Source organism: Pseudomonas sp. SDI (assembly GCF_003105155.1).
Classification (GTDB): domain Bacteria; phylum Pseudomonadota; class Gammaproteobacteria; order Pseudomonadales; family Pseudomonadaceae; genus Aquipseudomonas.
On the sequence record NZ_QETK01000024.1, the window covers coordinates 1 to 55,816 of the forward strand.

Annotated in this window: 53 protein-coding genes and 3 pseudogenes (1 of these 56 cut by a window edge); 24 read left to right on the forward strand and 32 right to left on the reverse strand. The window is 64.0% G+C overall.

Going from position 1 to position 55,816, the window contains the following annotated elements; all coding sequences use genetic code 11:
- A pseudogene (locus DCO48_RS22745) lies at positions 1–794 on the forward strand (hypothetical protein); the annotation flags it as partial.
- A 6-nt stretch (positions 795–800) separates the two neighbouring features.
- On the opposite strand, the gene DCO48_RS16280 reads toward DCO48_RS22745, so the two are convergent.
- A complete protein-coding gene (locus DCO48_RS16280) occupies positions 801–1,202 on the reverse strand; it encodes a GFA family protein (protein WP_116551642.1) in 402 nt (133 codons plus the stop codon).
- A gap of 296 nt (positions 1,203–1,498) precedes the next feature.
- On the opposite strand from DCO48_RS16280, the gene DCO48_RS16290 reads away from it, so the two are divergent.
- The 9 genes from DCO48_RS16290 (at position 1,499) to DCO48_RS16330 (ending at position 11,704) form a co-directional block, all read left to right on the forward strand.
- Positions 1,499–2,806, forward strand: a complete 1,308-nt coding sequence (locus DCO48_RS16290) for a CitMHS family transporter (RefSeq protein WP_116551644.1) — start codon at positions 1,499–1,501, stop codon at positions 2,804–2,806.
- 71 nt (positions 2,807–2,877) lie between these two features.
- Positions 2,878–3,651 (forward strand): TerC family protein, encoded by a 774-nt coding sequence (locus DCO48_RS16295; RefSeq protein WP_116551645.1) that lies wholly within the window; start codon positions 2,878–2,880, stop codon positions 3,649–3,651.
- A gap of 271 nt (positions 3,652–3,922) precedes the next feature.
- Positions 3,923–5,581, forward strand: a complete 1,659-nt coding sequence (locus DCO48_RS16300; RefSeq protein ID WP_116551646.1) for a Na/Pi cotransporter family protein — start codon at positions 3,923–3,925, stop codon at positions 5,579–5,581.
- 37 nt (positions 5,582–5,618) lie between these two features.
- The gene (locus DCO48_RS16305; RefSeq protein WP_116551647.1) at positions 5,619–6,995 is read left to right on the forward strand and encodes a pitrilysin family protein; all 1,377 of its coding nucleotides are present in this window, start codon (positions 5,619–5,621) and stop codon (positions 6,993–6,995) included.
- A gap of 135 nt (positions 6,996–7,130) precedes the next feature.
- Positions 7,131–8,153 carry a DUF5924 family protein gene (locus DCO48_RS16310; protein ID WP_116551648.1) on the forward strand — a complete coding sequence of 341 codons (1,023 nt, stop codon included), beginning with the start codon at positions 7,131–7,133 and terminating at the stop codon, positions 8,151–8,153.
- Between the two features lie 51 nt (positions 8,154–8,204).
- A complete protein-coding gene (locus tag DCO48_RS16315) occupies positions 8,205–9,350 on the forward strand; it encodes an ABC transporter permease (RefSeq protein WP_116551649.1) in 1,146 nt (381 codons plus the stop codon).
- The gene (locus tag DCO48_RS16320; protein ID WP_116551650.1) at positions 9,347–10,144 is read left to right on the forward strand and encodes an ABC transporter ATP-binding protein; all 798 of its coding nucleotides are present in this window, start codon (positions 9,347–9,349) and stop codon (positions 10,142–10,144) included. Before DCO48_RS16315 ends, DCO48_RS16320 begins: the two co-directional genes overlap by 4 nt.
- Before the next feature lies 1 nt (position 10,145).
- On the forward strand, positions 10,146–11,084 hold the full coding sequence (locus tag DCO48_RS16325) for an MlaD family protein (protein ID WP_116551651.1): 939 nt from the start codon (positions 10,146–10,148) through the stop codon (positions 11,082–11,084).
- Positions 11,081–11,704 carry an ABC-type transport auxiliary lipoprotein family protein gene (locus tag DCO48_RS16330; protein ID WP_116551652.1) on the forward strand — a complete coding sequence of 208 codons (624 nt, stop codon included), beginning with the start codon at positions 11,081–11,083 and terminating at the stop codon, positions 11,702–11,704. Before DCO48_RS16325 ends, DCO48_RS16330 begins: the two co-directional genes overlap by 4 nt.
- Here the strand turns inward: DCO48_RS16330 and DCO48_RS16335 are convergent.
- The 6 genes and pseudogenes from DCO48_RS16335 to DCO48_RS16360 all read right to left on the reverse strand — a co-directional run bounded on the left by DCO48_RS16335 (position 11,686) and on the right by DCO48_RS16360 (position 16,228).
- Complete coding sequence (locus DCO48_RS16335) at positions 11,686–12,915, reverse strand: nucleoside recognition domain-containing protein (protein WP_116551653.1); 1,230 nt, start codon at positions 12,913–12,915, stop codon at positions 11,686–11,688. The two genes, DCO48_RS16330 and DCO48_RS16335, sit on opposite strands and share 19 nt — an antisense overlap.
- Positions 12,916–13,130: 215 nt before the next feature.
- Positions 13,131–14,462 (reverse strand): glutamate/aspartate:proton symporter GltP, encoded by a 1,332-nt coding sequence (gene gltP / locus DCO48_RS16340; RefSeq protein ID WP_116551654.1) that lies wholly within the window; start codon positions 14,460–14,462, stop codon positions 13,131–13,133.
- A 726-nt stretch (positions 14,463–15,188) separates the two neighbouring features.
- Positions 15,189–15,293 (reverse strand): annotated as a pseudogene (locus tag DCO48_RS23300) (Ivy family c-type lysozyme inhibitor); the annotation flags it as partial.
- 125 nt (positions 15,294–15,418) lie between these two features.
- Positions 15,419–15,583: a DUF1328 domain-containing protein gene (locus tag DCO48_RS16350; protein ID WP_009401691.1), complete on the reverse strand. Its 165-nt coding sequence runs from the start codon at positions 15,581–15,583 to the stop codon at positions 15,419–15,421.
- A 44-nt stretch (positions 15,584–15,627) separates the two neighbouring features.
- The gene (locus DCO48_RS16355; protein ID WP_116551655.1) at positions 15,628–15,903 is read right to left on the reverse strand and encodes a hypothetical protein; all 276 of its coding nucleotides are present in this window, start codon (positions 15,901–15,903) and stop codon (positions 15,628–15,630) included.
- Positions 15,904–15,991: 88 nt separating this feature from the next.
- Positions 15,992–16,228, reverse strand: a complete 237-nt coding sequence (locus DCO48_RS16360; protein WP_133247614.1) for a BON domain-containing protein — start codon at positions 16,226–16,228, stop codon at positions 15,992–15,994.
- A 231-nt stretch (positions 16,229–16,459) separates the two neighbouring features.
- Here DCO48_RS16360 and algB point away from each other — a divergent pair, with 231 nt between their 5' ends.
- Positions 16,460–17,806 carry a sigma-54-dependent response regulator transcription factor AlgB gene (gene algB / locus DCO48_RS16365; protein WP_116551657.1) on the forward strand — a complete coding sequence of 449 codons (1,347 nt, stop codon included), beginning with the start codon at positions 16,460–16,462 and terminating at the stop codon, positions 17,804–17,806.
- A complete protein-coding gene (locus DCO48_RS16370; RefSeq protein ID WP_116551658.1) occupies positions 17,803–19,590 on the forward strand; it encodes a KinB sensor domain-containing domain in 1,788 nt (595 codons plus the stop codon). Before algB ends, DCO48_RS16370 begins: the two co-directional genes overlap by 4 nt.
- Positions 19,591–19,596: 6 nt before the next feature.
- Here DCO48_RS16370 and DCO48_RS16375 read toward each other — a convergent pair whose 3' ends face one another.
- The 7 genes and pseudogenes from DCO48_RS16375 to DCO48_RS23005 form a co-directional block, all read right to left on the reverse strand.
- On the reverse strand, positions 19,597–21,216 hold the full coding sequence (locus DCO48_RS16375) for an EAL domain-containing protein (RefSeq protein WP_116551659.1): 1,620 nt from the start codon (positions 21,214–21,216) through the stop codon (positions 19,597–19,599).
- Positions 21,217–21,289: 73 nt separating this feature from the next.
- Positions 21,290–22,066: an N-acetylmuramoyl-L-alanine amidase gene (locus DCO48_RS16380; protein WP_218276130.1), complete on the reverse strand. Its 777-nt coding sequence runs from the start codon at positions 22,064–22,066 to the stop codon at positions 21,290–21,292.
- 64 nt (positions 22,067–22,130) lie between these two features.
- On the reverse strand, positions 22,131–24,164 hold the full coding sequence (locus DCO48_RS16385) for a GGDEF domain-containing protein (RefSeq protein ID WP_116551661.1): 2,034 nt from the start codon (positions 24,162–24,164) through the stop codon (positions 22,131–22,133).
- 23 nt (positions 24,165–24,187) lie between these two features.
- Complete coding sequence (locus DCO48_RS16390; RefSeq protein WP_116551662.1) at positions 24,188–25,042, reverse strand: endonuclease/exonuclease/phosphatase family protein; 855 nt, start codon at positions 25,040–25,042, stop codon at positions 24,188–24,190.
- A 12-nt stretch (positions 25,043–25,054) separates the two neighbouring features.
- Positions 25,055–25,684, reverse strand: coding sequence for a thiol:disulfide interchange protein DsbA (gene dsbA / locus DCO48_RS16395; RefSeq protein WP_116551663.1), 630 nt, complete (start codon positions 25,682–25,684; stop codon positions 25,055–25,057).
- Positions 25,685–25,850: 166 nt separating this feature from the next.
- Complete coding sequence (locus DCO48_RS16400) at positions 25,851–26,468, reverse strand: cytochrome c (RefSeq protein ID WP_116551664.1); 618 nt, start codon at positions 26,466–26,468, stop codon at positions 25,851–25,853.
- Between the two features lie 46 nt (positions 26,469–26,514).
- Positions 26,515–26,728: pseudogene (locus DCO48_RS23005) on the reverse strand (hypothetical protein).
- 193 nt (positions 26,729–26,921) lie between these two features.
- Here DCO48_RS23005 and yihA point away from each other — a divergent pair.
- Positions 26,922–27,554 (forward strand): ribosome biogenesis GTP-binding protein YihA/YsxC, encoded by a 633-nt coding sequence (yihA, locus tag DCO48_RS16410; RefSeq protein WP_165840785.1) that lies wholly within the window; start codon positions 26,922–26,924, stop codon positions 27,552–27,554.
- Positions 27,555–27,846: 292 nt separating this feature from the next.
- Here yihA and polA read toward each other — a convergent pair whose 3' ends face one another.
- Positions 27,847–30,660: a DNA polymerase I gene (gene polA / locus DCO48_RS16415; RefSeq protein WP_116551666.1), complete on the reverse strand. Its 2,814-nt coding sequence runs from the start codon at positions 30,658–30,660 to the stop codon at positions 27,847–27,849.
- 74 nt (positions 30,661–30,734) lie between these two features.
- Between polA and DCO48_RS16420 the strand changes: the two genes are divergently transcribed.
- Both DCO48_RS16420 and DCO48_RS16425 read left to right on the forward strand, forming a co-directional pair.
- Positions 30,735–31,022 carry a DUF2782 domain-containing protein gene (locus DCO48_RS16420; RefSeq protein ID WP_116551667.1) on the forward strand — a complete coding sequence of 96 codons (288 nt, stop codon included), beginning with the start codon at positions 30,735–30,737 and terminating at the stop codon, positions 31,020–31,022.
- Positions 31,023–31,086: 64 nt separating this feature from the next.
- The gene (locus DCO48_RS16425) at positions 31,087–32,037 is read left to right on the forward strand and encodes a homoserine kinase (protein WP_116551668.1); all 951 of its coding nucleotides are present in this window, start codon (positions 31,087–31,089) and stop codon (positions 32,035–32,037) included.
- Positions 32,038–32,080: 43 nt separating this feature from the next.
- On the opposite strand, the gene DCO48_RS16430 is transcribed toward DCO48_RS16425, so the two are convergent.
- Complete coding sequence (locus tag DCO48_RS16430) at positions 32,081–33,013, reverse strand: zinc ABC transporter substrate-binding protein (protein ID WP_256584085.1); 933 nt, start codon at positions 33,011–33,013, stop codon at positions 32,081–32,083.
- A 66-nt stretch (positions 33,014–33,079) separates the two neighbouring features.
- Between DCO48_RS16430 and zur the strand changes: the two genes are divergently transcribed.
- From zur to DCO48_RS16465, 7 genes are all read left to right on the forward strand, one after another.
- Positions 33,080–33,562, forward strand: a complete 483-nt coding sequence (zur, locus tag DCO48_RS16435; RefSeq protein ID WP_116551720.1) for a zinc uptake transcriptional repressor Zur — start codon at positions 33,080–33,082, stop codon at positions 33,560–33,562.
- Positions 33,562–34,341, forward strand: a complete 780-nt coding sequence (znuC, locus tag DCO48_RS16440) for a zinc ABC transporter ATP-binding protein ZnuC (protein WP_116551669.1) — start codon at positions 33,562–33,564, stop codon at positions 34,339–34,341. Before zur ends, znuC begins: the two co-directional genes overlap by 1 nt.
- Entirely contained in the window at positions 34,334–35,116 is a 783-nt protein-coding gene (znuB, locus tag DCO48_RS16445; protein WP_116551670.1) for a zinc ABC transporter permease subunit ZnuB, read from the forward strand. The genes znuC and znuB overlap by 8 nt, the downstream gene beginning before the upstream one ends.
- A gap of 146 nt (positions 35,117–35,262) precedes the next feature.
- A complete protein-coding gene (locus tag DCO48_RS16450) occupies positions 35,263–35,988 on the forward strand; it encodes a PA5502 family lipoprotein (RefSeq protein WP_116551671.1) in 726 nt (241 codons plus the stop codon).
- A gap of 181 nt (positions 35,989–36,169) precedes the next feature.
- Positions 36,170–37,177 (forward strand): methionine ABC transporter ATP-binding protein, encoded by a 1,008-nt coding sequence (locus tag DCO48_RS16455; protein ID WP_116551672.1) that lies wholly within the window; start codon positions 36,170–36,172, stop codon positions 37,175–37,177.
- Entirely contained in the window at positions 37,177–37,845 is a 669-nt protein-coding gene (locus tag DCO48_RS16460) for a methionine ABC transporter permease (RefSeq protein WP_116551673.1), read from the forward strand. The genes DCO48_RS16455 and DCO48_RS16460 overlap by 1 nt, the downstream gene beginning before the upstream one ends.
- Positions 37,846–37,905: 60 nt before the next feature.
- Entirely contained in the window at positions 37,906–38,679 is a 774-nt protein-coding gene (locus tag DCO48_RS16465; RefSeq protein ID WP_116551674.1) for a MetQ/NlpA family ABC transporter substrate-binding protein, read from the forward strand.
- A gap of 95 nt (positions 38,680–38,774) precedes the next feature.
- Here the strand turns inward: DCO48_RS16465 and DCO48_RS16470 are convergent, their stop codons facing one another.
- From DCO48_RS16470 to DCO48_RS16490, 5 genes are read right to left on the reverse strand one after another with little or no spacing between them, the layout of a single operon-like run.
- Complete coding sequence (locus tag DCO48_RS16470; protein WP_116551675.1) at positions 38,775–39,407, reverse strand: SCO family protein; 633 nt, start codon at positions 39,405–39,407, stop codon at positions 38,775–38,777.
- Positions 39,404–40,303, reverse strand: a complete 900-nt coding sequence (gene cyoE, locus DCO48_RS16475; protein ID WP_116551676.1) for a heme o synthase — start codon at positions 40,301–40,303, stop codon at positions 39,404–39,406. The genes DCO48_RS16470 and cyoE overlap by 4 nt, the downstream gene beginning before the upstream one ends.
- Positions 40,288–41,370: a heme A synthase gene (locus tag DCO48_RS16480; RefSeq protein WP_116551677.1), complete on the reverse strand. Its 1,083-nt coding sequence runs from the start codon at positions 41,368–41,370 to the stop codon at positions 40,288–40,290. The genes cyoE and DCO48_RS16480 overlap by 16 nt, the downstream gene beginning before the upstream one ends.
- 12 nt (positions 41,371–41,382) lie before the next feature.
- Positions 41,383–41,976 (reverse strand): hypothetical protein, encoded by a 594-nt coding sequence (locus DCO48_RS16485; RefSeq protein ID WP_116551678.1) that lies wholly within the window; start codon positions 41,974–41,976, stop codon positions 41,383–41,385.
- On the reverse strand, positions 41,942–42,682 hold the full coding sequence (locus DCO48_RS16490; protein WP_116551679.1) for an SURF1 family protein: 741 nt from the start codon (positions 42,680–42,682) through the stop codon (positions 41,942–41,944). Before DCO48_RS16490 ends, DCO48_RS16485 begins: the two co-directional genes overlap by 35 nt.
- A gap of 60 nt (positions 42,683–42,742) precedes the next feature.
- On the opposite strand from DCO48_RS16490, the gene DCO48_RS16495 reads away from it, so the two are divergent.
- Positions 42,743–42,946 (forward strand): twin transmembrane helix small protein, encoded by a 204-nt coding sequence (locus DCO48_RS16495; RefSeq protein ID WP_116551680.1) that lies wholly within the window; start codon positions 42,743–42,745, stop codon positions 42,944–42,946.
- 6 nt (positions 42,947–42,952) lie between these two features.
- Here DCO48_RS16495 and DCO48_RS16500 read toward each other — a convergent pair whose 3' ends face one another.
- The 4 genes from DCO48_RS16500 to coxB form a co-directional block, all read right to left on the reverse strand.
- Entirely contained in the window at positions 42,953–43,837 is an 885-nt protein-coding gene (locus DCO48_RS16500; protein WP_116551681.1) for a cytochrome c oxidase subunit 3, read from the reverse strand.
- Between the two features lie 12 nt (positions 43,838–43,849).
- Positions 43,850–44,419 carry a cytochrome c oxidase assembly protein gene (locus tag DCO48_RS16505; RefSeq protein WP_116551682.1) on the reverse strand — a complete coding sequence of 190 codons (570 nt, stop codon included), beginning with the start codon at positions 44,417–44,419 and terminating at the stop codon, positions 43,850–43,852.
- Positions 44,420–44,444: 25 nt separating this feature from the next.
- Entirely contained in the window at positions 44,445–46,037 is a 1,593-nt protein-coding gene (gene ctaD, locus DCO48_RS16510; protein ID WP_116551683.1) for a cytochrome c oxidase subunit I, read from the reverse strand.
- 76 nt (positions 46,038–46,113) lie between these two features.
- On the reverse strand, positions 46,114–47,241 hold the full coding sequence (coxB, locus tag DCO48_RS16515; protein ID WP_116551684.1) for a cytochrome c oxidase subunit II: 1,128 nt from the start codon (positions 47,239–47,241) through the stop codon (positions 46,114–46,116).
- 368 nt (positions 47,242–47,609) lie between these two features.
- Between coxB and DCO48_RS16520 the strand changes: the two genes are divergently transcribed.
- Entirely contained in the window at positions 47,610–48,257 is a 648-nt protein-coding gene (locus DCO48_RS16520) for a hypothetical protein (RefSeq protein ID WP_116551685.1), read from the forward strand.
- Positions 48,258–48,420: 163 nt separating this feature from the next.
- Here the strand turns inward: DCO48_RS16520 and DCO48_RS16525 are convergent, their stop codons facing one another.
- The 7 genes from DCO48_RS16525 to DCO48_RS16555 all read right to left on the reverse strand — a co-directional run.
- Complete coding sequence (locus DCO48_RS16525) at positions 48,421–49,143, reverse strand: carbonic anhydrase (RefSeq protein ID WP_116551686.1); 723 nt, start codon at positions 49,141–49,143, stop codon at positions 48,421–48,423.
- A 240-nt stretch (positions 49,144–49,383) separates the two neighbouring features.
- On the reverse strand, positions 49,384–50,442 hold the full coding sequence (locus DCO48_RS16530; protein ID WP_116551687.1) for a PA0069 family radical SAM protein: 1,059 nt from the start codon (positions 50,440–50,442) through the stop codon (positions 49,384–49,386).
- An 84-nt stretch (positions 50,443–50,526) separates the two neighbouring features.
- The gene (locus DCO48_RS16535; RefSeq protein WP_116551688.1) at positions 50,527–51,030 is read right to left on the reverse strand and encodes a hypothetical protein; all 504 of its coding nucleotides are present in this window, start codon (positions 51,028–51,030) and stop codon (positions 50,527–50,529) included.
- 96 nt (positions 51,031–51,126) lie between these two features.
- A complete protein-coding gene (locus DCO48_RS16540; RefSeq protein WP_116551689.1) occupies positions 51,127–53,124 on the reverse strand; it encodes a M3 family metallopeptidase in 1,998 nt (665 codons plus the stop codon).
- Positions 53,125–53,244: 120 nt separating this feature from the next.
- Positions 53,245–54,435, reverse strand: a complete 1,191-nt coding sequence (locus DCO48_RS16545) for a multidrug effflux MFS transporter (protein ID WP_116551690.1) — start codon at positions 54,433–54,435, stop codon at positions 53,245–53,247.
- A 58-nt stretch (positions 54,436–54,493) separates the two neighbouring features.
- Positions 54,494–55,102 (reverse strand): thermostable hemolysin, encoded by a 609-nt coding sequence (locus DCO48_RS16550; RefSeq protein WP_116551691.1) that lies wholly within the window; start codon positions 55,100–55,102, stop codon positions 54,494–54,496.
- 10 nt (positions 55,103–55,112) lie between these two features.
- Positions 55,113–55,816: the 3' portion of an AMP-binding protein gene (locus tag DCO48_RS16555; RefSeq protein WP_116551692.1), read on the reverse strand. 772 nt of this gene lie beyond the right edge of the window; 704 of the gene's 1,476 nt are visible here — the last part of the coding sequence; the start codon falls outside the window, past its right edge; the stop codon is at positions 55,113–55,115.

Below are 55,816 nucleotides of genomic sequence, written 5' to 3' on the forward strand. Positions count from 1 at the left end.
CCGCCTCGGCGCCAGCGCCTGCCGCCAAGCCGCGCCAGCGCGGCCGCACGCTAGCGTTGGCCGCAGCCGTGCTGCTGGCAGTGGGCGGCTACGGCGCTTACCAGATGAATGCCCGCAAGGCACTGCAACAGTTCGAGGCCGACCTGGCCGCCGGGCAGGGCTGCCTGCGTTCCGGCCAGTTCAACTGTGCCCTGGACAAGGCCGAACTGGCCCTGCGCACCGACAGCAAGGACCCGCGCGCGATCAGCCTGCTGCAACGTGCCCAGGCCGGGCTCGAGAGCCAGCAGCGCATTGAGCAGGCCAAAGTCCAAGCCGCTGCACTGGCCGAAGCAACCAAGGCAGCCCAGGCCGCGGCTGCCGAACAGACCCGTCGCGAGCAAGCGGCGCGTGAGCAGCAGGCACGCGACGAGCAGCAGGCGCGGGAACAGGCCGCCCGTGAGCAACTGGCCAAGCAGCAGACACCCCGCCAGCAAGACCCGCTGGATAAAGCCCAACAGCTGCTCGACGAGCAGAGCAATCGCACCCGTCAGCAATTACAGCAGCAACGTCCGGCGCAGGCCGCTCGTCCGGGCAACCAGGCTGCCAATGCCGGGCTGGTCGGCCAGCAACTGAGCCAGGCCCGCAGCGCACTGTCGCAAGGCAATGGCAACAAGGCACGGGTGCTGGCAAACATGGTCCTGAGCCAGGATCCGGGCAATCGTCAGGCGCAGATCATCCTGCGCCAGGCCGAGCAGCTCGGTGCCAAATCATCGTTCCAGACACCCAAAGGCCTGGGCGGGGTGATGATCGAGTAAGCCGCCTTACAGCGTCTCCCCGGCCTCGCCGGGGAGTTGCTCGTCCAGGTGCAGCCAGGGTAGGCGACTGGCAGTCCAGATGTGCTTGGTTGGCCGCAACCGCTCCGGATGATCCAGGGTGGTCAGGGTGATATCGATGCTTTCCGGGCTCAGGTCGCTGGTCAGCGCCACATGCGCGCCACAGCGGCTGCAGAAATAGCGCACGCAACTGGGCGAGGAGTCATAGCGCTGCGGCGTTCCGGCCAACCACTGGAACGCGCTGCACGGCACCGTCAGCCAGGTCACCAGCGTGCCGCCGGTCACCTTGCGGCACACCGAGCAATGACAATGTGCAACGTCCTTCAGCAGCCCCGCCAGCCGGTAGCGCAAGGCGCCGCAATGGCAGCCGCCCTCTTCGAACTGTGGCATCACAACCTACCCCTTGTAATGGTTCATGAAACCTCTTGTCGTCTTTCAACCGGCGAAAGCTGGCTGAAAGGTTGGCCCCTTAGCATCAGCGCACCACCGGCATAAGACCGGCCAGCCAGGGTTGTCTGAGAGTAGTACAGCGCCCGGCCCAGTTAACAACAACAATGGTGATACTGATGTCCTTCCACGCCCGCCTTTTCGCTGTGCCCCCGCCGTTACTCCCCGCGCCGCGCCTTTCGCGCTGACTTTCCGCCCGTTCGTTCTTTTCCTCGACGCGCCACGCCTGGAGTACTCCCATGCTGACCTTCCTCGGCTTTGCCATGGTCATCACCTTCATGTACCTGATCATGACCAAGCGCCTGTCGGCCTTGATCGCGCTGATCCTGGTACCGATCCTGTTTGCGCTGTTCGGCGGCTTCTCCGCCGAAATCGGCCCGATGATGCTCGGTGGCATCACCAAGCTCGCCCCGACCGGGGTGATGCTGATGTTCGCCATCCTCTATTTTGCCCTGATGATCGACTCCGGCCTGTTCGACCCGGCCGTGCGCAAGATCCTCAAGCTGGTCAAGGGCGACCCGCTGAAAGTCTCGGTAGGCACTGCGGTACTGGCCCTGATCGTCTCGCTCGACGGTGACGGCGCCACTACCTACATGATCTGCGTGGCTGCCATGCTGCCGCTGTACAGCCGCCTGGGGATGAGCCCGCGGATCATGGCCGGGTTGATCATCCTCGCCGGCGGCGTGATGAACATGACCCCCTGGGGCGGCCCGACCGCCCGTGCGGCCAGCGCCCTGCATGTCGACCCGTCGGACATCTTCGTGCCGATGATCCCGGCCATGGCCTTCGGTGTCCTGGCGATCCTGGCCATTGCCTACCTGTACGGCAAACGCGAGCGTGCCCGCCTGGGCGAGTTGCACCTGCCGGGCGACGAGATCGACCACAGCGAAATCAGCGTGTCACAGTTCCCCGATGCCCGTCGGCCGAAGCTGCTCTGGTTCAACGGTGCGCTGACCGCCGCGCTGATGGTGGCACTGATTGCCGGCCTGCTGCCGCTGCCGGTGCTGTTCATGATCGCCTTCAGTATCGCCATGATCGTCAACTACCCGTGCCTGCAACAGCAGAAAGACCGCGTCGCGGCCCACGCCGGCAGCGTGCTGGCGGTGACCGGGCTGATCTTTGCTGCGGGTATCTTCACCGGCATTCTTTCCGGTACCGGCATGGTCGACGCGATGTCCAAGAGCCTGCTGGCGGTGATCCCGGACGCGCTGGGCCCGTACCTGGCGGTGATCACGGCGATCGTGAGCATGCCGTTCACCTTCTTCATGTCCAACGATGCCTTCTACTACGGCGTGCTGCCGGTACTGGCCGAGGCCGCCAGCCACTACGGCATCAGCCCGGTGGAAATGGCCCGTGCGTCGATCGTCGGCCAGCCCGTGCATCTGCTCAGCCCGCTGGTACCCTCTACGTACCTGCTGGTGGCATTGGCCGGGATCGAGTTCGGCGATCACCAGCGTTTCACCTTGAAGTGGGCAGTGCTGGTTTGCGTATGCATAATGCTCGCCGCGCTGGCGATGGGAATTTTCCCGCTGTTCAGCACCCTGTAAGACAACGGTTCCACCCAACCGATGCGCGCCTTGCCCGGGCGCGTATCGCCTGAACGCTCGAAGGAATACACATGGAATGGCTGACCAGCCCAGAAATCTGGGTTGCCTTTTTTACATTGACGGCGCTTGAGATCGTTCTCGGGATCGACAACATCATCATGATCTCGATCCTGGTCAGCCGCATGCCCAAGCACATGCAGCAACGCACGCGGATCTTCGGCCTGGCGCTGGCCATGGTCACCCGGATCCTGCTGTTACTTTCGATCACCTGGGTGATGCGTCTGACCGCCGACCTGTTCGTGGTGTTCGACCAGGGCATTTCCGGACGTGACCTGATCCTGTTCTTCGGTGGCCTGTTCCTGTTGTGGAAGAGCTCGCAGGAGATCTACCACGGCCTCGAAGGCGAAGACGAAACCCACGACGAGCCGAACGGCAAGCAGGGTGGCAAGTTCTTCTACACCATCATCCAGATCGCCATCATCGACATCGTGTTCTCGCTGGACTCGGTGATTACCGCCGTGGGTATGGTGTCCCACGTGCCGGTGATGATTGCCGCGATCGTCGTGGCGGTACTGGTAATGATGCTCTGCGCCAAGGCGATCAGCGACTTCATCGACCAGCACCCATCGCTGAAGATGCTCGCCCTGTCGTTCCTGATCGTGGTCGGTACGGTGCTGATTGCCGAGGCGTTCGAGGTGCATGTGCCGAAGGGTTATGTGTACTTCGCCATGGCCTTCTCGCTGGCGGTGGAGGCGATCAACATCAAGATGCGCACCGCGATGGCCCGCAAGAAGAACCAGGAACACGATCCGGTGAAACTGCGCAAGGACATTCCGGGCCAGTAAGCCCAGAAGAAAACTGCCCCGGCTCGCCGGGGCTTTTTTTTGCCCGGGAACGCGCTCCCACAACAGACGACAGTTGTCTGCGGAGTGAACCCCTCGGCAGCTTTCATGTCAGTTTTGTTTCAAAGCCTTACCAGCCATGCCATGCTGGCGCCACGGCCTTGAGCCGACTACAGCTTAAGTGAGCACTGGGAAAAACCGCCTGTCGCCAGGCCAGGCTCACCGTTTCGTCCATTGGCCCCCGGTGGGGCATCGACATCAGGGGGCCTTGTTCATGCTCACCCTGCTCAATCTGCTATCGGCTGTCGCCTTGCTGATCTGGGGCACTCACATCGTCCGTACCGGCATTCTGCGGGTCTACGGCTCCAACCTGCGGCGGGTGCTCAGCCAGAACATGGCGCGCCGACCGCTGGCGTTCATCGCCGGGATCCTCGTCACCGCCATGGTGCAAAGCAGCAACGCCACCGCCATGCTGGTGACCTCGTTCGTCGGCCAGGGCCTGATGGCGCTGACCCCGGCGCTGGCGATCATGCTCGGTGCCGACGTCGGTACCGCGCTGATGGCACGGGTGCTGACCTTCGACCTGTCGTGGCTGTCGCCCCTGCTGATCTTCCTCGGGGTGATCTTCTTTCTCTCGCGCAAACAGACCCGCGCCGGCCAGCTCGGCCGCGTCGGCATCGGCCTGGGGCTGATCATCCTGGCCCTGCAACTGATCGTCGAAGCCGCCACGCCGATCACCCACGCCCAAGGCGTGAAAGTGCTGTTTGCCTCGCTGACCGGCGATATCCTGCTCGACGCCCTGGTCGGCGCGCTGTTCGCCCTGCTGTCCTATTCGAGCCTGGCCGCCGTGCTGCTCACCGCCACCCTGGCCGGTTCCGACCTGATCAGTCTGCCGGTGGCCATCGGCCTGGTGATCGGCGCCAACATCGGCAGCGGCCTGCTGGCCTTCCTCAGCACCAGCATGCAGAACGCCGCCGGCCGCCAGGTGGCGCTGGGCAGCCTGCTGTACAAGCTGATCGGCTTGCTGCTGATCATCCCGGTACTCGACCCGCTGGTGCAGTGGATGGACAGCCTGAGCTTCAGCGCCCAGGAACTGGTGATCGGCTTCCACCTGCTCTACAACACCCTGCGCTGCGTACTGCTGCTGAGTACGGTCAAACCGATGGCCACGCTGTGCAGCTGGATCCTGCCGGAGCGCGCCGAGCAGAACGGCCACGCCGCCCCGCGCCACCTCGACGCCACCGCGCTGGCCACGCCGAGCCTGGCGCTGGCCAACGCGGTGCGCGAAACCCTGCGCCTGGGCGATCTGGTCGACAGCCTGCTCGAAGCCATGCTCAACGTGCTACGCGGCTCGCAGACCGCGGTGACCCAACAGGTGCGCTACCTCACCGACGACATCGACGCGCTGTACAACGCGATCAAGCTGTACCTGGCGCAGATGCCCCGCGAAGACCTCAGCGAGCAGGACAGCCGGCGCTGGGCCGAGATCATCGAGCTGGCGATCAACCTCAAGCTGGCCAGCGACCTGATCGAGCGCATGTTGCGCAAGGTCCAGCAGCAGAAGACCTCGCAGCGCCGGGAGTTCTCCGATGTCGGCCTGGAAGAGCTCACCGGCCTGCAAAGCCAGTTGCTGTCCAACCTGCGCCTGGGCCTTTCGGTGTTCCTCAGCGCCGACCCGGAAAGCGCCCGCCAGTTGCTGCGCGAGAAGCGCCGTTTCCGCGCCCAGGAGCGGCGCCTGGCCCACGCCCATGTCAGCCGTTTGCAACGCAAGGTGGTGCAAAGTATCGAAACCAGCTCGCTACACCTGGAACTGATTGCCGATATGAAACGTCTGAATTCACTGTTTTGCAGCAGTGCCTATGTGGTATTGGGCGGCAACGAAACTGGCGCGTTGGTGATCGATGGCGTGCCGGACGATGCCCATTCGCCTTGACGCCCCGTTGTTCGAACCCTGCGCAAGGAAGCTAGTCATGCGTTTTTTGTTACTTGTGTGCCTGTTGCTGGGCTGTGGTTCCAGCGTTGCCCTGGACCGTAGCCGCGTCGAGGGCTACCTGCTGCCCAATGGCCTGCAGGTGCTGCTCAAGCCCGGCTACGAGCGCGATCATGTGTCGATCCGGCTGGTCGTCGGCATCGGCTTCGACGACTTCCCCTGCGACCAGCAGGAGCTCCCGCACCTGCTTGAACACTTGCTGTTCAGCGGCATCGACGACAGTGGCGAGGGCGGTCTGGAGGAACGCATGCAGGCCCTGGGGGGCGAGTGGAACGCCTACACCAGCAGCGCCGACACCACCTTCGTGATCGAGGCGCCGGCACGCAACCAGCGCAAGGTGCTCGACCTGCTGCTGGCGGTGCTCAACGACACCCAGTTCGACCAGGACGACCTGGACAACGCCAAGCGTATCGTCGAGCGCGAGGATGGCGGCCATTACACTCGACTGCAACGCTGGCTCGACCGCCAGGACCTCGGCCACGGCGCCAGCGATCAGCTGGCGGTGGAGCTGGGCCTGAAATGCGCCGAGCGCTCGCCGGTGCAGGACATGACCCTGGCCCAGGTCAATGCATTGCGCGAACACTGGTACGCCTCGAACAACATGACCCTGATTATCGTCGGCGGCCTCGACAAGCTGCTGCCGGCCTATCTGGAACGCAGCTATGGCGAGCTGGAGCCGGTGGCGCCGGGCGAGCGGCGGGTGCTCGACGGCGTCAGCCACGAGGCCGAGCACCAGCGTGTGCTGACCCGCGGCTGGCTGGGCAACAGCGCCCGGCTGCACTGGCTGTTCCTGGAGCCGGTGCTCGACGACAAGCACGAGCAGACCTACGACCTGCTGCAGCGCTATCTGGACTGGGCGTTGTACCGCGAGCTGCGGCTCAAGGAGGGGCTGTCGTACGGGCCGTGGAGCGGCCGCGAGAGCTTTGGCGACAGCGGCCTGCTGAGCCTGAACGCCGACCTGGACCGGAACAGGGTAGAGGACGCGCAACAGGCCATGGGCGCGCTGATCGAGCGCTTGCGCAAGGACGGCCTGGAGCCGGTGGCATTCGAGCGGATCCGCCAGGCGGCGATCGATCGCGAGGCCTGGACCAGCCAAGGCAACAGCGCCCTGGCCGATTACTACTGGGGCGCCTTGAACAGCTACGCCGACGGCCGCTTCGACGACCCGGCGCGGCGCCTGCGCCAGGTCAGCCTGGAGGACGCCAACCAGGCGCTGCGCCAGCTGTTTGCCGAGCCCGGGTATGTGCGGGTGGAGCGGCCGCTGCTGGGGTATGACGAGCTGGTTGGGTTGATCGCGCTGGGGGTTGGCGTGTTGCTGGCCCTGGGGCTGGCCTGGAAGCGGCGGCGCGGCAGCTGACGCTATCGCGGGGCGAGCCCGCTCCCACAATGATCGCGGCGCGCTTGTGGGAGCGGGCTCGTCCCGCGATGAGGCCGACAGGATCAAACAAGGGTATCCTGTATCGGTTTATTTCATAGTCAGCGAACACCCCCCATGCCTCCACTTATCCAGCGCCTGATCGACCTCATCAAGCGCTATCCAGGGGTTATCGCCCTCGGCGGTTTCATCTCCGGTATCGGTAGCTTCATCCTCGTCGACCGCCAGGAAAGCCTGGCCAGCTGGGTGGCCATCCTGATGCTGGTGAGCTGGCTCTGGCTGATGTTCGAAAACACCTTCAACCAGCTGTTCGCCAAAGCCTTCAAACGCGAGATTCCCGAGCCGCTGCTGCGCTACGCCACGCAGATGATCCACCAGGAAAGCCTGTTCTTCGTCCTGCCGTTCTTCTTCGTCACCACCACCTGGAACAGTGGCCAACTGGTGTTCACTGGCCTGCTCGCCGGCGCCGGCCTGGTGTCGATCATCGACCCGCTGTACTACAAATGGCTAGCGCCGCGGCGCTGGCTGTTCCTCGCCCTGCACACCCTGACCCTGTTCGCCGCGCTGCTCACCGCACTGCCGGTAATCCTGCACCTGACCACCGCGCAGAGCTACAAGCTGGCCCTGGGCACCGCGATGCTGCTGTCGTTCCCGAGCCTGGCCAGCAGCTTCCCGATCCACAACTGGCGCCGCGCCGCCAGCCTGGTGCTGGTCACCCTGGCCGTCGGTGGCGCCGGCTGGCTGCTGCGCTCCTGGGTACCGCCGGCCACCCTGTGGATGACCGAAGTGGCCGTCACCAGCCAGTTGCAGGACCGCACGCCGGGCGCCAGCCTCAAGCAGGTCAGCGCCAGCCAGGTGCGCAGTGCCGGGCTCTATGCCTACACCGCGATCAAGGCACCGCGCGGACTCAACGAGCGGATCTACCATGTCTGGCAGCTCAACGGCAAAGAGGTCGACCGCATTGCCCTCGATATCCACGGCGGGCGCAAGGAAGGCTACCGCGCCTGGACCCACAAGCGGGTGTTCCCCGGCAACCCGGTCGGGCGCTGGCAAGTGCGCGTGCTCACCGAGGACGGCCAGGTGATCGGCGTACTGCGTTTCCGTGTGGTTGATGACGGTCAAGCATCTGCCACGCAGTAACGCTATGCTCTGAGGCGGCGCATTGGAGCGCCTGCCAGACGCCTGAAGCTTATGACCACGACAGTCACCCCCGCCGGCGCCAGCCTGGACGCCGCCAGCCGCCCGGCCCGCCTGCGCATCGCCGGCGATTGGACGCTGGCCAACTACGCCGTCCTCAAGCAGCGCACCACCGCGCTCAGCGGCCAGTACGACGGCGACACCGTGGTGGAGCTGGAGCAACTGGGCAAGCTCGACACGGCCGGCGCCGCGCTGCTGGTCGAGCTGCTCGGCGCCGAGCGCCTCGGGCAACTGGCGCAGAGCAGCCCGAGCCTGTCCGCCGCCGACCGCGCCCTGCTGCAAACCGTGTACTGCTCGCTGCAGGACTACTGCATCCCGGTGCGCCAAGCCGACGTGCCGGTGCTCATGCAGTTGCTCAGCCGCATCGGCCGCGCCGTGGACAAGCTCTGGCAAGACACCCTGCAAGTGCTCGGTTTCATCGGCCTGATCATCGCCACGCTGTTGCAGCGCCTGTTCCAACCCAAGCGCTGGCGGCTCACCTCGGTGGTCGCGCATATCGAACAGACCGGCCTCGACGCGGCGCCCATCGTCGCCTTGCTGACCTTTCTGGTTGGCGCGGTGGTGGCCTTCCTCGGCGCCACGGTGCTCTCCAGCTTCGGCGCCAGCGTGTTCACCGTCGACCTGGTGGCGTTCTCCTTCCTGCGCGAATTCGGCGTGCTGCTCACCGCCATCCTGATGGCCGGGCGCACCGCCAGTGCCTTCACCGCGCAGATCGGTTCGATGAAGGCCAACGAAGAGATCGACGCCATCCGCACCCTTGGCCTGAGCCCGCTGGAGCTGCTGGTGATCCCTCGGGTGCTGGCGCTGCTGATCGCGCTGCCGCTGCTGACCTTTCTCGCGATGATCTGCGGGATTGTCGGCGGCGGCGTGGTATGTGCGCTGGCGCTGGACATCTCGCCGGCGATGTTCCTTTCACTGCTGGACAGCGACATCGGCGTGCAGCACTTCCTGGTCGGCATGCTCAAAGCTCCGTTCTTCGCCTTCCTGATCGCCGCCATCGGCTGCCTGGAAGGCCTCAAGGTCAGCGGCAGCGCCGAATCGGTCGGCGCCCACACCACCTCGGCGGTGGTGCAGTCGATCTTCGTGGTGATCGTGCTGGACGCCATCGCCGCGCTGTTCTTCATGGAGATGGGCTGGTGAGCGAAGCCCGTAACCGCGAAGCGGTGATCGAAGTCCGCGAGCTGTGCAACCGCTTCGGCCCGCAGGTGGTCCACGAACACCTCGACCTGGACCTGTACCGGGGCGAGATCCTCTCGGTGGTCGGCGGTTCAGGCAGCGGCAAGTCGGTGCTGCTGCGCAGCATCGTCGGCCTGCGCCGGCCGGATGCCGGGGTGGTCAAGGTGTTCGGGCAGAACCTCGTCGAACTCAACGAGAACCAGCGCTCGCAGGTGGAGCGACGCTTCGGCGTGCTGTTCCAGAAGGGCGCGCTGTTTTCCTCGCTGACCCTCACCGAAAACGTCGCGCTGCCGCTGATCGAACACGCCGGGCTGAGCCGCGACGACGCCGAGCACCTGGCCGGGGTCAAGCTGGCGCTGGCCGGTTTGCCGCTGTCGGCGGCGGACAAGTACCCGGCCTCGCTGTCCGGCGGCATGATCAAGCGGGCCGCCCTGGCCCGCGCGCTGGCGCTGGACCCGGACATCCTGTTCCTCGACGAACCCACCGCCGGCCTCGACCCGATTGGTGCGGCGGCCTTCGACCAGTTGATCCTGACCCTGCGCGATGCCCTCGGCCTGAGTGTGTTCCTCATCACCCACGACCTCGACACGCTCTACACCATCAGCGACCGGGTGGCTGTGCTGGCGCAGAAGAAGGTGCTGGTAGCAGCGCCGATCGACGAAGTCGCCGCCACCGACGATCCGTGGATTCACGACTATTTTCATGGCCCGCGTGGCCGGGCAGCCTACACGGCTGCCGCTGCGCTCAAGGAGAACTGAGATGGAAACCCGCGCGCACCATGTGCTCATCGGCCTGGTCACCGTGATCGTGGTCGCCGGCGCCATGCTCTTCGGCCTATGGCTGGCCAAGTCCAGCGTCGACAGCGCCTTCAAGGATTACGAGGTGGTGTTCAACGAGGCGGTCACCGGGCTGTCCAAGGGCAGCGCCGTGCAATACAGCGGGATCAAGGTCGGCGATGTGGTCAGCCTGCGCCTCGACCCGAACGACCCGCGCCGGGTGCTCGCGCATATCCGCCTGAGCGGCGAAACCCCGGTCAAGCAGGACACCCAGGCCAAGCTGACCCTGACCGGGGTTACCGGCACCTCGATCATCCAACTCAGCGGCGGCACCCCCGAGAGCCCGACGCTGGTGGGCGTGGGGCGCCACCTGCCAACCATCGTCGCCTCGCCGTCGCCGATTGCCCGCCTGCTGAGCAACAGCAGCGACCTGGTCACCAGCATCAACGAGCTGCTGCATAACGCCAACCAGTTGCTCTCCAGCGACAACGTCAGCCGCTTCGGCAACACCCTGGCCAACCTGGAACAGGCTACCGGCGCCTTTGCCGAGCAGCGCGACGGGATCCGCGAGGCGATCACCCAACTGAGCGCGGTCGGCAAGCAGGCTGGCGCCACCCTGGAGCAGACCAGCGCGCTGATGCGCAACGCCAACGGCCTGCTCGACAGCGGTGGCAAGCAGATCGTCGGCAACGCCGAGCAGGCCATGCAATCGCTGGCCAGCAGCACCGCGACCATCAACGCGCTACTCAACGACAACCGCGACGCCATCAACGGCGGCGCCCAGGGCCTGAACGAACTGGCCCCGGCGATCCGCGAACTGCGCGACACCCTGACCTCGCTCAAGGCGATTTCCCGCCGCCTGGAAGCCAACCCCGGTGGCTACCTGCTCGGCCGCGATCAAAACAAGGAGTTCCAGCCATGAGGCGCACCCTTCGCCTGAGCACCCTGGCGCTGTTAGTCAGCCTGAGCAGTGCCTGTTCGATCCTGCCGCAGGCGGACCCGACCGATGTCTATCGCCTGCCGAGCGCGTCGGCCGCGCGTAACCCCGGGGCCGCAGCGGACTGGTCACTGCGCCTGAACAAGCCGCTGGCCAGCGACGTGCTCAACACCCAGCGGATTGCTGTGGTGCCGCAGGGCAACCTGATCAGCAGCTACAAGGGCGCGCGCTGGAGCGACCCGGCGCCGGCGTTGCTGCGCAACCGCCTGCTCGATGCGTTCCAGGCCGATGGTCGGCTAACGCGGCTGAGCGCCGACGACGCCAACCTGCAGGCCGACTACGAGCTCGCCGGTGAGCTACAGGCGTTCCAGAGCGAATACAGCGCCGCCGGCCTGGCCGTGGTGCTGCGCTATGACGCACGGCTGGTGCACGGGCGCAGCCAGCGCATCCTCGCCAGCCGGCGCTTCGAAGTGCGCCAGCCGCTGGCCGACAAGCAGGTGCCGGCGGTGGTCGAGGGCTTCGGCCAGGCCACTGACCGACTGGCCGCGCAACTGGTGGACTGGGCCGTGGCCCAGGGCACGCAGTATCAGCCGAAGAACCAGTAGCAGACGCCGATGGCGCCGATCACCCCGGCCAGTTCCGCCAGCAGCGCGCAGCCTACCGCATGGCGGGCGCGCTGGATGCCGACGGCGCCGAAGTACACCGCCAATACGTAGAAGGTGGTTTCGGTACTGCCCTGGACGGTGGCCGCCACCAGCGCCGGGAAGCTGTCGACGCCATGGGTCTGCATGGTTTCGATGAGCATGGCGCGCGCGGCGCTGCCGGAGAACGGCTTGACCATTGCGGTGGGCAGGGCCTCGACGAAGCGCGTGTCCCAGCCGAGCCACTCGACCAGGTGACGGATACCGTCCAGACCGAACTCCAGCGCCCCTGAGGCGCGCAGCACGCCGACCGCGCACAACATGGCAACCAGGTAGGGCAACAGGCTTTTCGCGACGTCAAAGCCTTCTTTGGCGCCTTCAACGAAGGTTTCGTACACCTTGACCTTCTTCAGCGCACCGACCAGCAGGAACAGCATGATCAGGCCGAACAGCGTCAGGTTACCGAGCAGCGACGACATCGAGGCCAGCGCGGTGGCCGAGAGGCCGGCCAGGAGCGCCATGAAGCCGCCCAGCAGCAAGGCGCCGGGGACGAGGTAGGCAAGGACCACCGGGTCCCACAGGCGCAGGCGCTGCATGACCGCGACCGAGAGCAGGCCGACCAGGGTCGAGCAACTGGTGGCGATCAGAATCGGCAGGAACACCAGGGTCGGGTCCATGGCGCCTTGCTGGGCGCGGTACATGAAGATGGTGACCGGCAGCAGGGTCAGCGACGAAGCGTTGAGCACCAGGAACAGGATCTGCGCGTTGCTCGCGGTGGTTGCGCTGGGGTTGAGTTCCTGCAGCGCGCGCATGGCCTTCAGGCCAATCGGGGTGGCGGCGTTGTCCAGGCCCAGGCCGTTGGCGGCGAAGTTCAGGGTGATCAGCCCCAGGGCCGGGTGGCCGGGGGGGACTTCCGGCATCAGGCGGCGGAACAGCGGCCCAAGGATCTTGGCCAGCCAGTCGACGATGCCGGCTTTCTCGGCGATCTTCAGAAAGCCCAGCCAGAGGGTGAGGGTGCCGAACAGCAGCACCATGACTTCGACGGACAGCTTGGCCATGGCAAAGATACTTTCGACCATGGCGGCGAAGATACCGGCGTTACCGCCAACCAGCCATTGAGCCAGCGCAGAGATGGCTGCGACCACGAAAAAACCAAGCCAAAGGCCGTTGAGCATCCGTTGTTCCCCCAGAAGATGCGACGAATGATAGCGGGGCGGGTTGGGTGTACGCCAGAAACTGCCGCTGGGCTATCGCGATTCCTGTAGGCACCGGCTTGCCTGCGATCGGCTGCGAAGCAGTCGTAAACCAGACTACGCGGAGCGTCAGCAAGGCCGCGCACACAGCACAAAGCCCCGCCAAGGCGGGGCTTTGTGTTCAGCGCAAGCGACGCTTAGTGGTTGGCCGTGTTGCCAGCCGGAGCGGCTTCTTTACTGCGCCAGTGCGGCAGGGAGTTCCAGTAGCGCTGGCCCTTGGCATCGTCGTACATGCCTTCCCAACGGGCGATAACCAGTACCGCCAGGGCGTTGCCGATCACGTTCAGGGCAGTCCGCGCCATGTCCATGATGCGGTCGACACCGGCAATGAACGCCAGGCCTTCCAGCGGAATGCCGACGCTGCCCAAGGTGGCCAGCAGCACCACGAAGGACACGCCCGGCACACCGGCAATCCCTTTGGAAGTGACCATCAGGGTCAGGACCAGCAGCAGTTGCTGGCTGATCGACAGGTCGATGCCATACAGCTGGGCAATGAAGATCGCCGCGATGCTCTGGTACAGGGTCGAACCATCAAGGTTGAACGAGTAGCCGGTCGGCACCACGAAGCTGCAGATGGCCTTCGGCGCGCCGTAGGCTTCCATCTTCTCGATCACGCGCGGCAGCACGGTCTCGGAGCTCGCGGTGGAGTAGGCCAGGACCAGCTCGTCCTTGAAGATGCGGATCAGCTTCATGATCGAGAAGCCGAACAAGCGCGCGATCAGGCCCAGCACCATGAAGCCGAAGAAGGCGATGGCGAAGTACACCAGCAGCACCAGCTTGGCCAACGGCAGCAGCGAGGCGAAGCCGAAGTTGGCCACGGTGACCGCGATCAGCGCGAACACACCGATCGGGGCATAGTTCATGATCATGTGAGTGACCTTGAACATGGCTTCCGACACGCCCTGGAAGGTTTTCACCAGCGGGTCGCGGATATCCGCCTGCAGGCTCGACAGGCCCAGGCCGAACAGCACCGAGAAGAAGATGATCGGCAGCATTTCGCCACGCATCAGCGCTGCGAAGATGTTCGAGGGAATCAGGTTGAGGATGGTCTCGATGAACGCGTGTTCATGCTGCACCTCGGCCGCCGTGGCCTGGTACTTGGAGATATCCACGGTACCCAGGGTGCTCATGTCGATGCCGGCGCCCGGGTGGAACAGGTTGGCCAGCACCAGACCAACGACGATCGCGATGGTGGTCACCACCTCGAAGTAGATGATGGTCTTGAGGCCGATACTGCCAAGTTTTTTCGCATCGCCGACCCCGGCAATACCCACGATCAGCGACGAAATCACGATCGGGATGACGATCATCTTGATCAGGCGAATGAAGATGTCACCGGCAGGTTGGAGGACGTTACTGATCCACCATGCCTTTTCTGCACTGAAATGATTCAGTAGAGCCCCGATTGCAATCCCCAGTACCAAACCGATGAGGATCTGCCAGGCGAGGCTTAGCTTTGCCTTCTTCATGTCATTACCCTTTCTTCAAGTGGGAACGGGCATCAGTCGAAACCAGCGTGCCAGAGCGGTTTTTCCGCTTTATGGTTGTTCTGGTTGCAAACGATGGCGCCGTAGAAGGTCACCGCAAGCGAGCGTGGTTCGCGCTCAGGCCAGCGAAAAAAGGCGCAACTATTCCGACGTGGAGGGGCCCCGTCTAATGCCGTAAATGACTACCCCATGCCGAATCGGCATGGGGTTTTTGTGACAAAACAGAGGGTTCAAGCGCTGCCGACTGCGTCGTTCGGAATTCCGAATAAGGCCAAAGTGCCATTTTTCGGCCGATTCAGAGGTATCCGCGTGAGTGCAAAAGGCTATTGTTCGACAATCCGAATGCATGAAAAATGTGGGTCGAGTCCTACAAACCCTGTCGAAAAAATAACGATGTACGGTCTCGACGAATGGCCGTTTTGTCGTATCGACTTGTTTCGGAGGATCACGCAGGGGAAAAAGCATTCTGGACGTCCGCGTGGGGCGATAACCCACCGGCTGGCTCCGGTTCGCGGACTTCCAGCACTGCTTCGCCTGACCCGGCCCTTGGCGGAGGCACTCCCTGTACCCCTAGGCCCCTCCGATCCTGTAGCAATCAGAGCAGCCCGGCCCCTTGGTCATGCGCTCGCCTTCCTCGGGCGGGCGCAACATAGAAGCTGGAACGCGTGAAAGGTTCAGCTCCCGTCATACATGAGTGCCCGGCGACACTCAGTACCCGTTCGGATCACGTTTGAGTTGCTCCTTCAACAGGGTCTGCATGCCTGCATCGGGTTTGCCCAGCCAGCGGTACTCGGCGTGGCGGCTGGGCGACCGGGGTCCGCGGCCAACAGCTGATTGACCCGGACCTGGCCGTCATTGGCCGCCATTGCCGCGGAACTGCCGGCCACCATCCGGGCGGCGGCAGCCAGGGCTCTGTATAGCGTCCCGTTCCATAGCCATCAGCCTCTGCCGCGACGACCAAAGAAGAAGGACGCCACGAACAGCACCAGGAAGACAATGAAGAGGATCTTCGCGATACCGGTAGCGGCGCCGGCGATACCACCGAAACCCAGCACGGCAGCGACAATGGCGATAATCAGGAAGGTAATGGCCCAACTCAACATGGTGATTCTCCTTGCCGTTTTAGAAAACAGATGCCGGGATTCGTTCAGAACACCCAGCGTTGTTCATGCGTTGCGACGAACTCGGTGGTGGTGACCGGTGCAGCCTGAACACCGCCGACGTTGCGGGCAGTGCTTACCTGGGCGTGCAGTTGTGAGACCTGGACCGCCTGCGCAGCTAACTGGCTGTCGATCTGGGCGTTCTTCCAGGCCTGGTGGAGCTGACCACCGACCAGGGTGAGCAGCACGGCCAGGCTGAGAAACAGGGCCTGACGCAGGTGCAGCGAAGAAATCTGTAGGGTGGCTGCGCTGGGACGGTTCATTACCGGGCTCCTCGGCTGCAATGTTGTTATTGACCTGTAAGGGTTATTGCAGCCTGCATGCCAGTTTTCTTTATGAGAATTTTTACTTTTATTTCAATGACTTACAAAGCATCCCACAGGCACACCAGAACGCATCCTGCACGATGTCCAGTACAGCGTCGTGCGTTTTGCATGATCCGCCATGGGCTTTAGCGGACAAACGCACCACGCCGTCCTCGGTGCCTACATCAATGCTCTGTGCCAGCAATCCGCGGCTATATATAAAGCTGCTGCGCACCTTGTCGTTGATCGAGGCGTCGTTGTTCATCTGCAGGTTAACGGCCATCACCTGCTCGCGCTCCTGGACCGGGGCAGCGGCCGCGGGGCCGAGCAAGAGGGAAAGATTCCGCAAGGCCTGTACCAGCCCCTAAACGCTACAAAACCAAGCATTTCATAGGGTTAGCTATGTGGCAGGCTTGCAGCTAGCATGCAAGGAGCGGAATGAATCAGAATTCACCATGCAACTTGCCCGATTTTTCCGACACTAACCAAGATCATTCTTAAAGGAGCGTAGGAAATGGAGTCAGCACCGGACCACCAAGGCCGCATTCTGCTGGTGGACGATGAGTCCGCAATCCTGCGAACCTTCCGCTACTGCCTGGAAGACGAAGGCTACAGCGTGGCCACCGCCAACAGTGCCGCGCAGGCCGAAACCCTGCTGCAACGCCAAGTCTTCGACCTGTGCTTCCTCGACCTGCGCCTGGGCGAGGACAACGGCCTCGACGTGCTGGCGCAGATGCGCATTCAGGCGCCGTGGATGCGTGTGGTGATCGTCACGGCACATTCGGCGGTCGACACCGCCGTCGACGCGATCCAGGCCGGCGCGGCCGACTACCTGGTAAAACCCTGCAGCCCCGACCAACTGCGCCTGGCCACCGCCAAGCAGTTGGAAGTGCGGCAGCTTTCGGCCCGCCTGGAAGCCCTCGAAGGCGAGATCCGCAAACCCAACGACGGCCTCGATTCGCACAGCCCGGCCATGATGGTGGTGCTGGAAACCGCGCGGCAGGTGGCCAGCACCGACGCCAACATCCTCATTCTCGGCGAGTCCGGTACCGGCAAGGGCGAGTTGGCCCGCGCCATTCACGGCTGGAGCAAGCGGGCACGCAAGGCCTGTGTGACCATCAACTGCCCGTCGCTGACCGCCGAACTGATGGAAAGCGAGCTGTTCGGGCATAGCCGCGGCGCCTTTACCGGAGCCAGCGAAAGCACACTCGGCCGGGTCAACCAGGCCGATGGTGGCACGCTGTTTCTCGACGAGATCGGCGACTTCCCGCTGACCTTGCAGCCCAAGCTGCTGCGCTTTATCCAGGACAAGGAATACGAGCGGGTCGGCGACCCGGTGACGCGCCGCGCCGATGTACGGATTCTGGCCGCAACCAACCTCAACCTTGAGGACATGGTCCGCGACGGGCGCTTCCGCGAGGACCTGCTGTACCGCCTGAACGTCATCACCCTGCACCTGCCGCCACTGCGTGAGCGCAGCGAAGACATCCTGACCCTGGCCGACCGTTTCCTGGCCCGTTTCGTCAAAGAATATTCGCGCCCGGCGCGCGCCTTCAGCGACGAAGCGCGGGCCGCGCTGCTCAACTACCGCTGGCCGGGCAACATCCGCGAACTGCGCAACGTGATCGAGCGGGCGAGTATCATCTGCCCGCAGGAGCGCGTCGAGATCAGCCACCTGGGCATGGCCGAGCAACCGGCCAGCAACGCCCCGCGGATCGGTGCCGCACTGAGCCTGGATGAACTGGAGCGCGCGCACATCGGTGCGGTGCTGGCCACCAGCGACACCCTCGACCAAGCTGCCAAGACCCTCGGCATCGACGCCTCCACCCTGTACCGCAAACGCAAGCAGTACAACTTATGAAGTGGACGATGAAGCTGCGCACACGGCTGTTCCTCAGCATTTCCGCGCTGATGACCGTGGCGCTGCTGGGCCTGACCCTGGGCCTGGTCAGCGTGCAGCAGATGTCCAGCGCCCAGCAGCGCTTGATTCGCGACAACGCCTTCGTCCTCGACCTGGGCCTGAAGCTGCGACAAAACCTGGGCGAGCAACTGACCCTGGTGCTTGACGAAAAGGGCGATGGGCAACAGCTGGAGGTGCTGCAGCAGCAGTTCCAGACGTTGCTCGACGAGGGCTTGCAGCACGAACGCCAGACCGACGGCTACGCCGGCTTCAGCAAGGCCAGCAGCGATTACCAGACCTTCCTCCAGGTGATGCGCGAGACCCCATCGCCGGGCAAAAGCCTCAGCCCCGACCTGCCATTGGGCGCAGCCTTCAACGCCCTGCGCAGCGACCTGATCGGCTCGCACAAGCAAGCCCTGGAGCACATCACCGACAGCGAGCAGGTCGCCCGCGCCCGCGCCTTGATGGTGTCCGGGGCGCTCGGCCTGGTTGGGCTGGCCGTGCTGGTACTGGGTTTCATCACCGCGCACGGCATTGCCCGGCGCTTCGGCCAACCGATCGAGGCGCTGGCCAAGGCCGCCGACCAGATCGGCCAGGGCAACTACGACGTAACCCTGCCGGTAACCCCGGCGCATGAAATCAACCAGCTGACCCGTCGCTTCGGGCTGATGGCCGAAGCCCTGCGCAAGCACCAGGCAACCAATGTCGACGAACTGCTGGCCGGCCAGCAACGCCTGCAAGCGGTGCTCGACAGCATCGACGACGGCCTGCTGATCATCGACCGCCAGGGCCTGCTCGAACACCTCAACCCGGTGGCCCAGCGCCAGCTCGGCTGGGAAACCCCACGCCTGGGCATCGGCCTGGGCGACGCGCTCAAGCGCCCGGAGCTGGACGACCAACTGCGGCTGATCCTGCGCGGCGGCAGCCTGGAACGCGCGCCGGAAGACCTGAGCCTGGAAATAGAAGAAGAAACCCGCCTGCTGGCCTACAGCCTGACACCGGTCTGCCATCCGCAAGGGCAGATCATCGGTGCGGTGATGGTGCTGCACGACGTCACCGAGCAGCGTGCCTTCGAACGGGTGCGCAGCGAATTCGTCCTGCGCGCTTCGCATGAGCTGCGCACGCCGGTCACCGGCATGCACATGGCCTTCGGCCTGCTGCGCGAGCGGCTGAAGTTTCCGGCGGAAACCCGCGAGCATGACCTGCTGGAAACCATCGGCGAGGAAATGCAGCGGCTGACCCAGCTGATCAACGACCTACTGAACTTCTCCCGCTACCAGAGCGGCCTGCAAAAGCTGCAACTGGAGCCGTGCGCCATCGACGAACTGCTGGAGCGGGCCTGTGGGCGCTTTGCGCCGATGCTGGACGACAAGCAGATCGACCTGCAGATCGAGCTGGTCACGCCGCTACCGCGCATCCAGGCCGACCCGGCGCAGCTGGACCGGGTGCTCGACAACCTGCTCGACAACGCCATTCGCCACACCGCCAGCGCCGGGCGTATCCGCCTGCACGCGCGGCGCCACGCCGAGCGCGTGATCATCAGCGTCGAGGACAACGGCGAAGGCATTGCCTATGGTCAGCAAGGACGGATTTTCGAGCCCTTCGTCCAGGTCGGGCGCAAGAAGGGCGGCGCCGGGCTCGGCCTGGCGCTGTGCAAGGAAATCGTCCAGTTGCATGGCGGGCGCATGGGCGTGTATTCGCGGCCGGGGCAGGGTACGCAGTTCTACATGGCACTGCCGGTCTGAGCTGGCTCAGGCTTCGTCGTCGATACGCCGCGGCCCGAGCCGTCGGCCGCGGGTAATCAGCTCGACGAACTGGCGGGCGTTGAGCGGATGGGCGAACAGCCAGCCCTGACCGTAATTCACCCCTTCGCTGTTGAGCAACAGGGCCTGGTCCTCATATTCGATGCCCTCGGCAATTACCCGCAGTTGCAGCGCGTGCGCCATGCGGATGATATGCGGGGCAACACCGCTGCTGGCCGCGTCATGACCAAGCGCGTCAATGAACGCCTTGTCGATTTTCAGGCAGTCCACCGGCAGGGTTTGCAGGTACGCCAGGCTGCAATAGCCGGTACCGAAATCGTCGATCAGTACCTGATGGCCGACTGCACGCAGCGCTTGCAGGTTGTCGCGGGCCACCACCACGTCGATCAGCCCGCGCTCGGTCACTTCGAAGGCAATCTGGCTGGCCGCCACGTGGTGCAGCGCCAGCAGCCGCGCAGCCACCGGGCCGATGCGCGGCACCATCACATCGCAGGCCGCCAGGTTGACCGAGATATACAGCTGCGGGTTGGCCCGCAGCACCTGGCCCAGTTGTTCGAGCACCCGTTGCAGGACGAAATCGGTGATCTGGCGAATCTGCCCGGTGTTCTCTGCCAGCGGGATGAACATGTCCGGACTGGTCAGCGTGCCGTCGTGGCGGCGCCAGCGCACCAGGGCTTCGGCGCCCACACAGCGGCGGCTGGCGAGTTCGAAGATCGGCTGGTAGAGCACCTGTAACTCGCCACGGCGCAGCGCGCCCTGCAACTCCGAGCTCATCGAACGGCTCTGGCGCACCAGTTGCAACACCAGCCAGCCGATGCACCAGGCCAACAGCAGGCTGCCGGGGAACAACAACCAGAGCATGCCGTTCATCTTCAATGGCAGGCTGGCGCGCGGGCTCATCAACACCAGCTGGTAATCCGGCGATTTGGTCGGCATGCGGTAGATCAGCCGGTCGGGCTGCTCGAGCAGGGCCTGATCGCCGGGCGGTGGCCAGCCGCTGGCCGGCGGCCAGGTCTGTGGCGGGCCGAGCACTGGCACCGCGCGCATCCCCTTGTCGAGCACCACCAGCAGGCTGCCTTCGGCGGGCAGGTCGACCACATCGGTCAGGTGTCCGCGTGAGGTGGACACGCGAAAGTTGCCCCGGCCGAGCACCAGCGCGGCGCGGTTGTCGTCGGGTTCGGTGGTGGTGTTGAGCCAGTAGCTGTAGGTGGGGCCCTGGATATCCGGCGGCGGCAGCAGGTTCAGCGCGCGCTCGCCAAGGCGGTTGGTGCAGGCCTGGCTACCGTCGACATAGGCCGCTTCGAAGACGAAGCGATTGTCGAAGGCGATCTGCTGCAAGGCCGCGACCATGTCGGCACTGCAACCGCGCAGCGGCTGCACCTGAAGCTGGTCGACGCCCTGACGCAGCTGACCGAAGATCTGTTCAAGGCGGTCGAGGAAACGTTCGCCCTTGGCGTTCATCTGCTCGATTTCGCTGACCTGCAATTGATGCATCGCGATGCCCAGGCTGCCCAGCAATAGCAGGGTCGCACTCGCCGTGGCCGCAAGCGTGGCCAGTAGCCAGGGTCGATAGATCAGGCTGCGTAACTGGGCGAAGGCAGATGACATCAAGAATTATCCCGTCGAATACCCTGAGGTATAGCAACAGCCGGACAATTCGGCTTGGCCGTTGGGCGGCGGGCTAGCGCATGCTATTGAGGACCTGAAGGATTGCGGCGGTTTGCGCGTCGGGCTGGCCGTCGAAACGTTGCGGGCGGAAGCGCATCTGGAACGCCGCCAGCACATGCCGGGTACTGACATCGTACTCGCCGGTCTGCTCGATGGCGTAGCCGAAACGCGCCAGTTGCTGCTGGTACCAGGTGATGCTCGGCGGGTTGACGTCGAAGCGCGCACGTTGCTGAGCCACCGCACGGGCGTCGGGCCAGATGCCCACACCAGCATCGGCCAGGCGCTTCCAGGGGAACAGCGGGCCGGGGTCGAGCTTGCGCAGCGGGGCAATGTCGCTGTGACCGATGATGTGCCGGGGCTGGATGTTGTTGCGCTGGGCGATGTCCTTGAGCAGGACGATCAGCGATGCGATCTGCGCGTCGGAATACGGATGCCAGACACGCCCGTTGGGGGTGTCGGTGTAGCCGGTGTTGACGATCTCGATGCCGATGGAGCTGGAGTTGAGCCAGGTGCGGCCCTCCCACTGGCTATCACCGGCGTGCCAGGCCCGGCGGTTCTCATCGACCAGTTGATAGATCGTGCCGTTGTCGTCGCCGATCAGGTAATGGCTGCTGACCTCGCCGTGGGTGAGCAATTGCAGCGAACGCGGCAACGAGGCATTGGTGTAATGCAGGACGACAAACTGGATACGGCTGTCCTGATTGACCGACGGGTGACTACGGTCGATCTTCGGGCCGCTCGCGCAGCCGGCCAGCATCAGCAGCAGCAGCGCGCAAACATACGCTTTCATGGAAAAGGGCAACGCCTGGGGAAGTGTTCAATGCAACAGTGTAACGTATCCCCAGGCGAACGCCTTAACCCTGTTCGATGCGATTGCGCCCCTGGTGCTTGGCGCGGTAGAGCGCTTCGTCGGCGCGCTTGAGGACCATCTCGCTGCGCTCGCCGGGGCGGAACGCGGTGATGCCGATGGACAGGGTGATGATCACCCGCTCGCCCTTGAAGTGGAACGGGCAGGCTTCGACGGCCGCGCGCAGCTTTTCGGCCAACTGGAAGCCATTGACCATCGGTGTTTGCGGGATCAGCATGACGAACTCCTCGCCACCGAAGCGGGCGATGAAATCACGCGGCCGCAGGCGTTTGCGCAGCACGCTGGCAACGATCTTCAGCACCTTGTCGCCGGCCTGGTGGCCGTAGTTGTCGTTGATCCGCTTGAAGTGGTCGAGGTCGAGCATCGCCATCAGCAAATGGCCGCCGCTCGCCTGCCATTCGGCAACCTCCTGCTCCAGCCGCTCGGACCACGCGGCCCGGTTGGGCAGGCCGGTGAGCGGGTCGACCAGGGCCTTCTGGCGCTGTTCTTCAAGGTGTTCGCGGTAGCCCTGGGCTTCCTGCTCCATGTGCGCCACGCGCTCGGCCAGGCCATGTAGACGCGAAGCCATCTCTTGCTCACGCAGGTCGCGCTGGTGCTGGTGCTGGTCCATGGTGCCGAGCAGGCCTTCGAGGCGGTTTTCCAGGATGTGCTTGAGGCTGTCGAGGTCGGCCGCGCCTTGTACGCTGCTTTGCAGACCATCGACCTGCTCGCGCAACTGGGTGTCGAGGTCGCGGGCCGCCGAACTGTTGTCGGCGTGACCGGCGCTGGCCTCCTGCAGGTGGCTCTGGAAGTTCTCCAGACGCTCGTTGAGCTGCTGCAGATAGGCTTCGAATTCGTGCTGGCCGCTGTCGGTGATGGCCAGCATCAGCACGGCCAGGTCGTCGAGCACCGGGATCAACTCGTACCAGTTCAGGCCATGCTCCAGGCGCTGGCGCATGGCCTGGGCCTGGGGCTTGTGGCGCTCCGGCAAGGTCAGGTCGTCGAGCAGGCCGAGCAGGGTGTCCTCGATGTGTTCGGCCACCGAGCTGTAGGACGGTTCGGTGCTGTCGGGGAGGGCATAGTGTTCTTCTTCCGTTGCCACCACGGCGGGATCGACAGGCTCTTCTTCAGCGTCTTCGCCTTCTTCGCCTTCTTCGACGGGCGCGGGCTGTTCCGGCGCGGCGACGGGCTGCTGCGCTTCGCTGGTTTCAGCGACGGGCTCGGCAACCGTTGCGTTGGCTGTGTCGGCCGCAGCCAGTGGCTCCGGCACGACAGGCGCAGCCGGTTCCAGCTCGACAGGCGGCGGGGTTTCAACCGGCGCTGCGACCTCCGACGTCTCGGCGGGCGGGTTATCCACAGGCGGCAGCGGGCGCAGTTCGTCCATGTCGCTCGGGCTCAGGCGCTCCTGCGGTGGCCCCTCGGGAATCACCGCCGGGCCCTGCGGCAATGCGCTGTCGACCAGCACCGGTACCGGCACGGGTGACGCGACGGGCACTTCGCTGCTGTCGGCCTCGCTCTCTCGACCGCCAAACAGGCGTTGCAGCAGGCCCGGCTTGGCCGCTTCTTCGGGACGTTCCAGATGCGCCAGCGCCTGCCCTTGCAGCGCGCTCAACTCGCTGAGCAACAGCGGCATCTCGCGCGAATGCGCGGCACGCGCCTCAAGCTGTTTGGCGAATTTTTTCAGCGCCCGGCGCGCATCGCCCGGCAGCGGCAAGCTTTGCAGCTGGTTGACCAACGCATTGAGCGCGGTGCCAACCTGGGCAATGCGGGTTTCCCGGCGCTGCTCGGAGTCGAGCACAGCCTTTTCCAGGCGCGGGATCAACCCAGCCAGGGCGGCGTCCATGTTGTCGGTGCGAATAACCTCGCGCATTTCCTTCATGCACTGGTCTACCGCACGGTCGCTACCCTCGGCCGCCAGGGTGCTGCGCACCAGGCCGCGACGTAACAAGTCGAGACGGGCGTCCCAGCGGCGTTCGAGCTTTTCCTGCTGCTCGATACTCTTGAGGTATTTTTCTTTCCAGCGCTGGGCTTCGTCGGTCATGCCGGGGTCCGCAAAGTAGGGGACTAACGCAAGACCGGAAATGTATCGACAGTCAGGGCATCAGGCAAACGAATCTCAACCGCGACCGGTAGATGATCGGAGATCGGCTGCGACAGGACCTCAACCCGTTCCAGGGTCAGGCTCGGGCTGAGCAGGATGTGATCCAGGCAACGCTGCGGGCGCCAGCTGGGAAACGTGGCCTCGACCTGCGGCGCAATCAGGCCGAGGTCGCGCAGCGGCGAGTGCTGCAACAGGTCGGTGGCGTGGGTATTCATGTCACCCATCAGCACCTGATGCCGGTAGCCGCCGATCAGCTCGCGGATATACGCCAGCTGCCGGGCACGGGTCCGCGCGCCGAGGGCCAGGTGCATCATCACCACCACCAGTGCGTCTTCGCCTTCGCCAAAGCGCACCAGGATCGCGCCGCGACCGGCGGGGCCGGGCAGGGGGTGGTCTTCGAGAATTTGTGGCTTGAGCCGGCTGAGCACGCCATTGCTGTGCTGGGCCAGGCGGCCGAGGTTGCGGTTGAGCTGCTGGTACCAGTAAGGAAAGGCGCCCAGCTGGGCCAGGTGCTCGACCTGATTGACGTAGCCCGAACGCAGGCTGCCGCCATCGGCTTCCTGCAGGGCCACCAGGTCGAAGTCGGCGAGCAGGTCGCCGATCCTCTGCAGGTTGCCGGCGCGCCCGGTGTGCGGCAGCAGGTGCTGCCAGCCGCGGGTCAGGTAATGCCGGTAGCGCTCGGTACTGATCCCGACCTGGATATTGAAACTGAGCAGGCGTAGCCGGCCATCGTCGGGCAGGCCGCTGGCCTGCACGAGGTGTTCATTGACCTTCGGTTCATGAAGGCCAATACCACGCTCGGTTTTCCAGCGGCGCATGGGGATCGCCGCTTATTTAGCGGCGCGCTCCTTGGCGATCAGCTGGTCGGCGACGTTCAGCACGCCTTCCGGTCCACCGGCAGTGCCCAGGTCGAAACGGTACTTGCCGTTGACCACCACGGCGGGAACGCCGGTGATTTCATACTTCTTGGCCAACTCTTTGGCTTGCTGGACCTGACCCTTGATGGCAAAGGAGTTGAAGGTGGCGAGGAACTTGTCCTTGTCCACGCCCTGGGTGGCGAGGAAGTCGGCCATCTCGTCAGGCGACGTCAGGCGTTTGCGCTGGTTCTGGATGGCATCGAACACGGCGGCGTGCACGTTGTGCTCCACGCCCATCGCTTCGAGGGTCAGGAACATCTGGCCATGGGCGTCCCACGGGCCGCCGAACATGGCTGGCACGCGCTTGAAGTTGACGTCGGCAGGGAGCTTGTCGATCCACGGGTTGATGACCGGTTCGAAGTGATAGCAGTGCGGGCAGCCATACCAGAACAGTTCCACGACTTCGATCTTGCCGGGCACCGCTACCGGTACCTGCTTGCTCAGCTCGATATATTCCTTGCCGGCGACGGGCTCGGCAGCCTGGGCGGTCATACCGAAGGCGCTGGCAGCTACCAGCGCGGCGCTGAGAATCAGATTACGCATGCTTCACTCCTGAGCAGTCATTGGTCGCCTCGGCGCGACCTGTCTTCAGACAGGCCAAGGCGGGCCCGAGTTCGTTAGTGTAACGGCAGCGGGCATAAAAAAGGGCGGCCTGAGCCACCCTTTTCATGTTTGCGTCGCAACGATTAACGCAGCGTTAACAGATCGATCAATGCAACCCCTGGATGTAGCTGGACAGGGCTTCGATGTCCTTGTTGCTGAGTTTGCTGGCGATGGTGCGCATGGTCTGGGCGTCGCCGTCGTTGGTGCGCTCGCCTTCGCGGAAGTTGGTCAGCTGCTTGGCGACGTAGGTGGCGTGCTGGCCGCCGAGGTGCGGGAAGCCAGCGGCAGCGATGCCGGCGCCATTTGGCGCATGGCAACCGGTACAGGCAGGCAGGCCCTTTTGCAGGTCGCCGCCGCGGAACAGTGCTTCGCCACGCTTGACCAGTGCCGGGTCGGCGGCACCCACGCTGCCTTTCTGGCTGGCGAAGTAGGCGGCGATGTCGGCCAGGTCCTGGTCCTCGAAGGCGGCGAGCATACCGGTCATTTCCAGCACCGTGCGCTTGCCCGACTTGATATCGTGCAGTTGTTTTTCCAGGTACTTCTCACCCTGGCCTGCGAGTTTAGGGAAGTTCGGTGCCAGGCTATTGCCGTCCGGATTGTGACAGGCGCCACATACGGCAGTTTTGGCCTGACCGGCAGCAGCATCGCCAACAGTATTGCCGGCAGCATTGGCAACACCAGTGACGCCCAAGGTCAACAGCAGACTCACGAGTAGTTTGTTCATCAGCTAATCCAACTACGGCTAAGGGTGAAAGAGTTATGTATCGGGACTATCGCCCCCTCGGACAGAGGGTGGCCATGTAGTCCTCGGCACTGCAGTCCATGCACAATCCACGCGGTGGCATAACCTTGAAACCCTGGGTGACATGCTCCGCCAGCGTCTACGGCCCCTTTGTCAGCCGTGACTTCCACGCTGTCGGGTTCCTGTGTAGCCTGAGCGCTGAAAAAACCTGAAGCACCGCCAACAAGCAGCCATTTCGTCATCCGAACGACTCGTTCAGGGTTGGGGGTTGCACTGCGTTCTAATGCGCAAGCTTGATCGAACAGCCCCCGTGCACATCCTCCTACGCTGGGATAATGCGCACACAAAAACTGGGGCATTATATACTCCCGTTCCTGAAACGGAAACGACACCGCTTGCCGGGAACCCCTCGCGCAACGCCCAATCGGAAATACCATGCAAGTCAAAAACCCCATCCTCGGTCTTTGCCAAACGGCCAAGTTCGCCATCAGCGCCGCCAAAGTCGACCAGTGCCCGGACGATCAGGGTTATGAAGTCGCGTTCGCTGGCCGCTCGAATGCCGGCAAGTCCAGCGCCCTCAACACCCTGACCCACGCCAGCCTGGCCCGCACCTCGAAAACCCCAGGGCGTACCCAACTGCTGAACTTCTTCAGTCTGGACGATGAACGGCGTCTGGTCGACCTGCCGGGTTACGGTTATGCAAAAGTGCCGATTCCGCTCAAGCAGCACTGGCAGCGCCACCTGGAGGCCTACCTGGGCAGCCGCGAGTGTTTGAAGGGGCTGATTCTGATGATGGACGTGCGCCACCCGATGACCGACTTCGACAAGATGATGCTCGACTGGTCGCGCGCCAGCGGCATGCCGATGCACATTCTGCTGACCAAGGCCGACAAGCTGACCTTCGGCGCAGCGAAGAACACCCTGCTCAAAGTGCAGTCGGAAATCCGCAAGGGCTGGGGCGACAGCGTGACCATTCAGCTGTTCTCGGCGCCCAAGCGCCAGGGTATCGAAGAAGCCTACGGGGTCCTCGCGCGCTGGATGGAACTGGCGGACAAGCCCGCGGAATAAGGGCTGCCCGCCAAATCGCGGGCAAAAAAAACCCCGGACTTCGTATGGGGAGGGGGAAGTTCGGGGTTCAAGTTCCGGACCGCTAGGGCGGGGTCCAGATATCTGCCAACACTTAACACAACATAGGAGCATCGAAGGGCTTCACCAGCCATTCAGTTACTCTGAGTCGTGGTTCACCGGTTTAGTTCCGGGGCTTAAGAAACTATTTGCGATAGCGCCGGAAATTTCCGGCACTAATGGCCTCTCGCCAGAGGCCGCGCCGCGACGATATGCCGCGGCGCCTACAGTCATTTTAGTGCGCTTCATCCCAGTTGGCGCCCACCCCGACGTCCACCACCAGTGGCACATCCAGGTTTGCCGCGCCGCTCATGTGCGGACGAATCGCCTCGCGCACCTGCTCGACCAGGTCTTCGCGCACTTCCAGGACCAGTTCGTCGTGGACCTGGAGGATCACCCGAGCATCCAGCCCGGAGTCGTTCAGCCAGTTATCCACCGCCACCATTGCCCGCTTGATGATGTCGGCTGCGGTGCCCTGCATCGGCGCGTTGATCGCCGTACGTTCGGCGCCGGCGCGCTCCTGCGGCTTGTTCGAATGAATCGCCGGCAGGTACAGCCGACGGCCGAACAGCGTTTCGACATAGCCCTGATCCGCCGCCTGCTTGCGGGTGCGCTCCATGTACTCGCGCACGCCCGGATAGCGCGCGAAGTATTCGTCGATATAGGCCTTGGCCACCTTGGTGTCGACGCCGATGTCCTTGCCGAGTTTCTTCGCACCCATGCCGTAGATCAGGCCGAAGTTGATCGCCTTGGCGCTACGGCGCATGTCCGAGGTCACCTGGCCCAGCTCGACCTTGAACACTTCGGCGGCGGTGGCGGTGTGCACGTCCAGGCCATCGCGGAAGGCATTGAGCAGGCCTTCGTCACGCGACAGGTGGGCCATGATCCGCAGTTCGATCTGCGAATAGTCGGCCGCCAGCAGCTTGTAACCCGGCGGGGCAACGAAGGCCTGGCGAATACGCCGGCCTTCGGCGGTGCGCGCCGGGATGTTCTGCAGGTTCGGGTCGCTGGACGACAACCGCCCGGTGGCCGCCACCGCCTGGTGGTAGGAGGTGTGGATACGTCCGGTGCGCGGGTTGATCTGCTCCGGCAGGCGATCGGTGTAGGTGCTCTTGAGCTTACTCATCGAGCGGTACTGCATCAGCACCTTGGGCAGTGGATAGCCTTCTTCGGCCAGTGCTTCGAGCACATCTTCGGCAGTGGACGGCTGGCCCTTGCCGGTTTTCTTCAGTACCGGCAGACCGAACTTGTCGTAGAGGATCGCCCCCAACTGCTTGGGCGAACCGAGGTTGAACGGCTCGCCGGCCAGTGCGATGGCTTCCTGCTCCAACGCGGCCATCTTCTCGCCCAACTCGCCGCTCTGCACCTTGAGCAACTCGGCATCGACCAGTGCCCCCTGGCGCTCGATACGCGCCAACACCGGCACCAGCGGCATCTCGATGTCGCGGAGCACGCCGGCCAGGCTGGGAATTTCCGCCAGTTGGGCATGCAGCGTCTGGTGCAGGCGCAGGGTGATGTCGGCGTCTTCGGCGGCGTACGGGCCAGCCTGTTCCAGCGGGATCTGGTCGAAGGTCAGCTGCTTTGCGCCTTTGCCGGCGATGTCCTGGAAGCTGGTGGTGGTGTAGTCGAGGTACTTCAGCGCCAGGCTGTCCATGTCATGTCGGACGGCCGTGGAGTTCAGTACGTAGGATTCGAGCATGGTGTCAAAGGCGATGCCGCGCACGTGGATGCCCTGCTCGGGATCGCCGCCCAGGGCGCAGTTGGCCAGGATGTTCATGTCGAACTTGGCGTGCTGGCCGACCTTGAGCTTGTTCGGGTCTTCGAGCAGCGGCTTGAGCGCCCGCAATACGCTGTCGCGGTCGAGCTGCGGCGGCGCGTCCGGGTAGCTGTGCATCAGCGGAATGTAGGCACCCTCGTGGGCCTGCACGGCGAACGACAGCCCCACCAACTGCGCCTGTTGCGCGTCGATGCCGGTGGTTTCGGTGTCGAAGGCGAACAGCTCGGCGGCTTCCAGCTTCTTCAGCCAGCGATCGAAGGTGGCCTGATCGAGGATGGTCACGTAATCGGCCTGCACTGGCTCCGGCGCACTGAGCGGCGGCGCCTCGGCGGCCGCCTGCGGATCTGCGGCGGCGGTTGTCGCAGGTGCTGGCGCTGCCAGCTCCATGCGCTTGAAGTCGCGCTGCAGCTCGTCGACCCAGCTCTTGAACTCCATCTCGCGGTACAGCTCAAGCAGGGCTTCGCGGTCGGGCTCGGTGCACACCAGCGCGTCCACTTCGACGTCCAGTGCCACGTCCAGCTTGATGGTCGCCAGCTCGTAGGATAGGAACGCCGCATCGCGGTGCTCGGCGAGCTTGGCCGGCAGGGTCTTGGCGCCGCGAATCGGCAGCGTCGGAACCTTGTCGAGGTTCTCGTAGAGGTCGCGCAGGCCGCCGCCGATACCGGTCAGCAGGCCCACCGCGGTTTTTTCCCCAACCCCCGGCACGCCAGGAATGTTGTCGACCTTGTCGCCCATCAGCGCGAGGAAGTCGATGATGTGCTCGGGGCCGACACCGAATTTCTCTTTCACCCCGTCAACATCCATCACGCTGCCGGTCATGGTGTTGACCAGGGTGACGTGGCCGTCGACCAGCTGGGCCATGTCCTTGTCGCCGGTGGAGATGATCACCGGGCGCCCAGCGGTGGCACTGCTGCGCGCCAGGGTGCCGATCACGTCGTCGGCCTCGACCCCTTCCACGCACAGCAGCGGGTAGCCGAGCGCGCGGACGCTGGCATGCAGCGGCTCGACCTGCACCCGCAGGTCGTCGGGCATGCTCGGGCGGTTGGCCTTGTACTCGGCGAACATTTCATCGCGGAAGGTCCCGCCCTTGGCGTCGAATACCACCGCAAAGAGGCTGTCAGGGTACTGCCGGCGCAGGCTCTTGAGCATGTTCAGCACGCCTTTGACTGCACCGGTCGGCATCCCCTTGGAGGTGGTCAGCGGCGGCAGCGCGTGAAAGGCGCGGTACAGGTAGGAAGAACCGTCCACCAGGACGAGGGGAGCTTGGCTCATGAGCAGAATCAACCTTTTCGGCGGGCCCGGCGCTAGAATGTCCGGAACATTGACGACAAAGGGACAAGGTTATCATGCGTACGTTAAATCGCCTGTTGCTGCTCGGCCTGTTGGCCACTTTGCCTGTCGCGGGATTTGCGGCGGATGAAGCGCCTTCGGCCGATCCGGACGTCACCATTCGCCAGGAGGGCGACAAAACCATTCAGGAATACCGGCAAAATGGCTTCCTGTATGCAATCAAGGTCACCCCCAAGGGCGGCAAGCCGTACTTCCTGGTACGCGCCGACGGTTCGGAGGGCAACTTCATTCGTTCCGACCAACCGGATATGCTGATCCCGTCCTGGAAAATCTTCGAGTGGTAGCAGCGACCTTTCTCATCAACCCGGCGCGGCCTTGCGGTCGCGCCCGAACGAGCAGTTTTTGACCATGTCTGTCTTCACCCCACTGACCCGGCCTGAGCTGGAAACCTTTCTGGCGCCCTACGGACTGGGCCGCCTGCGGGACTTCCAGGGTATTGCCGCCGGTACCGAGAACAGCAACTTCTTCGTCAGCCTCGAACAGGGTGAGTTCGTCCTGACGCTGGTCGAACGCGGTCCGATCCAGGACCTGCCGTTCTTCATCGAACTGCTCGACGTGCTGCACGACGACGACCTACCGGTGCCCTACGCGCTGCGTACCAGCGACGGCGTGGCGCTGCGCGAACTGGCGGGCAAGCCGGCGCTGTTGCAGCCACGGCTGCCAGGCAAGCACATCAAGCAGCCGAACAGCCAGCACTGCGCGCAGGTCGGCGATCTGCTCGGCCACCTGCATGTGGCAACCCGCGACAAGCTGCTGGAACGCAAGACCGACCGGGGCCTGGACTGGATGCTGGAAACCGGTGCCGAGCTGATGCCACGGCTCAACCCGGCGCAGCAGCAGTTGTTGCAGGACAGCCTGGACGAAATCGGCACGCTCAAGGCGCGGATTCTCGCGCTGCCACGGGCCAACCTGCATGGCGACCTGTTCCGCGACAACGTGATGTTCGAAGGCACCCACCTGACCGGGTTGATCGACTTCTACAACGCCTGTTCCGGGCCGATGCTGTACGACGTGGCGATCACCCTGAACGACTGGTGCTGCGACGACAGCGGGCAGATCGATGGTGTACTGGCGCGAGCGCTGCTCGGTGCCTATGCGGCGCGGCGGGCATTCACTGCGGCGGAAGCCGAGCTGTGGCCGGTGATGCTGCGCGTGGCCTGTGTACGCTTCTGGCTATCGCGTTTGATCGCAGCGGAATCGTTTGCCGGGATGGACGTGCTGATTCACGATCCGGCCGACTTCGAGGTGCGCCTGGCGCAGCGTCAGCAGGTTGAGGTTGGCCTGCCGTTTGCGCTTTGACCCCTAAAAGCATCGCGGGACGAGTCGTCCCGCGAGAGGCCCCTCAGCGTTTCTCCAGGCACCCCGCCAAGCTATTCCCCAGGTTCTCCAGCAACTGCTCATAACCCCGAGCAGTCACTGGCAGTGTCCCACCCAGCGCATCCAGCTCGGCCAGCGTCACCGGCAGACCCGCCGTCAGCGTTTCGGCCAGGCGCGGCCGCAAGGGCGGCTCGCTGAACACACAGGTCTTGCCCACCGCCTGCAACCGCTGACGCATCGCCGCCACATGCTGCGCGCCTGGCTGCACTTCGGCGGCCACGCTGAACACGCCGCTGTGCTTCAAGCCATAGGTGGTTTCGAAATAGTCGAACGCTTCGTGGAAGACAAAGAACGGCTTGCCGGCGATCCCCTGCATGCGCGTCTTCAACCGCTGGTCCAGCGCATCCAGCCGCTGGTCAAAGGCCTTCAGGTTGCTTTGGTAGCGCGCCGCATTGGCCGGATCGGCCGCGCTCAAGTCGCTGGCCATCTTCGCCGCGATCACCCGCGCGTTGTGCGACGACAGCCACAAGTGCGCGTCCAGGCTGCCGGGGCGGTGGTCGTGGTCATGCTCGTCGGCACCGTGCTCGTCATGCGCATCATGCGAATGGCTGTCTTCGCCAAAATGCCGCAGCTGCAAACCGGGGATCGTTTGCACCGCCACGCTCGGCTGGCTGCGCGAACTCAGCACGCGCGGCAGAAAACCTTCCATATCCGGGCCGATCCAGTACAGCAGGTCAACCTGCGCCACCCGCCGTACGTCGGACGGGCGCAGCGCGTAGTGATGCGGCGAGGCGCCCGGCGGCAACAGCACTTCCGGGGTACCGACACCGTCCTGCACCGCTGCGGCAATCAACTGTAGCGGCTGGATGCTGGTGAGCACCCGCACCTCGGCCCGCGCCGGGGTCAACACGACCAGCGAGGCGACGAAAACGACAAAAAGGGCAAAAAATCGGGACACGACAATCACTCGATGGGCCAGGAACGGGTAACATAATAACGTCTCTCCACAGAACCGTCGCTGCCCATGCCCATTACCCCGCTGGCCAACCGCCCCCACGACCACTCCCACTGCGTGCATAGTGCCCTGTCCGAGGCCGATACCTTGTGCGCGCGCCAGGGCCTGCGCCTGACGGCCCTGCGCCGGCGGGTGCTGGAACTGGTCTGGCAGAGCCACAAGCCGCTGGGCGCCTACGACATTCTTGGCGTACTGAGCGAGCAGGACGGCCGCCGCGCCGCGCCGCCGACCGTTTATCGGGCACTGGATTTCCTCCTCGAAAACGGCCTGGTGCACCGCATCGCCTCGCTCAACGCCTTCATGGGCTGCAGCCACCCGGAGCATGCGCACCAGGGCCAGTTCCTGATCTGCCGTAACTGCCACGTGGCCATCGAGCTGGAGCAGCCGAGCATCAGCGATGCCATCGTCGCCAGCGCCAGCGAAGTCGGTTTCAGCGTCGAAGCGCAGACCGTCGAAGTGGTCGGCCTGTGCGGCACCTGCCGGAGCGCCTGATGAGCAACCCGTTGATTCGACTCGAGCGGGTCGGCGTGGCCTTCGCCGGCCAGGCCATCCTCGACAGCATCGACCTGAGCGTCGAGCCGGGGCAGATCGTCACCCTGATCGGCCCCAACGGCGCCGGCAAGACCACCCTGGTGCGCGCCGTGCTCGGCCTGCTCAAGCCCGACAGCGGCAGCGTCTGGCGCAAGCCCAGGCTGCGCATCGGCTACATGCCGCAAAAGCTCCAGGTCGACCCGACCCTGCCGCTCTCGGTACTGCGCTTCCTGCGCCTGGTACCTGGGGTAGACCGTGCCGCCGCCATGGCCGCGCTCAACGAAGTGGGCGCCGAGCAGGTCATCGACAGCCCGATCCAGAACATTTCCGGCGGCGAGATGCAGCGGGTGCTGCTGGCTCGGGCGCTGCTGCGCAAACCTGAACTGCTGGTGCTCGACGAGCCGGTGCAGGGCGTCGACGTTGCCGGCCAGGCCGAGCTCTACAGCCTGATCACCCGCCTGCGCGACCGCCATGGCTGCGGCGTGCTGATGGTCTCCCACGACCTGCACCTGGTGATGAGCACCACCGACCAGGTGGTTTGTCTGAACCGCCACGTGTGCTGCTCCGGCCACCCCGAGCAGGTCAGCGGCGACCCGGCCTTTGTCGAGCTGTTCGGCAACCATGCGCCAAGCCTGGCGATCTATCACCATCATCACGACCACGCCCATGACCTGCACGGTTCGGTGGTCGCCCCGACCCAGAGCGGTCACGTGCACGGAGACCACTGCAAGCATGGCTGATTTTCTGTTCTACGCCCTGCTCGCAGGCCTGGCCCTGGCGGTGGTCGCCGGCCCCCTCGGGTCGTTCGTGGTATGGCGGCGCATGGCCTATTTTGGCGACACCCTGTCCCACGCCGCGCTACTCGGCGTGGCCCTGGGCCTGGCGCTGGATGTCAGCCCAGCGCTGGCGGTCACCGTCGGCTGCCTGTTGCTGGCGATCCTGCTGGTGACGTTGCAACAACGCCAGCCGTTGGCCTCCGATACCCTGCTGGGGATTCTCGCGCCGAGCACCCTGTCGCTCGGCCTGGTGGCCCTGAGTTTCATGCACGACGTGCGCATCGACCTGATGGCCTACCTGTTCGGCGACCTGCTGGCGATCAGCCCTACCGATCTGGCGTGGATTCTCGGCGGTAGCGCCGCAGTATTGTTGCTGATTGTTGCGCTGTGGCGGCCGCTGCTAGCGGTCACCGTCCACGAAGAACTGGCACGGGTCGAAGGCCTGCCGGTGGCCGGCCTGCGCCTGGCACTGATGCTGCTGATTGCGGTGGTGATTGCCGTGGCGATGAAGATCGTCGGCGTGCTGCTGATTACCTCGCTGCTGATCATCCCGGCCGCTGCCGCCCAGCGCCACGCCCGCTCGCCCGAGCAGATGGCCCTCGGCGCCAGTGTGCTGGGGGTGATCGCGGTGTGCAGCGGGCTGGCGCTGTCCTGGTTCAAGGACACCCCGGCCGGGCCATCCATCGTGGTCTGCGCAGCGGTGCTATTCTTGCTGAGCCTGGCCCTGCCGCGGCGCTAAGCCGGCTCGACCTGCGCAGGGTGCCACTGCCATGTGGCCGTGCCCTGCGACAATTTTTATCGTGGCCGAACCCGGAAGAATGATTTTCCAGTCCGTGCGCTGGGTGTAGACTTGGCCGCTTTTTGCGCAAATAGAGAGTCGCAGGAATGAAGCCGTTCGCCTCACGTTATCTGCTCCTGGCCGCGTTTTCCCTGGCTCTGGCTGCTTGTTCGAGCAAGCCGGCAGACACCGCCGCGCCCGTTACCCCGGATGCCTGGCAGCAGCTCGACCAGAGCATTGCCAGCAGCGAGCTGGCCACCGCCGAAGACCAACTGGCCGATTTGCAGGCGCAGGCGCCGAACGACGCCCGCATCGAGCAGTTCCAGCGCCAGCTGGCCGAAGCCTATCTGCAGCGCAGCCAGATCGTCCTGCAGAAGGGCGATGTGAATGCGGCGGCCACCGCCCTCAGCCGTGCCCGGGCGCTGATGCCCAAGGCGCCAGCGCTGACCGGCGGGGTCAATGGCGCCATCGCCCAGGCGCGCAAAGACGAGCTGGACAAGGCCGAAGCAGCGCTCAAGGCGGCCGAAGCACGGCCGCAGGCCAAGGTGATCGACCCGACTGCGCCAAGCACGGTGGTGGCGCTGAAGATCAACAGGATTGGCGACTTGCGCCGGCAGCTCGACGACATCGCCACCGACGTCGTCAACTACCAGTGCGATGTGCTGTTCCAGGTGCCGCGCACCCAGGATTATCCGTGGCTGTCGACCCTGCTGGCCAAGCGCGTACACACGCGTAATGCCAACTTCGAGTTGAAGCAGTTGAAGGAAATCCACCGTAATCAGGCGGCGCAAGTGGTGTTGACCTGTCGGAGCCTGACGGCGAAGCAGCCGTAGCGCCTGAAATTGACGAGGGCTGTGCGCCGGGCGCTCCATTGGGTGCGCCACTGATCGCGTTATTCCCATAGTGCTGGTCAATTGCGAAATAAATGCTAAGAACCTCTATGCGAACAGGCTAAAATGCGCGACCCGGCTAAACGCCAGAGCCCATTTCCATGCGCCCCACAAGGTTCGCTACGTGATCGAGTTTCAACATGTGCATAAAACCTACCGCGTCGCCGGTAGGGATATCCCCGCGCTGCATCCGACCAGCCTGCGCGTCGAAGACGGCCAGGTGTTCGGCCTGATTGGCCATTCCGGTGCCGGTAAAAGTACCCTGCTGCGCCTGATCAACCGTTTGGAAGCCCCGAGCGGCGGCAAGATCATCGTCGATGGCGAGGACGTTACCGCGTTCAACGCCAACGACCTGCGGCGCTTCCGCCAACAGGTCGGGATGATCTTCCAGCACTTCAACCTGCTGGCCTCCAAGACCGTCGCCGACAACGTCGCGCTGCCGCTGATCCTGGCCGGCGAACTGTCGCGCAAGGACATCGACCAGCGCGTCGCCTCGCTGCTGGCGCGGGTCGGCCTGTCCGAGCACGCGAAAAAATACCCGGCGCAGCTGTCCGGCGGTCAGAAGCAGCGTGTCGGCATTGCCCGCGCACTCTCGACCCAACCGAAAATCCTGCTCTGCGACGAAGCCACCAGTGCCCTCGACCCGCAAACCACGGCGTCGGTGCTGCAACTGCTGGCCGAGATCAACCGCGAGCTGAAGCTGACCATCGTCCTGATCACCCACGAGATGGACGTGATCCGCCGGGTCTGCGACCAGGTCGCGGTGATGGACGCCGGGCAAATCGTCGAGCAGGGCTCGGTGGCCGAGGTGTTCCTGCACCCCAAGCACCCGACCACCAAGCGCTTCGTGCAAGAAGACGAGCAGATCGACGAGAACGAGCAGCGTGACGACTTCGCCCACGTACCGGGCCGCATCGTGCGCCTGACCTTCCAGGGCGACGCCACCTACGCGCCGTTGCTGGGCACCGTGGCCCGCGAAACCGGCGTGGATTACAGCATCCTGGCTGGGCGTATCGACCGCATCAAGGACACCCCGTATGGGCAACTGACCCTGGCCGTCACCGGCGGCGACATGGAAGCGGCCTTTGCCCGCTTCGCCGCAGCTGATGTGCATATGGAGGTATTGCGTTAATGGACCTGAGTTTCTTTGCCAACGTCGACTGGGCCGAAATCTGGCTGGCGACCGTTGATACCCTGATCATGCTCGGCGGTTCGCTGCTGTTCACCGTGCTGCTCGGCCTGCCGCTGGGCGTGTTGCTGTTCCTCTGCGGGCCGCGCCAGCTGTTCGAACAGAAGGGTGTCTACGCCATGCTCTCGCTGGTGGTGAACATCCTCCGTTCGCTGCCGTTCATCATCCTGCTGATCGTGATGATTCCGTTCACCGTGCTGATCACTGGCACCTCGCTGGGCGTGGCCGGGGCCATCCCGCCACTGGTGGTGGGCGCCACGCCATTCTTCGCCCGGCTGGTGGAAACCGCGTTGCGCGAAGTGGACCGCGGCATCATCGAGGCCACCCAGTCGATGGGCGCGACCACCCGCCAGATCATCACCAACGCCTTGCTGCCGGAAGCGCGGCCGGGCATCTTTGCCGCAATCACGGTTACCGCGATTACCCTGGTGTCGTACACCGCCATGGCCGGTGTGGTCGGTGCCGGCGGCCTCGGCGACCTGGCGATCCGCTTCGGCTACCAGCGGTTCCAGACCGATGTGATGGTGGTCACGGTGGTCTTGCTGCTGGTGCTGGTGCAGGTGCTGCAGAGCGTCGGCGACAAACTGGTTGTGCATTTTTCCCGTAAGTAACCCCAGCGTCGGCCTTGCCGACGCCCCGAGGGCCGCTGCGGCCCTCTCAAGGAGCGCTCGATGAAAAAACTGCTTGCTGCTATCGCCGCCGTTGCGGCCTTCTCCGCCAACGCCGCCGAGACCCTGAGCGTTGCGGCCACTGCCGTGCCGCACGCGGAGATCCTCGAGTTCGTCAAGCCGACGCTGGCCAAGGAGGGGGTGGACCTGAAGGTGAAAGTGTTCACCGACTACATCCAGCCGAACGTGCAAGTGGCCGAGAAGCGCCTGGACGCCAACTTCTTCCAGCACCAGCCGTACCTGGATGAGTTCAACAAGGGCAAGGGTACCAACCTGATCAGTGTGGCCGGCGTGCACCTAGAGCCGCTGGGTGCTTACTCGAACAAGTTCAAGAAGCTCGAAGACATCCCGTCGGGCGCCAACGTGGTGATCCCGAACGACGCCACCAACGGCGGCCGTGCCTTGCTGCTGCTGCAGAAGGCTGGGCTGATCAAGCTGAAAGAGGCGAGCAACATCCTGTCGACGCCGAAGGACATCGCCGAGAACCCGAAAAACCTGAAGATCCGTGAGCTGGAAGCCGCCACCCTGCCGCGCGTGCTGACCCAGGTCGACCTGGCGCTGATCAACACCAACTACGCGCTGGAAGCCAAGCTGAACCCACAGAAAGACGCACTGATCATCGAAGGCAGCGACTCGCCTTACGTGAACATTCTGGTGGCCCGCCCGGACAACAAGGATTCGGCCGCGCTGCAGAAGCTGGTCGGTGCCCTGCACTCGCCAGAAGTGAAGGCGTTCATTCTCGAGAAGTACAAGGGCGCGGTGATCCCGGCGTTCTGATCTGAGGTCAAACCAGCTCCTACGGCCCCACACCGTACCTGTAGGAGCTGGCTTGCCTGCTCCTACAGGGGGACGGCGTAAATCGAAAGACCTAATCAGTCCCGCTCAACCAGCCCAGGCAACTGCGCCAGCAGCTTGGCATTGTTGAACGGCGCCCGAATAAACCCGCGCTGCGTGCCATCCGGCCCCAGCAGAGCCAGGTTGCCACTGTGATCCACCGTGTACCCAGGCTTGCTGGTATCGGCCGGAATAAACGGAATACTCACCGCATTCGCCAGCTTCTGGGTGTTCTCCAGCGAGCCGGTCAGGCCGCGGAAGTCCTTGTCGAAATAACCCAGGTACTGCTTCAGCTGAGCCGGGGTGTCACGGTTCGGGTCGACACTCACCAACACCACCTGCAAGCGCTCTAGGGCCGCCTTGGGCAGCTCGCTCTTCACCTGCCGCAACTGCGCCAGGGTGGTCGGGCAGATGTCCGGGCAATAGGTGTAGCCAAAGAACAACAGCGACCATTTCCCCTTCAGCTCATCGAGCTTCACCGGCTGGCCGTTCTCGTCGGTCATTTCCAGCGCCGGCACAGTACGGCTCTGCGGCAGCAGGATGATCCCGGCGTCGATCAGCGCCGTCGGGTTGCCCTGGTTGCGGCCGTTGAGCACCTTGTTGATGGTCAGGCCGAGAATCAGTGCAACCACGGCCACGAGGATGAAGACGGTTTTCTGGGTTCGAGTCATAGGTTCAACAGTAAGTAGTGGTCTACAAGCAGCGCGATGAACAGCAGGAACAAGTAGTAGATAGAGTACTTGAAGGTCCTGATCGCCGCGTGCGGCCGACTGCCACGGTACAACACCCAGGCCCATTGCAGGAAGCGCGCGCCCAGCAGCAGGGCACAGCCCAGGTAGAGCAGGCCGCTCATGTGAATCACGAACGGCAACAGGCTCACCGCCAGCAGCACGCAGGTATAAAGCAGGATGTGCACCTTGGTGTAATGCTCGCCGTGGGTCACCGGCAGCATCGGAATATCGGCCTTGGCGTACTCTTCCTTGCGGTGAATCGCCAATGCCCAGAAATGCGGCGGGGTCCAGGCAAAGATGATCAGCACCAGCAGCAACGGCTCGGCGCTGATATGCCCGCTGATCGCCACCCAACCGAGCAACGGCGGCGCCGCCCCGGCCAGCCCGCCAATCACGATGTTCTGCGGCGTGGCGCGCTTGAGGAAGCCGGTGTAGATCACCGCATAGCCCAGCAGCGAGGCCAGCGTCAGCCAGGCGGTGAGCGGGTTGGTGAAGGTCAGCAGCAAGAGCATGCCGAGCAGCGCCAGGCTCAGGGCGAACAGCAGTGCCGCCGCTGGCGCCACCCGCCCCTCGGCCAGCGGCCGCTTGTGGGTACGCGCCATCAGCGCATCGATGCGCCGGTCGAGCACATGGTTGACCGCCGCCGCCGCGCCGGCGCAACAACCGATGCCGAGGTTGCCGAACAGCAGGACGGTCCACGGCACACCGGCGCGGGTGGCGAGGAACATCCCCACCAGCGAGGTAATCAGCATCAGCACCACCACCTTGGGCTTGGTCAGCTCCAGGTAATCGCGCCAGCCGGCCCGATGCTGGCGTTCGCTCAGAAGCGCTGCCATGGGTTCTCTCCAAGGTAATGAACCACGCCGCCAGTACTCAGCGGGGTAAGGCGCCAGCCAGGGCTGACGCGACGGGCTTTGACCTGCGTCGCCAGGCGCATGCGGTAATTCACCAGCACCAGGGTCAGCAGCAGGCAGGCGCCACCGGCGTTATGCGCCACCGCTACCAGCAGCGGCAGGCCGAACAGCACGTTGCTGATACCCAGCGCCACCTGCGCCGCCAGCGCCAGCAGCACCAGCCGGGCCAGGCGGCGCAGACCGATGTGGTAGAGCTGCCAGGCCAGGGTCAGCAGTACCCCGGTCACCAGCAACGCGCCCAGCCGGTGGGTGAGATGGATGGCCGTGCGCGCCTCGCTGTCGAGCTGCCCGCCGAGGTAATTGGGGCCGATGTGCTGGGTCAGGTGAAAACCGTTGGCGAAGTCTGCCTGCGGCCACCATTGGCCATGGCAGGTTGGCAGGTCGACGCAGGCCACCGCCGCGTAGTTGGCGCTGACCCAGCCGCCCAGGGCAATCTGCCCGATCACCAGCAGCAAGGCCAACGCCGCCAGCTTGCGCAGGCGCAGCGGCAACCCCGGCAACGGCATGAACGCCCGCGACAGGCGCAGGCTCAGCAGGAACAGCAGACTCAAGGTGGCGAAGCCGCCCAACAGGTGCGCAGTGACCACCTGCGGCCACAGTTTGAGGGTCACCGTCCACATGCCGAAGGCGGCCTGGGCGAACACCACCGCCAGCAGCAACAGCGGCAGGCGATAGGGCTGGCCATCGCGACCATGGCGGCGCAGCGCCTGCACCGCGAGCATGGCGATCACCAGCGCCAGGGTGCCGGCAAAGTAGCGGTGGAGCATTTCGTTGCGGCCCTTGTGCGCTTCTACCGGGGTGTCGGGGAAGTGCCGTTCGGCGTGGGCCAGCTGTGCTTCGGTTTTCGGCACGCCGATAAACCCGTAGCAGCCCGGCCAGTCCGGGCAGCCGAGGCCGGCGTGGGTCAGGCGGGTATAGGCACCGAGCAGTACAACCAGCAGCGCCAGCAGGGTGGCGAACACAGCGAGGCGATATCCGGGTCTGACCATCGAGGCGCGCTCCTAACCGATGTTGGACAGCTTGAGCAGGTGGCGCAGGTCGTTGAGCACGTCCTTGCCCTTGATCCGCGCGTCGTAGCGCAGCACCAGGTTGCCGTGCGGGTCGACAATCCACAGTTGCGCGTCCTGCTTGTGGCCGGTGAAGGCGTCATAGCGCGGCACGTCCAGCGGGTAGCGTTGCAGTTGCGGGTACTCGCGTTCGAGCCTGGCCTGGTAGTCGGCGCTCAGCGGTTGTGCGGCGGCCAACGCGTGACTGGCGCGGCTGGCGTCGCGGCCCAGGCCGATCTGGATCTGCCGCGCCAGGTACACCAGCTGCTGGCAATCGACGCCGCAGTCCTTGGGCGTGCTCACCAGCAACTGCCAACGTGCTTCGCTGGCCGGGATGCCAAGGTCGGCGCGGGTCTGGCCGTCGCCGATCAGCTCGCCGTGGTAATTGCGGCTGTCCGGCACCCAGAACTGCAATTTGTACATCGCCGTGGCGAGGATCATCGGCCCCAGCGCCACCAGCAGGATCAGGATCAGTTGCAGGCGCCCGCGCAAACGTCCGTGCGGCGCCGCCGCATTAGAGGTGCTGGGCGGATTCATGACGGCTCCCATGGTTTTTCTCCTTGTTCTTGTGCCAGCCGAAATAGAGGTAAAGCGCGAACAGGGCCAACGCCAGGGCAAACCACTGCACGGCGTAGCCCAGATGTTTTTCCGGGCCCAGGACAACCACCGGCCACGCCAGGCGCAGGCTGGCCGGGCCAGGCTCCAGGCGCAGCTCATGGGCAAAGCCCTCGCGGCCCAGTTGTGGCCACAGCTGCGCGGCGTCGATGGCGGTGAGCAGGCGCGGCCACTGCCCACCTTGCGGGTCGGCCTGCAACTGGAAGGTGCTACCGGGTGCCACGTAGACCCAGGCGTCCAGACTCAGGACGCTGGCCGGGGTGCTGAAGCGCACCGGCGTGCGCCGGTCGGGCCAGGCCAGCCAGCCGCGGTTGATCAGCAGCCACTGGCCGCTGGGCTGGTCGAGGAACGGTTGCAGCAACTCGACGCCGACCTGGCCGTCGCGCTGGCGGTTGTCCAGCAGCAGGCTGTGCGCGGCATCGAAGCGGCCGTAGAGATGCACGCGGCGATAGGCCGGGTCGGTGTCCTGTAGCAACTGCACGCTGGCCAGCGGCGCGGCGGCCTGGCGTTCGGCGTAGGTGGCGAGCAGCTCGCGCTTCTGTTCGGCACGGCTCAGTTGCCAGCAGCCCAGCGCAATCAACCCCGGCAGCAACAGACACACCACCAGGGTTGGCCCCAGGCCAGGGCGAAACGGCCTCATCCGGCCGCTCCAAGGTCAGTCGCTATACTGAAAGTCATCGCATCCCCCCGGAGTACCGCCATGCTCAAAGCCGCGATTGTCCTGATGCTGCTGGCCACGGTCGCCAGCCTGTTCAGCGGCCTGTTTTTCCTGGTCAAGGACGACGGACACTCGACCCGCCTGCTCAAGGCCCTCACCGTGCGGGTCAGCCTCGCCGCCGTGACCCTGGCCTTGATCACCTGGGGTTTCTACAGCGGCCAACTGGTGTCCCACGCCCCCTGGTAAAAGTGCCTACAGCACGTACACGAAGATAAACAGGCCAACCCACACCACATCGACAAAGTGCCAATACCAGCTGGCCGCCTCGAAGCCGAAATGTTTGTCGGCGTCGAAGTGGCCACGCAGGATGCGCATCAGCATCACGAACAGGATCAGCGTGCCCATGGTCACGTGCGCACCGTGGAAGCCGGTGAGCATGAAGAAGGTCGCGCCGTAGATCCCCGAACCCAGCGTCAGCCCCAGTTCGGTGTAGGCCTCGTGGTACTCGTAGGCCTGCAGGATGAGGAACGCCACGCCAAGCAGGATGGTCAGCGCCAGCCAGAACTTCAGCGGGCCGCGATGGCCCTTGCGCAGGGCGTGGTGGGCGATGGTGATGGTCACGCTGGAGCTCACCAGCAGGATCGTGTTGATCAGCGGCAGGTGCCACGGGTCGATCACGTCCTTGGGCGGCGGGAACAGTGTCGGATCGGGGGTGTGCAACAGCGGCCAGCTGAACTGGAAGTTCGGCCAGAGCATGTGCGTCACGCCCTTGGCGCCTTCGCCGCCAAGCCACGGCCCGGCCAGGTGGCGCACATAGAACAGGGTGCCGAAGAAGGCGATGAAGAACATCACTTCGGAAAAGATGAACCACGACATGCCCCAACGGAACGAGCGGTCCAACTGCGGGCTGTAGAGCCCGGCGCGGCTTTCCTTGATCACCGCGCCGAACCAGCCGAAGAGCATGTAGGCCAGGCACAGCGCACCGACGAAGAAGATCAGCGGGCCATGGGAATCGCGCCCGGCCTTGAGGTCGTTGAACCAGGTGCCCAGGCCGAATACCGTGATGAACATGCCGATGGTGGCAATGATCGGCCACTTGCTCTGCGCCGGTACGTAGTAGTGCTGGTGTTGGGCCATGAATTGTTCTCCTTATCGGGCGCTCTCGGCAGTGGCGCTGGCGACGTGGGCCACCGGCGGCTGGCGAGCGGTGATATCGAACAGCGTGTAGGCAAGCGTCAGGTGTTTCACGTCCTTGGGCAGGTCGCGGTCGACGATGAAGCGCACCGGCATTTCGATGCGCTCACCCGGCTGCAACACCTGCTGGCTGAAGCAGAAACATTCGGTCTTGTGGAAATACGCCGCCGCCTCGGCCGGGGTAATGCTCGGGATCGCCTGGGCGGTCATCGGCTTGTCGGTGGGGTTGCGGGCGATGAAGATCATCTGGTTCACCGCCCCTGGGTTGACGTCGATCTGGTCGGCGCTGGAATAGAAATCCCAGACCATGTCGCTGGCGTTGGTCGACATGAACTGCACCTTCACCGTGCGCGACGGGTCGCTGACCTGGGTGCCCTCGTACTGCCCGCCGGTCTTGCCGTTGATGCCGAAGGCCTTGCACATCACGTCGTAGATCGGCACCAGGGCAAAGCCGAAGGCGAACATCACCACCGTCAGCACCAGCAGACGCAGCACCAGACGCTTGATCGAGAGCCCTTCGCTCATGGCTGCAGCCTCCAGAGCTGGCGGTTCATTTCACGTCCGGCGGGGTCTGGAAGGTGTGATATGGCGCCGGCGACGGCACCGACCATTCCAGCCCTTCGGCGCCATCCCACGGCTTGGCCGGAGCCGGCTTGCCGCCGCGAATGCACTTGATGACGATGAACAGGAAGAAGATCTGCGTGGCACCGAAGGTGAACGCGCCGATCGACGAGACCATGTTGAAGTCGGCGAACTGCAGGTTGTAGTCCGGTACCCGCCGCGGCATGCCGGCCAGGCCGACGAAGTGCATCGGGAAGAAGGCCAGGTTCATGCCGACGAACGACAGCCAGAAATGCAGCTTGCCGAGGGTTTCGTCATACATGTGCCCGGTCCATTTCGGCAGCCAGTAGTAGGCCGAGGCGAAGATCCCGAAGATCGCCCCCGGCACCAGCACGTAGTGGAAATGCGCTACCACGAAATAGGTATCGTGGTACTGGAAGTCGGCCGGGGCGATGGCCAGCATCAGCCCGGAGAAGCCGCCGATGGTGAACAGGATGACGAAGGCGATGGCGAACAGCATCGGCGTCTCGAAGGTCAGCGAACCTTCCCACATGGTGCTGACCCAGTTGAACACCTTAACCCCGGTGGGCACGGCGATCAGCATGGTCGCGTACATGAAGAACAGCTCGCCCACCACCGGAATGCCGACCACGAACATGTGGTGCGCCCAGACGATGAACGAGAGGAAGGCAATCGCCCCGGTGGCGTAGACCATCGAGGTGTAGCCGAACAGCGGCTTGCGCGAGAACGCCGGGATGATCGAGCTGACCGCGCCGAACGCCGGCAGGATCATGATGTACACCTCGGGGTGGCCGAAGAACCAGAACACATGCTGGAACAGCACCGGGTCGCCGCCGCCAGCGGCGCTGAAGAAACTGGTGCCGAAGTGGATGTCCATCAGCATCATCGTCACCACCCCGGCCAGCACCGGCATCACTGCAATCAGCAGGAACGCGGTAATCAGCCAGGTCCAGACGAACAGCGGCATCTTCATCAGGGTCATGCCCGGGGCGCGCAGGTTGAGGATGGTGGCGATCACGTTGATCGCGCCCATGATCGAGCTGATGCCCATCAGGTGAATGGCGAAGATGAAGAAGGTCACGCTTTCCGGCGCATAGGTGGTCGAGAGCGGGGCGTAGAAGGTCCAGCCGAAGTTCGGCCCGCCGCCGGGCATGAACAGAGTCGACACCAGCAGCAGGAACGCTGCCGGCAACAGCCAGAAGCTGAAGTTGTTCATCCGTGGCAGGGCCATGTCCGGCGCGCCGATCATCAGCGGGATCATCCAGTTGGCCAGGCCGACGAAGGCCGGCATCACCGCGCCGAAGACCATCACCAGACCGTGCAGGGTGGTCATCTGGTTGAAGAACGCCGGCTCGACGATCTGCAGGCCGGGCTGGAACAGCTCGGCGCGGATCACCATGGCGAACGAGCCGCCGAGCAGGAAGGCGCAGAAACTGAACCACAGGTACATCGTGCCGATGTCCTTGTGGTTGGTGGTCAGCACCCAGCGCATCAAGCCCTTGGCCGGGCCGTGGGCGTGGTCATGGCCGGCATGACCGTGGTCGTCGATCACTGCACTCATGTCCTGTCTCCTGCAATCGGGTGAACGGCGCGGGCATCGGCTCCGCGCCCGTTGCGAGAACGCATGCTGGGCTGGCTCATTTGCTTTCCGCCTGCTTGATCGCCAGCACGTCCTTAGGGGTAACCATGTCGCCCTTGTTGTTGCCCCAGGCGTTGCGTTCGTAGGTGACGACGGCGGCAATGTCGACTTCCGAAAGCTGCTTGCCAAAGGCGGCCATGGCCGTGCCGGGTTTGCCGTGGAAGACGATGCTCAGGTGACCTTCCTTCGGCCCGGTGGCGATCTTCGAGCCCTTGAGCGCTGGGAACATCGGTGGCAGACCCTGGCCTTCGGCCTGGTGACAGGCGACGCAGGTGGTGTGGTAGACCTTGTCGCCGCGTTCCACCAGCTCTTGCAGGGTCCATTCCTTGCTGGTCAGCTCCTTGAGCTTGGCGGCCTCGGCCTTGCGTTCGCCCAGCCAGGTGTCGTAGTCGGCCTTGGACTTGACCTCGACCACGATCGGCATGAAGCCGTGGTCCTTGCCGCACAGTTCGGTGCACTGACCGCGATAGATGCCGGGCTTCTCGACGCGGGTCCAGGCCTCGTTGACGAAGCCGGGAATGGCATCGCGCTTGACCGCAAAGGCCGGCACCCACCAGGAGTGGATAACGTCGGCGGCGGTCACCAGAAAGCGCACTTTCGCGCCGACCGGCAGCACCAGCGGCTGGTCGACTTCGAGCAGGTAGTGCTCGTCTTTAGGGGCCTTGTTATGAATCTGCTCGGCGGGGGTGGCAAGGTTGCTGAAGAACTCGACGTCCTGGCCCAGGTACTTGTAGTGCCATTTCCACTGGTAGCCGGTCACCTGGATATCCACGTCCGACTCGCTGGCATCGTAGATATCGATCAGGGTCTTGGTTGCCGGGATCGCCATCGCCACCAGGATCAGGAACGGTACCACCGTCCACATGATCTCGACCCAGGTATGCTCATGGAAATGCGCCGGCTGCTGGCCAGTGGAGCGGCGGTGGACGATCATCGACCAGAACATCGCGCCGAATACCACGAGGCCGATCACCACGCAGATCCAGAAGATGGTCATGTGCAGGTCGAACACGGCGTTGCTGACTTCAGTCGCCCCTGGTGCCATGTTCACCGTCCAGGCGGCTTGCGCCGGCGTGAATAGCGACCACAACAGGAGGCCCATCCAGACGTGTGGATGTCGCATCATTGCGGGTTCCCCTTATCGTTCTTGTTATCCCGGAGGCGTGGACCTACGGCTAAGGGTACGGCGTCAAGACGGCGAACTTTGACGACGAGCCCCTGCTGAACAGCAGGTGGGCCTCATCAGCCAATCACTTTCAAAGCGGAGTATAGACAGCGACCCGGACCACGCAACGCGCTGCCGAAAATCGCTCATTCAGGGATAAGCCTTACGCTTGAGGCCTTGTAAGACATAGGCGCGGGAGCAATGATGGCACTTCGATATAGCTTTCGTGCGATTTAGTGCATAGGAGTTATTACAAATGCGTCTTAAGCTTTTGCAGAAGCAGGCTACCTTATGTCTTTCGTTTGTCATCCCTTGTCCTTGGAGTTGTCATGAACATCGCCGCAGTGCGCGATCAAATCACCAAAGCCCACGAGCATGAAGCCAGCCATGGCCAGTTGAAAGCGCAACTCGCGCAGCAATTGCCGCACTTGCACCCTACGATTCAGTTGCCGGAAAAGGACGCCCAGGGCACGTTGGCCCGCTTTGTTGCCGCTTATATCGATCAGGTCCCGGAGATGCTCGAGGCTGCCCATGAGGTGGCGCTTGAAGCCGGTATCGAGTCGCAGATCAAACCCGTACTGAAGATCGCCGAAGCCTATTTCCTCCAGCCCCCGGACATCATGAATGGTCATGTCGGCCTGGAGAGCCTGCTGGACGAAGCGTACCTGGCGCATCGGCTGGTCGAGGAAGTCAACGACCTGTACATCAAGCATTTCCAGCAGCCATTGATTCCGCTGGACACGACCCTGGCTAACCTGATCGCCCATCAGTTGATCGGCGAGGCCTTTGCCAACCAGCTGGACGAAGTGGTGCACCACTCGGTGGACAGTATGCTCAATGAAGAGAGTTTTGCCCTGGAGTCGGTGGAAGCCTACCGCGACAAACTGACCAGCCCGGACACCGGGGCGGCGTGGAAGCGCTGGCCGTGCCTGTCGCGGCAGCTGGGGGTCGGATTGGAGCTGGATCAGCCGGCGTAAACGTTCAAAGAACATCGCGGGACGAGCCCGCTCCCACAGGCGTTGCGGAGCCCTTGTGGGAGCGGGCTCGGCCTGCGCTAGCCTCACCAGCGGCCTAACCTCATGCCCCAACGCCTACCGTAGTACGCACCCACCCCTCGGTGATGTTCAGGAAGCGTCAGGGCTAGTAGCGGCCCTTCGGCGTAGCGCAGGGAATCGGCTGGCCAGCCGTCAGCGGCAGGAAGGCGTCACTGACCGCGTCATAGGCGGTGATTTCGCTGGTTTCGATGTCGTAGATCCAGCCGTGGATATACAACTGGCCAGCTGCCAGGCGCGAGGCAACCGAAGGATGAGTGCGCAAGTGCTGCAACTGGGCGATGACGTTTTCCTTGGTCAGCACCTGCATGCTGGCGTGCTCGTCGCTGCAATGGCAGTTGTCTTCCACCACGGTACGGGCGACTTCGGCATGGCGTAGCCAGGCGCGTACGGTCGGCATCTTCTCCAGCGTGTGCGGATTGAGTACCGCGCGCATGGCGCCGCAATCCGAGTGCCCACAGACGATGATGTGCTGCACACCCAAGGCCAGTACGGCGTACTCGATGGCAGTGGAAACGCCGCCGTTCATCTGCCCATAGGGCGGCACCACGTTACCGACGTTACGGGTCACGAACAGGTCGCCTGGCGAGCTGTTGGTGATCAGTTCGGGAACGATGCGCGAGTCGGCGCACGTAATGAACATCGCCCGTGGGGTTTGCGCAGTGGCGAGTTTCTTGAACAGCTCTTCCTGCTGCGGGAAGACTTCATGGTGAAAATGCAAAAAGCCGTCGACGATATGCTTCAACGCGGCATCGGCACTCTCGGCTGCAACAGCCGGGCCGGTCGGAGAGGGTTCTTTTTCTTCTGGCATGATTCATCCTCTATGACGGTTCGAAAGTAGATCCATATTACCGGTAACGGTTCAGGCATCGCTTGTTGGATGACGGACGCGCTGCATAGATCACAGTCGCGCTGGATTGAGCGCTGAAACTAGCGTGCGACACTGCGCCGAAACTGCATCAGAAGGCTCTAGAACGGGCTTTCCGGTTTCTTTGAAGTGGATTCTGGATACTAGCAAAAAAACACTAATAGCCACTATCGAGTACTTGTTTCAGAGCAGCGAAAGCTGCTGCCCGGGCGGACAAAATGCAGTGCAATCAAGGGCATAATCCTCGCGCTGGTTGAGCCCCAGGCGGCGCACGGCTTTACTGAAACGCTGCGCCAGCAGGTCGGCAAACACACCTTCGCCACGCATGCGGCTGCCAAAGCGGCTGTCGTAGATTTCCCCGCCGCGGCTCTGGCGGATCAGGCTCAGCACATGATTGGCGCGTTGCGGGTAGTGATCGTGCAGCCACTGCTCGAACAGTGGCGCCACCTCCAGCGGCAGGCGCAGCAGCATGTACCCGGCATTCAGTGCACCGGCGGCGCTGGCGGCCTCCAGCAACTGTTCCAGCTCGCTGTCGTTGATCATCGGGATCATCGGCGAGCACAGCACGCCCACCGGAATCCCCGCCTCGCGCATCACCCGGATCGCCCGCAAGCGCGCCTTGGGCGCCGCTGCACGGGGTTCGAGCGTGCGCTTGAGTTCGTCGTCGAGGGTGGTCAGGCTGATCATCACCGACACCAGCCGTTGCTTGGCCAACTCGCTGAGCAGGTCGAGATCGCGCAGGATCAGCGCCCCCTTGGTGATGAGGGTGACCGGATGCCGATAGCGCAGCAGCACTTCCAGCAAACGGCGGGTGAGCAGTTGCTCGCGCTCGATGGGCTGGTAGGGGTCGGTGTTCGAACCAAGGTTGATCGGCGCACAGACGTAGCCGGGCTTCGACAGTTGCTGCTCCAGCACCTCGGCCGCGTTGGTCTTGGCGATCAGCTTGGTTTCGAAATCGAGGCCCGGCGAGAGATCCCAGTAGGCATGGCTGGGCCGCGCGTAGCAGTAGATGCAGCCATGCTCGCAACCGCGATAGGGGTTGATCGAGCGGTCGAAGGGCAGGTCGGGCGAGCTGTTGCGGGTGATGATGGTCTTCGCGCTTTCCAGCCGTACCTCGGTGCCCTGGGTCAGCGGGGCTTCCTGGTACCAGCCATCGTCTTCGGCCAGCGAGCGGTTCGGCGCGAAGCGGTTGTGTGGATTGTGCGCGGTACCACGACCGCGCACGGGAGGGGGGGTGACCATGAGGAGCACCTCTATACTGGATAAATATACAGTATAAGAATGCTCGGCGCAGCGCCAGTCGAGGCGACGAACTACCACCCAGGGTCACTTCACCCTGACCAGCAGAAACTCGCACTCCTCGCCCAGTTCAACGTTCAGGTAATGAAACACCCCCGGCTCGTAGTGAGGCCGATCGGGCAGCGCCTTGACCGTGTGGCCGCGATGGTCGCGCCAGCGGCACATCAGGCCCTTTTCGGTCCATTTCAGCGGTTCGAGTTTCCAGAAATCCGTGACCTCAGCGTTGTAGTAGAGCCCCAGGTAACCATTGCGGCTGATACCGAGCTTCTTCTGCGCGTCCTTGCCGGTGCCGCCGATGTTGAAGTGCAGACGCTCTGCCGTCTGCGCAATACAGGTGAAGGCCAGCGCTGGCGGCCGCTTGTCGCCGCCGACCTGCAGCCAGTCATCCTCCGGGACCACGCCGCCGTGGAACTTGTCGCTGTAACGGCTCAGGCGCAGCGGTATTTCGCGGCCATCCTTGAGCAGGTAGATCAGACCTTCGAGCCGCTCGATCTGTTCGGCATACGGGGTTGGGGTTTGCGGGTCGTCCATGGGCACTCCTGGTGCGTTGGCTGTTCGGGTTGCTCACGCTAGAAGCCTGGCCTGCCGGCGTTAAGGCCGAAGGCCTTCTCGGCGGGCGACGACTGCTCAGCCGGCGTCATGCCAGCTGAGGAACGGTTCGAGGCTAACCGGCCGCCCGCGAAACGCGATGAAGCCCTCAGACAACGGGCGCAAGGTGCCCGGCGCGAAGATCGCCTGCTCGAACGCCTTGCCCGTGGCGCGGTTGCTCAAGCCTTCCTGCTCGAATCGCTCGAAAGCATCCAGCGCATGCACCCGCGACCACAGGTAGCAGTAGTAGCCCGCCTCATAGCCGGTAACCAGATGATCCAACGCACTGGCCGGCCGCTCGAAGTCAGCCAATGGCCACGGCAGCACGCTGTTGTACACCGCCTCGGCGAGCGCGCGGACACCCTCGGCAGGCGCCTGCTGGTGCAGGCGCAGATCGAACAGCGAGGCCGCCAACTCGCGCGCCAGGCGCAGGCACTCCTGCTGCCGCCGGTTTTTCAGGAAGCCTTCCAGACGCGTTTGCGACACGGCTTCGCCATGCTGGTAATGGGCGCTGATGCTCGCCAGCCAGGGCGCCGACCAGGCCCAGCGCTCCAGGGTTTCGGCGGGAAACTCCGAGCCGTCCTCGCCCAGGCGCTCCAGGCGAGTGAGGCTGTACTCGCTGTGGCTGACGAGAAATTGATGCAGACAATGGCCGAACTCGTGGAGCAACTTGCGCAGTTCCAGATGGCTGACCAACGCCGGCTCCCCCTCCGGCGGCTGGCGCACCGTGCAGATCAGCACGGCGGCAGCCTTGTGGAAAACCCCTTCGGCATCGCTGTGCCGGTTCCACATGCGCAGGGTCCAGACAGCATCGTCCTTGTGCTGCCGACCCAGCGCATCGATGTACAGGTAGCCAAGCAGGGCATGGTCCTGCGACACCTCGTAAACCTGCACATCGGCATGCCAGGTCGGCAGTTCCGGGTTGTGGACAATGTCCACGGCAAACAGCTGCCGCGCCAGCGCCAGCATGGCCTGCAGCACGCCATGAAGTGGAAAGAAGGTGCGGAACTGCTCGGCCGACACGCCTGCCGAGCGCTGGTTTGCGGCGCGCAGCTGGTAGGCGACGTCCCAGGGCTGCAGGGCGCCGCCATTCAGCGCTTCCAGACGCTGACGCAAGCGCGTGAACAGCGGTCGGGCCTGGGTGAGCAACTGGTCGAGGAACTGCTGTACCTGAGCCACCGAGTCGGCGGTTTTACGCTCCACGCTGAGGTCGGCGAAGCTGGCGAACGAGAGGATCTGCGCCTTCTCATGGCGCAGGGTGGCGAGGGTGTGCAGTACCACGGCGTTGTCCGGCCCCGGGTCCAGTTCGCTGGCGCGGGCATGGAAAGCGCGGTACACCTCCTCGCGCAAGGTGCGGTCTTCGGCGTATTCCAGCACGGCCTGGCAGGTATCTTCGCGCAGCGGAATCAGCCAGCCCTCGCGGCCTTCGGCAGCGGCCAGTTGCGCCATCGCCGCCAGCTCCAGCGCTGGCACACCAGCCATGCGCCGAGGGTCGCTGACCGCAAGGGTGCGTTGCGCTGCCACACCGAGGTTGGCACCAAAGGCGCCCTCCAGGACGAGGATGCGGGCCTTCAAGTCGGCCAGCCGTTCGCGTTCGGCGGGCGACAGGGTGCCGCAACTGATCCGAAAGCTGTGCCGCAACTGCGCCAGGACCGCCTTGCGCTCGACGCTCAGGTTCTGCCCGTGGGTACTGGCAGCAAGGCGGTCGTAGAGCGCGTAGAGCTCGACGTTCTGCTCTTTTTCCACACGGTAGATTTCGCTCAGGAAATAGCATTCGTGCACCGCCTCGCTCCAGGGTGAGCCCCGGTTGGCCAGCGGGATGATCGCGCAGAGGACGCGGTTCAGGCGTGCATCGAGGGCGTCGACCGCCTTGACCAGGTCGTCCCAGGTCGGCAGGTGTGCCTGGCTGGCGACGATGCGCTGCAAGGCCTGGCGGTTGGCGGCAATGACCTGGCCGATGGCCGGCAGCAGGTGCTCGATGCGCAGTTGGTCGTAAGGGGCAAGTTCGAAGGGTTGCAGCAGGGGGTTGTCGCTCATGGGGGACTCCTGACGTGATGAAGGGCGCGTCACTTTCAGGATTTGTGCGTGGGGCTGGGGGCTAGCTATCTAGCACCGCCAAAACGCATCGCGGAACGACTCGTCCCGCGATGCGATCCGTCAGGTCAACGCATGCCGATAGGCCTGCTGCATGCGCACGAAGCCCACCAGCGACAGCGCCAGCAGCGCCGCAAAGATCCCGGCAATCTGCCAGTTGCTCTCACTCGGCACATAGCTCGCCAGCCCCGAGGCAATCGAACCGAACACCAGCATCAGGCAGCCCTGCAGGCTTGCCGCCACCCCGGCGCGGTCCGGGAACAGCGACATCGAACGGGCCATGGCGTTGGAGAAGATGAAGCCCTGGCCAAAGGCAACGATCATCACCCCCAGCAACGCGCTCCACAGGGTCAGCTCCAGCGGCGTCACCAGCATCACCGCGATCCCCAGCACGAACAGCGCCACCCCGGATTTCATCAATTGCTCGCTGGCCACCCGCTTGATCAGGGCACGATTGAGCAGGGTACCGCTGAGGTAGCACACGCCCACGCCCAACGCCGTCGAGCCGAAGAACGAAGCGCTGTAGCCAAGCTTGTCCTGAACGATGTACGGGCCGATCACGTTCCACATCAGAAAGGCCGAGAAGCTGCCGCCGATGATGATCACCGAAGACATGAAGCGCACGTCGGTGATCACCGACCTGTAGCCTCGGATGGTTTGCGCGGCGGTGCGCTTCTTCTCCGGTGTCAGCGACTCGCGCAGCCCGCCCAGCACAAAACCGAGCACAGCCAGCCCATACAGGCTGTAGAGCACGAAGTTGTAGCGCCAGCCGAGCCATTCCTCGACCTTGCCGCCAATGAACGGCGCGATCACCGGGCCCAGACCGAAGGCCAGGCTCAGGTAGATGATCGCCACGCCGAAGCGTTCACCCTTGATGTTGTCGACCAGCAGCGCACGCGCCACCACCTGGCACGAACCGATGGCGAAGCCTTGCAGCGCTCGCGCCAGCAACAGCATCTCGATGGAGGTGGAGAAGGTCGCCAGCAGGCTGCCGGCAATGAACATCAGCAGGCCGAGAATCACCGCCGACTTGCGCCCACGGGAGTCGGCCATGATGCCGAAGAACAGTTGGCCGATGGCATAGCTGATCAACGTGATGGTGATGGTGTTCTGCATCAGGCTGGGGCTGGCCGCCAGCTCACGGCCAATGGAAGGAATGCTCGGTGCATAGAGGTCGATGGCAATGCCGCCGACACTGTTGATGAACGGGGCAAGAAACACGATGAAGTTTTCGTAGCGCTTGTTTTGCGACATAAGGTCACCAGGCGTCTGGAGAGCAGGGCCGGCACCTGGCCGACCCTGCCCGTTTTTATTAGGCGCTGGCCGCGAAGGCCAGCCCGGTGTTTGCGACGGGCCGTGCCACCGCCATCCACGGGTTGCGCTGCTGGTCCACCACCTCGGTGCCAAGGCTGAACACCACCACGCGCGGGTCGTGGTCGTAGTAGCTGCCCCAGTCCACCTCAGCCGTCTGCACCCGGTGCAACTGCGCCGGGCCGTGGTCGGCGAAGTCGACGATCAGCGGGCGCAACAGCTCGCGGACCTTTTCTGTCGCGGTCATCACCACCAGCTGATAGTTCTGCAAGGCCAGGGTGCGCAGCAGCTTGGAGAGCAGGAAGCGCCCGGCACCCGGCTGGAACGCCGAGAAGGCACCGATTTCGAGGATCTGCGCGCGCTCGACGCCATATAGCTCGTCCAGGCCTTTATCCAGGTAACGCTCGCTGAACAGCTGGCCGCTGTCGCCGTAGGTCAGGCCGGCGCAGGCGTAGCCGGGCGCGGCGCCGTCCTGCCCGGTAAGGCAGACGAACTGATCGGGACGCGGCAGCGGGTTGGCGTCGAAGTGCGTCAGGTAGTGGCTGCGCACGGTCTCTTGCAACAAGCGGTAGCCAGGGCGGCCTGGGTAGAAGCTGCGGACGATATACATGGGGCGATCCTCAGGCCTGGTACAGCGAATCGGCGTAGGCCGCTTCGATTTCCTTGCGCCGTGGCCTGCCGGTCACGGTGTAGAAATCGCTGCGGAACTGCTCGATGTCGTTGATCAATTCGAAGCGGCGGATCCGTGCGAAGTCCGCCAGGCGATGTTCCAGGCGCTTGAGCTCGGCCACCACATCGGCGTGATTGGCCTGACTCAGGACAATCGCCGCCGGCTCGTCGCGGCCTTCGCCCATAACGATCAGGTCGTCGATCAGCGGGCTTTCCTTGTAGATCGTCTCGACCCATTCCGGGGAAATGTTGCGCGCCGTGGACAGGATGATCACGTGCTTCTTGCGCCCGGTGATGTACAGGAAACCGTCGCGGATCTCGGCGATATCGCCGGTATGCAGGTAACCGTCGGACAGGTCGCAGGCGGTGTCGTCGGCGTTGTAGTAGCCGGCGCAGAGCGTCGGGGTGTCGACCAGCAGTTCGCCGTCGACGAATTTTGGAATGATCCCGTCGAGCAGCTTGCCGGCCGAGCCGATGCGCCGTTGGCCCGGGTAGTTCAGCGAGATGATCGAGCTGTTCTCGCTCAGGCCGTAGGCCTCGTACACCTCAATGCCCTTGCGGTCGAGCGACTCCAGGGTGGCCAGGGGGATCTTCGCCCCGCCGGTGATGATGTGCGGGTTGTTCACCCCGAACAGCGCGGTGGCGCCGACCGGGT

What these genes read in the sequence shown, in the direction of transcription:
- DCO48_RS16280 (WP_116551642.1), bottom strand. Translation starts at nt 1,202, where the DNA reads ATGCCACAGTTCGAAGAGGGCGGCTGCCATTGCGGCGCCTTGCGCTAC.
- DCO48_RS16290 (WP_116551644.1), top strand. Translation starts at nt 1,499, where the DNA reads ATGCTGACCTTCCTCGGCTTTGCCATGGTCATCACCTTCATGTACCTG.
- DCO48_RS16295 (WP_116551645.1), top strand. Translation starts at nt 2,878, where the DNA reads ATGGAATGGCTGACCAGCCCAGAAATCTGGGTTGCCTTTTTTACATTG.
- DCO48_RS16300 (WP_116551646.1), top strand. Translation starts at nt 3,923, where the DNA reads ATGCTCACCCTGCTCAATCTGCTATCGGCTGTCGCCTTGCTGATCTGG.
- DCO48_RS16305 (WP_116551647.1), top strand. Translation starts at nt 5,619, where the DNA reads ATGCGTTTTTTGTTACTTGTGTGCCTGTTGCTGGGCTGTGGTTCCAGC.
- DCO48_RS16310 (WP_116551648.1), top strand. Translation starts at nt 7,131, where the DNA reads ATGCCTCCACTTATCCAGCGCCTGATCGACCTCATCAAGCGCTATCCA.
- DCO48_RS16315 (WP_116551649.1), top strand. Translation starts at nt 8,205, where the DNA reads ATGACCACGACAGTCACCCCCGCCGGCGCCAGCCTGGACGCCGCCAGC.
- DCO48_RS16325 (WP_116551651.1), top strand. Translation starts at nt 10,146, where the DNA reads ATGGAAACCCGCGCGCACCATGTGCTCATCGGCCTGGTCACCGTGATC.
- DCO48_RS16330 (WP_116551652.1), top strand. Translation starts at nt 11,081, where the DNA reads ATGAGGCGCACCCTTCGCCTGAGCACCCTGGCGCTGTTAGTCAGCCTG.
- DCO48_RS16335 (WP_116551653.1), bottom strand. Translation starts at nt 12,915, where the DNA reads ATGCTCAACGGCCTTTGGCTTGGTTTTTTCGTGGTCGCAGCCATCTCT.
- gltP (WP_116551654.1), bottom strand. Translation starts at nt 14,462, where the DNA reads ATGAAGAAGGCAAAGCTAAGCCTCGCCTGGCAGATCCTCATCGGTTTG.
- DCO48_RS16350 (WP_009401691.1), bottom strand. Translation starts at nt 15,583, where the DNA reads ATGTTGAGTTGGGCCATTACCTTCCTGATTATCGCCATTGTCGCTGCC.
- DCO48_RS16355 (WP_116551655.1), bottom strand. Translation starts at nt 15,903, where the DNA reads ATGAACCGTCCCAGCGCAGCCACCCTACAGATTTCTTCGCTGCACCTG.
- DCO48_RS16360 (WP_133247614.1), bottom strand. Translation starts at nt 16,228, where the DNA reads ATGGCCGTTAACCTGCAGATGAACAACGACGCCTCGATCAACGACAAG.
- algB (WP_116551657.1), top strand. Translation starts at nt 16,460, where the DNA reads ATGGAGTCAGCACCGGACCACCAAGGCCGCATTCTGCTGGTGGACGAT.
- DCO48_RS16370 (WP_116551658.1), top strand. Translation starts at nt 17,803, where the DNA reads ATGAAGTGGACGATGAAGCTGCGCACACGGCTGTTCCTCAGCATTTCC.
- DCO48_RS16375 (WP_116551659.1), bottom strand. Translation starts at nt 21,216, where the DNA reads ATGTCATCTGCCTTCGCCCAGTTACGCAGCCTGATCTATCGACCCTGG.
- DCO48_RS16380 (WP_218276130.1), bottom strand. Translation starts at nt 22,066, where the DNA reads ATGAAAGCGTATGTTTGCGCGCTGCTGCTGCTGATGCTGGCCGGCTGC.
- DCO48_RS16385 (WP_116551661.1), bottom strand. Translation starts at nt 24,164, where the DNA reads ATGACCGACGAAGCCCAGCGCTGGAAAGAAAAATACCTCAAGAGTATC.
- DCO48_RS16390 (WP_116551662.1), bottom strand. Translation starts at nt 25,042, where the DNA reads ATGCGCCGCTGGAAAACCGAGCGTGGTATTGGCCTTCATGAACCGAAG.
- dsbA (WP_116551663.1), bottom strand. Translation starts at nt 25,684, where the DNA reads ATGCGTAATCTGATTCTCAGCGCCGCGCTGGTAGCTGCCAGCGCCTTC.
- DCO48_RS16400 (WP_116551664.1), bottom strand. Translation starts at nt 26,468, where the DNA reads ATGAACAAACTACTCGTGAGTCTGCTGTTGACCTTGGGCGTCACTGGT.
- yihA (WP_165840785.1), top strand. Translation starts at nt 26,922, where the DNA reads ATGCAAGTCAAAAACCCCATCCTCGGTCTTTGCCAAACGGCCAAGTTC.
- polA (WP_116551666.1), bottom strand. Translation starts at nt 30,660, where the DNA reads ATGAGCCAAGCTCCCCTCGTCCTGGTGGACGGTTCTTCCTACCTGTAC.
- DCO48_RS16420 (WP_116551667.1), top strand. Translation starts at nt 30,735, where the DNA reads ATGCGTACGTTAAATCGCCTGTTGCTGCTCGGCCTGTTGGCCACTTTG.
- DCO48_RS16425 (WP_116551668.1), top strand. Translation starts at nt 31,087, where the DNA reads ATGTCTGTCTTCACCCCACTGACCCGGCCTGAGCTGGAAACCTTTCTG.
- zur (WP_116551720.1), top strand. Translation starts at nt 33,080, where the DNA reads ATGCCCATTACCCCGCTGGCCAACCGCCCCCACGACCACTCCCACTGC.
- znuC (WP_116551669.1), top strand. Translation starts at nt 33,562, where the DNA reads ATGAGCAACCCGTTGATTCGACTCGAGCGGGTCGGCGTGGCCTTCGCC.
- znuB (WP_116551670.1), top strand. Translation starts at nt 34,334, where the DNA reads ATGGCTGATTTTCTGTTCTACGCCCTGCTCGCAGGCCTGGCCCTGGCG.
- DCO48_RS16450 (WP_116551671.1), top strand. Translation starts at nt 35,263, where the DNA reads ATGAAGCCGTTCGCCTCACGTTATCTGCTCCTGGCCGCGTTTTCCCTG.
- DCO48_RS16460 (WP_116551673.1), top strand. Translation starts at nt 37,177, where the DNA reads ATGGACCTGAGTTTCTTTGCCAACGTCGACTGGGCCGAAATCTGGCTG.
- DCO48_RS16465 (WP_116551674.1), top strand. Translation starts at nt 37,906, where the DNA reads ATGAAAAAACTGCTTGCTGCTATCGCCGCCGTTGCGGCCTTCTCCGCC.
- DCO48_RS16470 (WP_116551675.1), bottom strand. Translation starts at nt 39,407, where the DNA reads ATGACTCGAACCCAGAAAACCGTCTTCATCCTCGTGGCCGTGGTTGCA.
- cyoE (WP_116551676.1), bottom strand. Translation starts at nt 40,303, where the DNA reads ATGGCAGCGCTTCTGAGCGAACGCCAGCATCGGGCCGGCTGGCGCGAT.
- DCO48_RS16480 (WP_116551677.1), bottom strand. Translation starts at nt 41,370, where the DNA reads ATGGTCAGACCCGGATATCGCCTCGCTGTGTTCGCCACCCTGCTGGCG.
- DCO48_RS16485 (WP_116551678.1), bottom strand. Translation starts at nt 41,976, where the DNA reads ATGGGAGCCGTCATGAATCCGCCCAGCACCTCTAATGCGGCGGCGCCG.
- DCO48_RS16490 (WP_116551679.1), bottom strand. Translation starts at nt 42,682, where the DNA reads ATGAGGCCGTTTCGCCCTGGCCTGGGGCCAACCCTGGTGGTGTGTCTG.
- DCO48_RS16495 (WP_116551680.1), top strand. Translation starts at nt 42,743, where the DNA reads ATGCTCAAAGCCGCGATTGTCCTGATGCTGCTGGCCACGGTCGCCAGC.
- DCO48_RS16500 (WP_116551681.1), bottom strand. Translation starts at nt 43,837, where the DNA reads ATGGCCCAACACCAGCACTACTACGTACCGGCGCAGAGCAAGTGGCCG.
- DCO48_RS16505 (WP_116551682.1), bottom strand. Translation starts at nt 44,419, where the DNA reads ATGAGCGAAGGGCTCTCGATCAAGCGTCTGGTGCTGCGTCTGCTGGTG.
- ctaD (WP_116551683.1), bottom strand. Translation starts at nt 46,037, where the DNA reads ATGAGTGCAGTGATCGACGACCACGGTCATGCCGGCCATGACCACGCC.
- coxB (WP_116551684.1), bottom strand. Translation starts at nt 47,241, where the DNA reads ATGATGCGACATCCACACGTCTGGATGGGCCTCCTGTTGTGGTCGCTA.
- DCO48_RS16520 (WP_116551685.1), top strand. Translation starts at nt 47,610, where the DNA reads ATGAACATCGCCGCAGTGCGCGATCAAATCACCAAAGCCCACGAGCAT.
- DCO48_RS16525 (WP_116551686.1), bottom strand. Translation starts at nt 49,143, where the DNA reads ATGCCAGAAGAAAAAGAACCCTCTCCGACCGGCCCGGCTGTTGCAGCC.
- DCO48_RS16530 (WP_116551687.1), bottom strand. Translation starts at nt 50,442, where the DNA reads ATGGTCACCCCCCCTCCCGTGCGCGGTCGTGGTACCGCGCACAATCCA.
- DCO48_RS16535 (WP_116551688.1), bottom strand. Translation starts at nt 51,030, where the DNA reads ATGGACGACCCGCAAACCCCAACCCCGTATGCCGAACAGATCGAGCGG.
- DCO48_RS16540 (WP_116551689.1), bottom strand. Translation starts at nt 53,124, where the DNA reads ATGAGCGACAACCCCCTGCTGCAACCCTTCGAACTTGCCCCTTACGAC.
- DCO48_RS16545 (WP_116551690.1), bottom strand. Translation starts at nt 54,435, where the DNA reads ATGTCGCAAAACAAGCGCTACGAAAACTTCATCGTGTTTCTTGCCCCG.
- DCO48_RS16550 (WP_116551691.1), bottom strand. Translation starts at nt 55,102, where the DNA reads ATGTATATCGTCCGCAGCTTCTACCCAGGCCGCCCTGGCTACCGCTTG.